The sequence below is a fragment of the Cobetia sp. 1CM21F genome, assembly GCF_023161745.1.
Taxonomy (GTDB): Bacteria; Pseudomonadota; Gammaproteobacteria; order Pseudomonadales; family Halomonadaceae; genus Cobetia; species Cobetia amphilecti.
The window spans coordinates 416,086-473,756 of sequence record NZ_JALNTQ010000003.1 but is presented as its reverse complement, the minus strand read 5'-3'; the positions used below and the strand labels follow the sequence as shown (position 1 = coordinate 473,756).

40 protein-coding genes (2 of these 40 only partly in view) are annotated in these 57,671 nt (G+C 64.2%); 11 read left to right on the top strand and 29 right to left on the bottom strand.

Translation table 11 applies throughout. From position 1 onward, the window contains the following. From acnD to MSG32_RS13205, 5 genes are all read right to left on the bottom strand, one after another. Positions 1-2,504, bottom strand: the 5' portion of a protein-coding gene (acnD, locus tag MSG32_RS13225; protein ID WP_248380176.1) for a Fe/S-dependent 2-methylisocitrate dehydratase AcnD. Its footprint begins 199 nt before the window's first position; the window shows 2,504 of its 2,703 coding nt (coding positions 1-2,504); it begins with the start codon at positions 2,502-2,504; the stop codon falls past the left edge of the window. Between the two features lie 67 nt (positions 2,505-2,571). Further along, the gene (gene prpC / locus MSG32_RS13220) at positions 2,572-3,714 is read right to left on the bottom strand and encodes a 2-methylcitrate synthase (RefSeq protein WP_153635123.1); all 1,143 of its coding nucleotides are present in this window, start codon (positions 3,712-3,714) and stop codon (positions 2,572-2,574) included. A gap of 182 nt (positions 3,715-3,896) precedes the next feature. Beyond that, on the bottom strand, positions 3,897-4,808 hold the full coding sequence (gene prpB / locus MSG32_RS13215) for a methylisocitrate lyase (protein ID WP_043333964.1): 912 nt from the start codon (positions 4,806-4,808) through the stop codon (positions 3,897-3,899). Positions 4,809-4,881: 73 nt separating this feature from the next. Further along, the gene (locus tag MSG32_RS13210) at positions 4,882-5,661 is read right to left on the bottom strand and encodes a GntR family transcriptional regulator (protein WP_107335487.1); all 780 of its coding nucleotides are present in this window, start codon (positions 5,659-5,661) and stop codon (positions 4,882-4,884) included. 370 nt (positions 5,662-6,031) lie between these two features. Further along, entirely contained in the window at positions 6,032-6,904 is an 873-nt protein-coding gene (locus tag MSG32_RS13205; protein ID WP_248380136.1) for an alpha/beta hydrolase, read from the bottom strand. Between the two features lie 243 nt (positions 6,905-7,147). Between MSG32_RS13205 and pabB the strand changes: the two genes are divergently transcribed. Then, positions 7,148-8,599: an aminodeoxychorismate synthase component I gene (pabB, locus tag MSG32_RS13200; protein WP_248380134.1), complete on the top strand. Its 1,452-nt coding sequence runs from the start codon at positions 7,148-7,150 to the stop codon at positions 8,597-8,599. 215 nt (positions 8,600-8,814) lie between these two features. Then, a complete protein-coding gene (locus MSG32_RS13195; protein ID WP_054555396.1) occupies positions 8,815-9,441 on the top strand; it encodes a phosphoadenosine phosphosulfate reductase family protein in 627 nt (208 codons plus the stop codon). Between the two features lie 179 nt (positions 9,442-9,620). On the opposite strand, the gene cysB is transcribed toward MSG32_RS13195, so the two are convergent. Then, the gene (gene cysB / locus MSG32_RS13190; protein WP_043333969.1) at positions 9,621-10,592 is read right to left on the bottom strand and encodes an HTH-type transcriptional regulator CysB; all 972 of its coding nucleotides are present in this window, start codon (positions 10,590-10,592) and stop codon (positions 9,621-9,623) included. A gap of 176 nt (positions 10,593-10,768) precedes the next feature. Here cysB and MSG32_RS13185 point away from each other — a divergent pair, with 176 nt between their 5' ends. Both MSG32_RS13185 and trxA read left to right on the top strand, forming a co-directional pair. Continuing rightward, positions 10,769-11,545, top strand: a complete 777-nt coding sequence (locus MSG32_RS13185; RefSeq protein WP_043333970.1) for a sulfite exporter TauE/SafE family protein — start codon at positions 10,769-10,771, stop codon at positions 11,543-11,545. A gap of 250 nt (positions 11,546-11,795) precedes the next feature. After that, the gene (gene trxA / locus MSG32_RS13180; RefSeq protein ID WP_043333971.1) at positions 11,796-12,119 is read left to right on the top strand and encodes a thioredoxin; all 324 of its coding nucleotides are present in this window, start codon (positions 11,796-11,798) and stop codon (positions 12,117-12,119) included. 134 nt (positions 12,120-12,253) lie between these two features. Here the strand turns inward: trxA and MSG32_RS13175 are convergent, their stop codons facing one another. The 5 genes from MSG32_RS13175 to MSG32_RS13155 form a co-directional block, all read right to left on the bottom strand. Further along, positions 12,254-13,474: an AI-2E family transporter gene (locus MSG32_RS13175; RefSeq protein WP_225347551.1), complete on the bottom strand. Its 1,221-nt coding sequence runs from the start codon at positions 13,472-13,474 to the stop codon at positions 12,254-12,256. A gap of 431 nt (positions 13,475-13,905) precedes the next feature. Further along, complete coding sequence (locus MSG32_RS13170) at positions 13,906-15,717, bottom strand: acyl-CoA dehydrogenase C-terminal domain-containing protein (protein ID WP_192838534.1); 1,812 nt, start codon at positions 15,715-15,717, stop codon at positions 13,906-13,908. Between the two features lie 454 nt (positions 15,718-16,171). Then, complete coding sequence (locus MSG32_RS13165; RefSeq protein ID WP_248380132.1) at positions 16,172-16,936, bottom strand: SDR family NAD(P)-dependent oxidoreductase; 765 nt, start codon at positions 16,934-16,936, stop codon at positions 16,172-16,174. A gap of 155 nt (positions 16,937-17,091) precedes the next feature. After that, entirely contained in the window at positions 17,092-18,756 is a 1,665-nt protein-coding gene (locus tag MSG32_RS13160; RefSeq protein ID WP_248380130.1) for an AMP-binding protein, read from the bottom strand. A 259-nt stretch (positions 18,757-19,015) separates the two neighbouring features. Continuing rightward, positions 19,016-19,633 (bottom strand): TetR/AcrR family transcriptional regulator, encoded by a 618-nt coding sequence (locus tag MSG32_RS13155; protein WP_248380128.1) that lies wholly within the window; start codon positions 19,631-19,633, stop codon positions 19,016-19,018. Positions 19,634-19,750: 117 nt separating this feature from the next. Between MSG32_RS13155 and MSG32_RS13150 the strand changes: the two genes are divergently transcribed. Then, positions 19,751-20,971 carry an acetyl-CoA C-acyltransferase gene (locus tag MSG32_RS13150; protein ID WP_248380126.1) on the top strand — a complete coding sequence of 407 codons (1,221 nt, stop codon included), beginning with the start codon at positions 19,751-19,753 and terminating at the stop codon, positions 20,969-20,971. A gap of 147 nt (positions 20,972-21,118) precedes the next feature. On the opposite strand, the gene pstB is transcribed toward MSG32_RS13150, so the two are convergent. From pstB to MSG32_RS13125, 5 genes are all read right to left on the bottom strand, one after another. Beyond that, positions 21,119-21,961: a phosphate ABC transporter ATP-binding protein PstB gene (pstB, locus tag MSG32_RS13145; protein ID WP_153635115.1), complete on the bottom strand. Its 843-nt coding sequence runs from the start codon at positions 21,959-21,961 to the stop codon at positions 21,119-21,121. An 81-nt stretch (positions 21,962-22,042) separates the two neighbouring features. After that, positions 22,043-23,209: a phosphate ABC transporter permease PstA gene (gene pstA / locus MSG32_RS13140; protein WP_248380124.1), complete on the bottom strand. Its 1,167-nt coding sequence runs from the start codon at positions 23,207-23,209 to the stop codon at positions 22,043-22,045. Positions 23,210-23,223: 14 nt separating this feature from the next. Next, on the bottom strand, positions 23,224-24,480 hold the full coding sequence (gene pstC, locus MSG32_RS13135) for a phosphate ABC transporter permease subunit PstC (RefSeq protein ID WP_043333977.1): 1,257 nt from the start codon (positions 24,478-24,480) through the stop codon (positions 23,224-23,226). Positions 24,481-24,608: 128 nt separating this feature from the next. Beyond that, entirely contained in the window at positions 24,609-25,625 is a 1,017-nt protein-coding gene (locus MSG32_RS13130) for a substrate-binding domain-containing protein (protein ID WP_043333978.1), read from the bottom strand. A 112-nt stretch (positions 25,626-25,737) separates the two neighbouring features. After that, the gene (locus MSG32_RS13125) at positions 25,738-26,955 is read right to left on the bottom strand and encodes a Bcr/CflA family multidrug efflux MFS transporter (RefSeq protein WP_043333979.1); all 1,218 of its coding nucleotides are present in this window, start codon (positions 26,953-26,955) and stop codon (positions 25,738-25,740) included. Positions 26,956-27,279: 324 nt separating this feature from the next. Here MSG32_RS13125 and tal point away from each other — a divergent pair, with 324 nt between their 5' ends. Further along, positions 27,280-28,218: a transaldolase gene (gene tal / locus MSG32_RS13120; RefSeq protein ID WP_043333980.1), complete on the top strand. Its 939-nt coding sequence runs from the start codon at positions 27,280-27,282 to the stop codon at positions 28,216-28,218. Between the two features lie 191 nt (positions 28,219-28,409). Here tal and MSG32_RS13115 read toward each other — a convergent pair whose 3' ends face one another. The 6 genes from MSG32_RS13115 to MSG32_RS13090 all read right to left on the bottom strand — a co-directional run bounded on the left by MSG32_RS13115 (position 28,410) and on the right by MSG32_RS13090 (position 38,831). Continuing rightward, on the bottom strand, positions 28,410-28,964 hold the full coding sequence (locus tag MSG32_RS13115; protein WP_043333981.1) for an STAS domain-containing protein: 555 nt from the start codon (positions 28,962-28,964) through the stop codon (positions 28,410-28,412). Next, positions 28,957-30,108, bottom strand: a complete 1,152-nt coding sequence (locus MSG32_RS13110) for a PP2C family protein-serine/threonine phosphatase (RefSeq protein ID WP_043333982.1) — start codon at positions 30,106-30,108, stop codon at positions 28,957-28,959. Before MSG32_RS13110 ends, MSG32_RS13115 begins: the two co-directional genes overlap by 8 nt. Before the next feature lie 115 nt (positions 30,109-30,223). Continuing rightward, positions 30,224-30,985 carry a VacJ family lipoprotein gene (locus tag MSG32_RS13105; RefSeq protein ID WP_043333983.1) on the bottom strand — a complete coding sequence of 254 codons (762 nt, stop codon included), beginning with the start codon at positions 30,983-30,985 and terminating at the stop codon, positions 30,224-30,226. A gap of 135 nt (positions 30,986-31,120) precedes the next feature. Further along, entirely contained in the window at positions 31,121-32,305 is a 1,185-nt protein-coding gene (locus tag MSG32_RS13100) for a beta-ketoacyl-ACP synthase III (protein ID WP_054555452.1), read from the bottom strand. 366 nt (positions 32,306-32,671) lie between these two features. After that, positions 32,672-36,838, bottom strand: a complete 4,167-nt coding sequence (gene hrpA / locus MSG32_RS13095; protein WP_248380122.1) for an ATP-dependent RNA helicase HrpA — start codon at positions 36,836-36,838, stop codon at positions 32,672-32,674. 232 nt (positions 36,839-37,070) lie between these two features. After that, positions 37,071-38,831 carry an AMP-binding protein gene (locus tag MSG32_RS13090; RefSeq protein WP_248380120.1) on the bottom strand — a complete coding sequence of 587 codons (1,761 nt, stop codon included), beginning with the start codon at positions 38,829-38,831 and terminating at the stop codon, positions 37,071-37,073. Positions 38,832-39,351: 520 nt separating this feature from the next. Between MSG32_RS13090 and cysK the strand changes: the two genes are divergently transcribed. Continuing rightward, a complete protein-coding gene (gene cysK, locus MSG32_RS13085) occupies positions 39,352-40,317 on the top strand; it encodes a cysteine synthase A (RefSeq protein ID WP_043333985.1) in 966 nt (321 codons plus the stop codon). 155 nt (positions 40,318-40,472) lie between these two features. Here cysK and MSG32_RS13080 read toward each other — a convergent pair whose 3' ends face one another. The 3 genes from MSG32_RS13080 to MSG32_RS13070 are packed head-to-tail and all read right to left on the bottom strand — an operon-like array spanning position 40,473 to position 44,091. Continuing rightward, positions 40,473-41,366 (bottom strand): class II glutamine amidotransferase, encoded by an 894-nt coding sequence (locus tag MSG32_RS13080; protein WP_107335499.1) that lies wholly within the window; start codon positions 41,364-41,366, stop codon positions 40,473-40,475. After that, entirely contained in the window at positions 41,359-43,506 is a 2,148-nt protein-coding gene (locus tag MSG32_RS13075) for a vWA domain-containing protein (protein WP_248380118.1), read from the bottom strand. Before MSG32_RS13075 ends, MSG32_RS13080 begins: the two co-directional genes overlap by 8 nt. A gap of 60 nt (positions 43,507-43,566) precedes the next feature. Further along, positions 43,567-44,091 carry a hypothetical protein gene (locus MSG32_RS13070; RefSeq protein WP_153635108.1) on the bottom strand — a complete coding sequence of 175 codons (525 nt, stop codon included), beginning with the start codon at positions 44,089-44,091 and terminating at the stop codon, positions 43,567-43,569. Between the two features lie 267 nt (positions 44,092-44,358). On the opposite strand from MSG32_RS13070, the gene MSG32_RS13065 reads away from it, so the two are divergent. After that, complete coding sequence (locus MSG32_RS13065; RefSeq protein WP_248380116.1) at positions 44,359-46,479, top strand: prolyl oligopeptidase family serine peptidase; 2,121 nt, start codon at positions 44,359-44,361, stop codon at positions 46,477-46,479. A 163-nt stretch (positions 46,480-46,642) separates the two neighbouring features. Here the strand turns inward: MSG32_RS13065 and MSG32_RS13060 are convergent, their stop codons facing one another. The 4 genes from MSG32_RS13060 to MSG32_RS13045 all read right to left on the bottom strand — a co-directional run bounded on the left by MSG32_RS13060 (position 46,643) and on the right by MSG32_RS13045 (position 52,188). Next, on the bottom strand, positions 46,643-48,169 hold the full coding sequence (locus MSG32_RS13060) for a catalase (protein WP_153635106.1): 1,527 nt from the start codon (positions 48,167-48,169) through the stop codon (positions 46,643-46,645). A gap of 450 nt (positions 48,170-48,619) precedes the next feature. Continuing rightward, positions 48,620-50,866 carry a catalase HPII gene (gene katE / locus MSG32_RS13055; protein ID WP_225347539.1) on the bottom strand — a complete coding sequence of 749 codons (2,247 nt, stop codon included), beginning with the start codon at positions 50,864-50,866 and terminating at the stop codon, positions 48,620-48,622. 348 nt (positions 50,867-51,214) lie between these two features. Continuing rightward, positions 51,215-51,460, bottom strand: a complete 246-nt coding sequence (locus tag MSG32_RS13050; protein WP_043333988.1) for a GlsB/YeaQ/YmgE family stress response membrane protein — start codon at positions 51,458-51,460, stop codon at positions 51,215-51,217. Between the two features lie 98 nt (positions 51,461-51,558). Then, positions 51,559-52,188, bottom strand: coding sequence for a DUF924 family protein (locus tag MSG32_RS13045; RefSeq protein WP_248380114.1), 630 nt, complete (start codon positions 52,186-52,188; stop codon positions 51,559-51,561). Positions 52,189-52,616: 428 nt separating this feature from the next. Between MSG32_RS13045 and MSG32_RS13040 the strand changes: the two genes are divergently transcribed. From MSG32_RS13040 to MSG32_RS13030, 3 genes are all read left to right on the top strand, one after another. Next, the gene (locus MSG32_RS13040) at positions 52,617-54,194 is read left to right on the top strand and encodes an alkaline phosphatase D family protein (RefSeq protein WP_248380112.1); all 1,578 of its coding nucleotides are present in this window, start codon (positions 52,617-52,619) and stop codon (positions 54,192-54,194) included. Between the two features lie 416 nt (positions 54,195-54,610). Continuing rightward, the gene (locus tag MSG32_RS13035; RefSeq protein ID WP_248380110.1) at positions 54,611-56,206 is read left to right on the top strand and encodes a solute:sodium symporter family transporter; all 1,596 of its coding nucleotides are present in this window, start codon (positions 54,611-54,613) and stop codon (positions 56,204-56,206) included. Between the two features lie 483 nt (positions 56,207-56,689). Then, on the top strand, positions 56,690-57,671 hold the 5' portion of the coding sequence (locus tag MSG32_RS13030; protein ID WP_248380107.1) for a solute:sodium symporter family transporter. Its footprint extends 611 nt past the window's final position; the window shows 982 of its 1,593 coding nt (coding positions 1-982); the start codon lies at positions 56,690-56,692; its stop codon lies beyond the right edge, outside the window.

Genomic DNA, 57,671 nt, shown 5'->3' with positions numbered 1-57,671 from the left:
GGCGCCGGCTCGCCCTCGACGGCGTAGATCTCGCTGCCATCCAGCGCCAGCGTCTTGCGCGTGGTACCGGCGGCGAACTGCAGCGGCATCACGCCCATGCCGACCAGATTGGTGCGGTGGATACGCTCGAAACCTTCCGCGACGATGGCCTCGACGCCCGCCAGCCGCACACCCTTGGCCGCCCAGTCACGCGACGAGCCCTGGCCGTAATCCGCGCCCGCGATGATGATCAACGGCTGCTTGCGCTGCATGTAGGCCTCGATGGCCTCCCACATGCGTACCACCTTGCCTTCCGGCTCCAGGCGCGTGAGCGAGCCCTGCTTTATCTCGCGCTTGCCGTCCGCCCCTTCCACCACGGCCATCTCGTTGATCAGCTTGGGATTGGCGAAGGTGGCCCGCTGCGCGGTGAGGTGATCACCACGGTGAGTGGCGTAGGAATTGAAGTCCTCCTCCGGCAGGCCCATCGCGGCCAGATACTCGCCCGCCGCACTGCTGGCCATGATGGCATTGGAGGGCGACAGGTGATCGGTGGTGATGTTGTCCCCCAGCACCGCCAGTGCCCGCATGCCCTTGAGCGTCGGTGCGCTGGCCAGGCCGCCTTCCCAGTACGGCGGACGACGGATGTAGGTGCTCATCTCGCGCCAGTCGTAGAGCGGACTGGTCGTGTCGTCGCGATCCTGACGGGCCTCGAACATCGGGATGTAGACCTGACGGAAGTGGTCCGGCTTGACGCTGGAGCCGACGATGGCGTCGATCTCCTCGTCGCTCGGCCACAGGTCCTTGAGCATGATCGGCGAGCCGTCCGGCGCATGCCCGAGAACATCCTTCTCGATGTCGAAGCGGATGGTGCCGGCGATGGCGTAGGCGACCACCAGCGGCGGCGAGGCCAGGAAGGCCTGCTTGGCGTAGGGGTGGATACGGCCATCGAAGTTGCGGTTGCCGGACAGCACCGCGGTGGAATAGAGATCACGCTCGACGATTTCCTGCTGGATCGACGGGTCCAGCGCACCGCTCATGCCATTGCAGGTGGTACAGGCGAAGCCGACGATGCCGAAGCCGAGCTGCTCGAGTTCCGGCAGCAGTTCCGCCTCTTCCAGATACAGCTGCACGGCCTTGGAGCCCGGCGCCAGCGAGGTCTTGACCCACGGCTTGCGCGTCAGCCCCAGCGCATTGGCGCGTCTGGCCAGCAGGCCGGCGGCGATGACATTGCGCGGATTCGAGGTGTTGGTACAGCTGGTGATGGCGGCGATGATCACCGCGCCATCCGGCATCAGGTCGCGCCCGTCCTCGTCCTGCTCATGCTCGATCACCCCGGAGATGCCGCGTGCGGCCAGCTCGCTGGTCGGCACGCGACTGTGCGGGTTGGAGGGGCCCGCCAGGGTGCGCACCACCGAGGACAGGTCGAAGGTCAGCTCGCGCTCATATTCCACCGCGCCTTCGATATGGCCGCTCTCATCGGCCCACAGCCCGGTCTCACGCGCGTAGCGCTCGACCAGCGCGATGTTCTCCGGCTCACGCCCGGTCAGCGTCAGGTAGTCCAGCGTCTGCTGGTCGATGTAGAACATCGCCGCCGTGGCGCCGTACTCCGGCGTCATGTTGGAGATGGTGGCGCGATCGCCCAGGGTCAGGCTGGCCGCGCCTTCGCCGAAGAATTCCAGATAGGAGGAGACGACCTTCTCGGCGCGCAGGAATTCGGTCAGCGCCAGCACGATGTCGGTGGCGGTGATGCCCGGCTGCGGACGCCCGGTGAGGCGCACGCCGATGATGTCCGGCAGGCGCATGTAGGAGGCGCGCCCCAGCATCACGCTCTCGGCCTCGAGCCCGCCGACGCCGACGGCGATCACGCCCAGCGCATCGACATGCGGCGTGTGACTGTCGGTGCCCACCAGGGTATCCGGGAAGGCGACCTGATGACCCTTCTCATCGGCGCGCGACTCGATCACCGGCGACATCCGCTCCAGATTGATCTGGTGCATGATGCCGTTGCCCGGCGGAATCACGTCGATGTTCTCGAAGGCCTGACGCGTCCAGTCGATGAAGTGGAAGCGGTCTTCGTTGCGCCGCTCCTCGATGGCGCGATTCTTGGCGAAGGCGTCCTTGTCGAAGCCGGCGTGCTCCACCGCCAGCGAGTGGTCGACGATCAACTGGGTCGGCACCACCGGGTTGACCTTGGCCGGGTCTCCGCCGCGCTCGGCGATGGCATCGCGCAGACCGGCCAGGTCGACCAGCGCGGTCTGACCGAGGATGTCATGGCACACGACGCGCGCGGGATACCACGGAAAATCGAGATCACGCCGACGCTCGATCAATTGCACGAGGCTGTCGCGCAGTTGATCCGGCGGGCAGCGACGCACCAGGTTCTCGGCCAGTACGCGTGAGGTATAGGGCAGACCGGCGTAGGCACCGGGGGTGATGTCTTCCACGGCGGCACGCGCATCGAAGTAGTCGACCGGGGTCCCCGGTGACGCCGTGCCAGGCAGGGGTTTGCGATACTCGGTATTCATGGGCATCCGGACTCATCAGGCGGTCAAGAAAACGATCGGCCAGCACGCTGACTGGCCGAGGAAAGGGTCAGTCGCGCTGCTCGATGGGCAGCCAGTCGCAATGCTCCGGGCCGGTGTAATCGGCGCTCGGGCGGATGATGCGATTGTTGGCGCGTTGCTCGAAGACATGCGCCGCCCAGCCGGTCAGGCGTGAACAGACGAAGATCGGCGTGAACAACTTGGTGGGAATGCCCATGAAGTGATAGGCGCTGGCGTGGAAGAAGTCGGCATTGCAGAACAGCTTCTTCTCGCGCCACATCACGGCTTCGACGCGCTCGGAGACGGCGTAGAGCTGAGTATCGCCCACATCCTCGGACAGCTTGCGTGACCACTCCTTGATGATGGCGTTGCGCGGGTCACGTTCACGGTAGATGGCGTGGCCGAAGCCCATGATCTTCTCGCGACGTTCCAGCATGCCGAGAATCTCGCGCTCGGCTTCCTCCGGCGAGCGCCAGTGCTCGATCATCGCCATCGCCGCCTCATTGGCACCGCCATGCAGCGGCCCGCGCAGCGAGCCGATGGCCCCGGTCACGCAGGAATGCAGGTCGGAGAGCGTCGAGGCGCAGACACGCGCGGTGAAGGTCGAGGCATTGAATTCGTGCTCGGCATAGAGGATCAGCGAGGTATTCATCACCGCGGCATGCAGCTCGCTGGGGGCCTCGCCGTGCAACAGGTGCAGGAAGTGCGCGCCGATGGAGTCGTCATCGGTCTCGGTGTCGATGCGCACGCCATCATGGCTGAAGCGATACCAGTAATTGATGATCGACGGGAACACGGCCAGCATGCGGTCGGCCTGGTCGGACTGCTCATCGAAGCTCTCTTCGGTCTCCAGATTGCCGAGCATCGAGCAGCCGGTGCGCATCACGTCCATCGGATGGGCGCTGGCCGGAATCTGCTCCAGCACCGCCTTCAGGGCATCCGGCAGACCACGCAGGCCCTTGAGGCGCGCGATGTAGGTATCCAGCTCCGAACGATTGGGCAGCTTGCCCTTGAGCAGCAGATAGGCGACTTCTTCAAAGCTTGCGTGGGCGGCGAGATCCTCCAGATCGTAGCCGCGATAGCGAAGGCCGGAGCCGGTCTGGCCGACGGTGCACAGGGCGGTCTCGCCGGCACTCTGGCCGCGCAGGCCGCTGGAGGCACTAGGGCTCGGGGTAGCGGTGGTATCTGACATGGCGCGATCTCCTTGGCAGTGACGTCATTGAGTTGTTCTTTTTCTTGTAGGGCATAAAGCGTCAAGCCCCTCGCCGGCCAGGCGTCTGCCAGCGAGGGAGAAACGGTCGGGCCGGAAGTGCCGGCCCGTGAAGCCAGTGGCCTCCTGATACGAGACATGGCGTCCGTCTCGAGCGTCTGGCATCAATCCTTGCGGCTTTCGGCCTCGAACAGGGTGTCCAGCTTCTGCTCGAAGGTGTGGTAATCGAGGAAGTCGTAGAGCTCCATGCGGGTCTGCATGTCGTCGACCACGTCCTTCTGGTCACCCTTGTCGTGGATGTTCTGGTAGACCTTGAGGGCGGCGGCGTTCATGGCGCGGAAGGCGGACAGCGGATAGAGCACCATCCGACAGCCGACATCGCCCAGCTCGCGCTGATTGAACAGCGGCGTGGCGCCGAATTCGGTGATGTTGGCCAGAATCGGCGCGTCGACGCCCTCGCAGAAGGCGCGGTAGTCCTCGAGGGTATGCACCGCCTCGGCGAAGATGGCGTCCGCCCCGGCCTCGACACAGGCATTGGCACGCGCCACGGCGGCCTCGAGCCCTTCCTTCTGGAAGGCATCGGTACGCGCGATCAGATAGAAGTCGTCATCACGACGGGCATCGGCGGCCGCCTTGATGCGATCGACCATTTCCTGACTGGAGACGATGGCCTTGTTGGGGCGATGTCCGCAGCGCTTCTGGGCAACCTGGTCTTCCAGGTGCACGGCAGCCACGCCGGCGCGCTCCATCTCCTGAATGGTGCGTGCGATGTTGAAGGCGCCGCCCCAGCCGGTATCGATGTCCACCAGCAACGGCAGCTCGCTGGCGGCGGTGATGCGGCGCGCATCTTCCAGCACGTCATTCATGCTGGTCATGCCCAGGTCCGGCAGCCCGTAGGAGGCGTTGGCCACGCCGCCACCGGACAGGTAGATCGCCTGATGCCCGACACGCTCGGCCATGATGGCGGTATAGGCATTGATGGTGCCGACGATGGGCAGCGGACGATTGGCTTCCAGCGCCGCGCGGAAGCGGGCGCCGGGGCTTGGCAAGGCGGTGGAACTCAGATGGCGTGACATGACATCTCCCGGGCTGGGCCCATGACGGGGTTGGAATTGTTGGGGGTGATCCGGTCGCAAGCGGTGTGGCAGTTCACTCCTCGCCCTGCTCTTCCTTGAGCGTGGCGGCATAGCGGCGGGCGACGTTCTCCCGCGAGGCGCTGACGTGGCGCCGCATCAGCAGCTCCGCCAGCTCCTCGTCGCCGGCCTCGATGGCATCGACGATACGGTGGTGCTCGACGAAAGCCTTCTGCGGACGCGAGCCACTGGCGCTGAACTGGGTGCGATACATGCGCACCAGGTAGTAGAGGTCGTCGCAGAGAATCGTCATCAGCATATGGTTATGGCTGCCGAGGACGATCTGATAGTGGAAGTCGAGATCGCCTTCCTTCTGGAAGTAGGCGGTGCCAGTCTTGAGGTCCGACTGCTGCTCGTGGGTCTTGAGCACGCTGCGCAGCCGCGTGACCTCCTCCTGCGTCATGTGCCGCGCCGCCAGACGCGCGGCCATGCTCTCCAGCGCCTCACGTACGTCGAACAGCTCCAGCAGCTCGGTCATCGAGAGCTTGACCACCCGCGCGCCGACGTGGGGCACGCGCTCGATCAGGCGATGGACCTCGAGACGACGCATCGCCTCGCGCAGCGGGCCGCGCGAGATGCCATAGGCCTGCGCCAGCCCCGGCTCGGTGATCTTGCTGCCCGGTGCCAGCTCGCCGCGCACGATGGCGTCCTGCAGCTGGTGGAAGACGCGCTCGGCCAGGGTGCGCACCTCAGGCGCCGGAGCACTCGCGGAGGCGGTGTGGCCTGCCTGCTCGGCAGTGGCGCCGCGCGCGAGGCTTCGAGCGGTGGTGGCATTGTGAAAGGCATCGGTGGTCATGGCGGTCAGGCAATCCGGCTGGACAAGGGGCTGAGACAGGACAATGGCGATGAGGGACTTCTAGCACCATTGTCGACAATCATTCAATGACTGCCAGACTAGCCAGCGAGCCTGAGTGGGTCAAGATGCAATCCGCCAAATCCTCTACACCTTTGGCGTAAGAGAGCTGGCATGCGCTGGACAAAAGGCTGCCAGAACAAGGCCGAACCGCCTGATACGCCGCCATGCCAGTCTTCACACACCGCCAGGCCAGAGGCACTCCAGCCGCTAGCGGCCGAGGCGAAAGACGCCCCGCCAGCACAGGCTGACGGGGCGTCTTGAGTCTCAATGCCAGACCATTCATCGGTCGGCTTGTCGACAATCATGCGTTTTATGTGAAGCTGAGCTCCGCGCCGATGCGGCGGGGTTTCTGGAAAGGCAGCGAGTGATCGGTGCCGGGGATTTCCAGCGATTGCCAACCCGCATGACGTTCGGCCAGCAGGCTGTGATAGTCGCGCAGGGTCTGCGGGCTCTTGCCGCCGACCAGGCTGCGTACCTCGCTGCCTGAGGCCAGCACGTCGGCCAGCAGCGCCTCGCGGTCGATCTCGCGCACGGCATGCGTGACACAGTCCAGCGCATTGGCGAAGCCCAGATGGCGATGTGCCAGTCGCGCCACCATCATGCGCTCGGCGCGCGGGTTGCGCGTACGATGCGGCGAGATGAGATCGAGGAAGGCGGTGATGCCCGCCTCGGGGCTTGAGGCTTCGCGCATGGCGCGCGCCGCCTCGGCATAGCCGTCACGCACCTTGATCATGGTCGCGTGGCATTCGCGCTCCAGCAGTGCCGGTTCCAGCAGGCTGATGTCGCCGACCTTCACCTCCGGGCGCTCGGCGCGCAGACGCTGGACGAGGCGCATGGCGACCAGCCCGCCGAAGCTGTAGCCGATCAGGTCGAAATGCGTGATGCGCTGCGTCTCGATCAACGCCATCACGTCCTCGACCACCTGCTCGAGGGTGAAAGGAGGCTCGCCACCCTGCGGCGCCAGCGTCTGCCCCATGCCACGCAGGTCCGGGATGATCAGCTCATCATGGGCCGTGAGATGCCCGACCAGCGGTGCCCAGGTCAGCGTGCCGGCCACACCCGCGCCGTGCAGCATCAGCAGTCGACGCCCGCCCTGGGCGTCATGCCGCTTGAGACGCTGCCAGAAGATGTTCTGATCGGGACGTGACAGCAGATGTTGGCCATGTTCGAACTCGGGATGCATGCTGGGGCTCCGGTGGGGTGCCAGGGGCTGGGCAAGAGACTGGGCAAGAGGGCTGGGCGAACGTCAGCACGTGCGTCAGGGCAGTCATCGATGACGGCGCAGGGCGTTCAGAGGCAGGCACCTTAATCAGCGCACGGGAGAACGGCAAGCCGACAAGGCCAGCCCCTCACCGGAATCCGCACGCATGGGCGGACAAAACGCCTTCGGATGCCTAAAATGCCCTGTCCGCCAACGGAAGCTGTCATGACCATCTCGCTCGAAATCAACGCCCTGCCCTACGCCCTCGCCGCCGAGGATGAAGCCTCCACGCTGTCGCGCTTCGCACGCCTGCGCTCACGTCCCGACGCCGTGCTGCTCGACAGCGGCCAGCCGTCGCTGGCCGGTGGCCGCTTCGACATCATCAGCAGCGACCCGCTGGCCGTGCTGGAGCAAGGCCCACACGGCGGCACGCTCACTGGCCCGCTGCCGGAGACGATGCGTGACCTGAGCCAGTTCAGTGAAGCGCTGGAGCGCCTCGCCCGCCTGCCGGTGATCGAGGCCCAGCGCCAGCTGCTGACCCTGCTGCCACAGACGCTGGCAGGCGAAGAGCTCGCCCGGCATGACCTGACAGCCGAGGACCTGCCGTTCATCGCCGGCCTGCTGGGCTACTGGAGCTACGACTTCGGGCGCGCGCTGGAAGACCTGCCCGCCACGACCGAGGACGATATCGCGCTGCCCTGGGCGCGTCTGGGTCTCTATGACTGGGCATTGATCAGTGACCATCAGCGCCAGCAGAGCTGGCTGATCGCCTCGCCCCAACGGCGCCGGCAGGTGCTTGAGTGGCTGGAGCAACCGGCGCCGCGCAGCGCCGACTTCGCCCTCGACACCCCCTTCGCGCCACTGCTGGATCGCGCGGGCTACGGCGAACGCTTCCGCCAGGTGATGGAGTATCTGCACGCCGGTGACTGCTATCAGATCAACCTGACCCAGCGCTTCTCCGCCGACTGCAGTGGCGACAGCTGGGATGCCTACCTGCGCCTGCGTCAGGCCACGCCGACACCTTACGCCGGCTATCTGAGCTGGCAGGACGCCCAGGGCGAGGAGATGGCGATCGTCTCCGTCTCGCCGGAGCGCTTCGTCGAGGTCAATCATCGCGCGGTCGAGACCAAGCCGATCAAGGGCACCCGCGCACGTGGCGCGACGCCGGAAGAGGACGCCCGGCTTGCCGCCGAGCTGCTGGAAAGCCCCAAGGACCGCGCCGAGAACGTGATGATCGTCGACCTGCTGCGCAATGACCTGGGCCGCGTCTCCGCGCCCGGCAGCGTCAAGGTGCCCTCACTGTGCGCGCTGGAGAGCTACGCCAACGTGCACCATTCCGTCAGTACCATCACCAGCACCCTGGATGAAGGGCGCGATGCGCTGGATCTGCTCGGCGCCGCCTTCCCCGGCGGCTCCATCACCGGCGCGCCCAAGATCCGTGCCATGCAGATCATCGAGGAGCTGGAGCCGGTGCGCCGCAGCGCCTACTGCGGCAGCCTCGGCTATCTGGATATCCGCGGCCACATGGATACCTCCATCGCGATCCGCACGGCGGTGATCGCCGAGGGCCAGGTGCATCTATGGGGCGGCGGCGGTCTGGTCGCCGATTCCGAGGAAGAGGCCGAATACCGCGAGAGCCTGGCCAAGATCCAGCGCCTGATGGAAGCGCTTGGCTGACAGGCGTCGTTATAAGGCGTCATGAGCGCCATAACTCGATGGCATATAACGTTCGAACGAATTCGTATTGGGGAAGCAGTGCCTGCCTTTGATAGGGTAGGCGCATTCCTGCACGTCTCCTTGAGCGCTACCCGCCTCTGCTGATGACCTTTCCTGGCCATTGATCAGCCCTGCGCCCCGCTCCATCGGACGTGCCCTCGTTCTGGAGACTCCTCATGTCCGATACCTTCGATCTCGCCCGCATCAATGCCGAATTCGGCAACGACCCGGAAGCGCTGACCCGCTGGGCTCTGTCGCTGGACAAGCACGCCATCTGCACCACCAACTTCCGTCCCTTCGAGGCGGTGATCCTGCACATGGTGACGCGCTTCCGTCCTGACATCCCGATCGTGTGGATGGACAACGGCTACAACACCGATGCCACCTATCGCTTCGCCGATGAGGTGACGCGCAAGCTGAACCTGAACCGCATCATCTATCTGCCGCAGCGCACGCGTGCCCACCGTGAAGCCGTCGATGGCCTCACGCCGCATATCGATGACCCGCGCCACGAAGCCTTCACCCGTGAAGTGAAGCTCGAACCGTTCGAGCGTGCACTGCGCGAACTGAACCCCGAGATGTGGTTCACCGCCGTGCGCGCCAGTGACACCGCCTTCCGTGCCGGCATGCAGCCGGTCTCGCTGAACGGCGATGGCCTGATCAAGGTCGCCCCGGTACTCAACTGGTCATCCAAGCAGATGCACGAGTATCTGGTCGCCCACGACCTGCCCAACGAGTTCGACTACGTCGACCCGACCAAGGCGGAAGACAACCGCGAGTGTGGCCTGCACCTGGCACACTGAGCCCTGTGGTTGACGCTGTGCGCTCGAGCCGCCCAGCCAGCAAAAAGCCCGCCTCTCAGGAGGCGGGCTTTTTCATCTGCGCTGTGGCAGATCAGGCGAGCGGCACTCAGTCCACCGACACTGTCCACCGACACTCAGCCCACCGACACTCAGCCAACCGGCACTCAGCGCACCGGCACTCAGCGCACCGGCAGCTCGATATCGTGGAAGATCTCGTGCTCGTGGCGCGGGCCGGCGGCCAATGCCGCTTCGACACGCTCGCGCGTCAGGTGCGGCGCGAAGCGCTCGACGAATTCGAACATGTAGCTGCGCATGAAGGTGCCGCGACGGATGCCGATCTTGGTCGTGGAGCTCTCGAACAGATGCGTGGCGTCCAGCGCGACCAGGTCCTCATCGGCCACCTCGTCCACCGCCATGTGCGCGACGATGCCGATGCCCATGCCGAGACGCACATAGGTCTTGATGACATCGGCGTCCGAGGCGGTCAGCACCACGTTGGGCGCCAGGCCATGGGACTTGAAGGCATCATCCAGCTGGCTGCGCCCGGTGAAGCCATAGGTGTAGGTGACCAGCGCATAACTGGCCAGCGACTCGAGGGTCAGTTCCTCGCCATTGGCCAGCGGGTGATCCTTGGGCACCAGCACGCAGCGGTTCCAGCGATAGCACGGCAGCAGGATGAGGTCGTTGAACAGCTCCAGCGACTCGGTGCAGATGGCGAAATCGGCCTGCCCCTCACTGACCATGTTGGCGATCTGCTTCGGCGTGCCCTGCTGCATGTGCAGCGCGACATCCGGGTACTTGCGCGTGAAATCGGCGATCACCGGCGGCAAGGCATAACGTGCCTGGGTGTGCGTGGTGGCGATCGACAGGCTGCCGCGACGGTCGTCACTGTGCTCCTGGGCGACGTGCTTGATGTTCTCCACCGTGCGCAGCACCTGGCTTGCCAGCTCGACGATGGACTCGCCGGCCGGGGTCACCCGCGTCAGATGCTTGCCACTGCGCGCGAAGATTTCGACGCCAAGCTCATCTTCCAGCAGACGAATCTGCTTGGAAATGCCCGGCTGGGAGGTATACAGACTTTGCGCGGTGGCGGACACGTTCAGGTTGTGGCGGGTGACTTCCCAGATATAACGCAACTGCTGGAGTTTCATGCGGCTTCACTCTCCTGAGAAGCACCATCGACGCGACGCGGCGTGACAGTGGCCCGGACATGGCCGGTCACCTTGCTAAGATGATCGGGCGATAAAATCATGAATAATGATTCCTTTCGGGAATATACGCTCAAGAGTAGATTGGCGACAGTAACCTGACAAGGGGGTAGGTAGGGATGGAAGTCACACAACTGCTGCTATACGTGCTGGCAGGCGCCGGAGTGGGTTTCGCGGTCGGTGTCACTGGCGTGGGCGGCGGCTCGCTGATGACGCCCCTATTGTTGATGTTCGGCTTCCCGCCGCACATCGCCGTGGGCACCGACCTGCTCTATGCCTCCATTACCAAGGCGGGCGGCGCCTTCGCGCACCATCGCCAGGGCCATGTGGACTGGACCATCGCCCGGCGCCTGGCCATCGGCTCGCTGCCGGCGGCGCTGTTGACGATTGCGGTCCTGCATACCTTCTTCACTGACCCCACCGCCTACGCGGGCCTGATCAAGGGCATGCTGGGCGTGATGTTGATCCTCACCGCCGGCGTGCTGCTGTTCAAGAAGCGTCTGCTGGGGCTGATCAGCCCGGAAAGCTTCATCGTACGCCACGCGGCACCGCTGACCGTGCTGTCAGGCATCGTGCTCGGCGTGTGCGTCACCCTGTCCTCCGTGGGTGCCGGCGCCTTCGGTGCTGCCGTGCTGATCATGCTGTTCCCGCTGTTGAGCACCGCGCGCATCGTCGGCACCGATATCGCTCACGCCGTACCGCTGACGCTGGTCGCGGGACTGGGCCACCTGTGGCTGGGCAATGTCGACTTCCTGTTGCTCGGCGCGTTGCTGGTCGGCTCACTGCCCGCCATCAGCCTGGGCGCACGCCTGACACGCCACATGCCCAGCGGCCTGCTGCAGGGCCTGCTGACGACACTGCTGCTGGGGCTGGGCATCCGTTACGCCTTCTTCTGAGCTCTCCTTGCTGCGGGATCCTTCACACAGGCAATACCAAAGTCGGGGCAGGCAATCCACATTGCCTGCCCCGTTGCTATTCCCTCAAACCAATAAAACAGCTATAAAAACACTAGCGATCATAACCCCGTGCTATTGAGCCGATGGACAATGCCCATTTGTCAGTGATGCAAAGTGGCGCTACCATCGGACGCAGCCTGCATGTCCGGCAATGCCGCAGACAGCGAAACGAATCCCCTGGAGAAACAAGATGTCCAATCACGTCGATGTCACCGGCGCCAACTTCGAACAGGAAGTTCTCAACGCTGAAGCCCCGGTCCTGCTGAAGTTCTGGGCCCCGTGGTGTGGTCCGTGCAAGATGATGGCGCCGGTCGTCGAAGAAGTCGCCAACGAGAAAGGCGAAGGCCTGAAGATCGTCAACGTCAATGTCGATGACGCGCCGGAAATCGCCGCCGAGCAAGGCGTGCGTGGCGTGCCGACCGTGATCCTGTTCAAGTCCGGCGCCAAGGTCGCCTCTCTGGTCGGTGCCCAGTCCAAGGGTCAGCTGAGCCAGTTCATCGAGCAGAACCTCTGAGTCGACTTTCTGACAGGTGACTGCCCCGCCAGTCACCGCGCACTGATTCGATAACCAAAGGCCCCGTCGCGCACAGCGTGACGGGGCCTTTGGCATTCTGACAGCGGGTCATCCACGCAGAGCTGGCTCGCGGGTCATTCCTCCGCCATGCGTCGACGACGGCGAATCCGGCGCACGGAGGGGCCCAGCAGGCGCGCCGCCCAGCGCGTGCCCGGGTGCGAGTCGAAGGCGATCTTGAGCGTCATGGTGATCGGCACCGACAACAGCATGCCCACCGGCCCGAACACCCAGCCCCACACCACCAGCGACAGGAAGGCGGCCAGCGTCGACAGCCCCAGGGTGCGCCCCATCACGCGCGGTTCGATCAAGTTGCCGAGAATGAAGTTGATCGCCAGATAACAACCGCCCAGCATCAGCGCCTTGACCGCGCCGCCTTCCGGCATCACCAGCGTCAGCAACACCGCAGGCACCGCGGCCAGCGCCGAGCCGATGTTGGGAATGTAGTTGAGGCAGAAGGCCAGCGTGGCCCACAGGAAGGCGAACTCCACATCGAGCACCAGACAGCTGATCGCGACCAGCCCCCCGGTCACGAGGCTGATCAAGGTCTTGACCGCCAGATAGCGGCGCAGCGTCAGCGAGAACAGCGTGAAGCGGCGCAGACTGACATGCGGGCTGCGCAGCGTGCTGACCAGCTTGTCGCGCAGTGACAATGCCTCATAGAGCAGGAAGGTGGCCGTCAGCACGATGATCACGCTCGAGGACAGAAGCCCCCCCAGCCCGGTCAGCAGGTTCGGCACCCACTGGGTCAACGAGGCCGGATCGACCAGCTCGCTGAAGCGGGCCGGCGCGATGGAAACGCCGCTGTCCGCCAGCCATTCCAGCATGCTCTGATACTGTTCGCGCAGGCTCTCCTCAAGCTTGGGCATCTCATCGCTGAACAGGGTGAAGCGCGAGACCAGCAGCGCCGTCAGCGACGAGAACAGCACGCAGACCGTCAGGATGACGATCGGCACCCCGAAGCGTTGCCCGATGCCATGACGGGCCAGCCAGCGCACCGGCGCATCGCAGACCGCAGCGACGAACACCGCCAGCAGCAGCGGCACCACCAGGTCCGCCGCCAGCTTGAGGCCGCCGATGATGATGACCACTGCGGCCATGCCGACCAGCAAGGGGTGAATCTCCAGCGCGCGGCGCACGTTGGGCGCGTGGCGAGAACGTCCGGAGCGTTCGAGCGCCTCCTGCTGACGCTCGTCGCGTGGCACCTGCATGCGTGTCACGGCCTCCTCGATGGAAGTGCCCTCACTGACGCTGCGTGGCTCGCCAACGCTATCGTCGGGCGCTTGCGCATCGGCCATCTGCGCCTCGGGCGGCACTTCCTCGTGTCGCGATCTTTCGTCAGGCGTATCGTTCGCGTGCATCCTGCGCCACCTATCCTGTCAGTGCTTGCCATCAGTACTTGCCATCAGTACTTGCCATAAGTACTTGCGCGTCGTTGCCCCGCGGGTTCCTCGGGACAGCCTTCGATGCGCCTATCTTGGGCGCATGCCTGTCACAAGCCAAGACTGAAACGAGATTGATTGCTCGTGTCGGGGAAAACCCGCGCCTCCCTCAAGACGCACAAAAAATGGGGAGACCGAAGTCTCCCCAAGGGTACCGAGTCAGAGCGCACTGACTGGAGGCATAAGACACGACTGTTGCCGATACATCGAACTGCTGAGTCTTGAAGCTGCTGTAAGGCTTGAAACTGCTGTCAGGCTTGAAACTGCTGTCAGGCTTGAAACCGTCATCAGATCTCGAAGCCGCTGCCGAAGCCTTCCACCGTCGGCGCCATCAGCGTCTCGCCACCGGCACGAATCATCGCGGCATGGCCTTGCGTGCGCGGCAGGATGCGCTGGAAGTAGAAGCGCGCGGTATCCAGCTTGGCCTGATAGAAGGCAGCGTCCCCTTCGCCGGCCGCCAGCGCGGCCCTGGCCGTCTCACCGGCCCGCGCCCACAGGTAGCCCAGCGTGACGTAGCCGGCATACATCAGGTAATCGACACTGGCCGCGCCGACCGCTTCGCGGTCCTGCATCGCGCCCATGCCCACCGCCATGGTCAGCTCGCCCCATTCACGGTTGAGCTCGGCGAGCGGATTGGCGAACTCGCTGCCTTCGCTGGCCTGACAGAACTTGTGAATCTCCTTGGTGAAGACCTTGAGCGATTCGCCCTGGCTCATCAGGATCTTGCGGCCCAGCAGGTCCAGCGCCTGGATACCGGTGGTGCCTTCATAGAGCAGGGTGATGCGCGCATCGCGCACGAACTGCTCCATGCCCCACTCCTGAATGAAGCCGTGGCCGCCATAGACCTGCACGCCGTGATTGGTCGCCTCGAAGCCGGTCTCGGTCAGGAAGGCCTTGACGATGGGCGTCAGCAGGCCGAGCAAGGTATCGGCACGTGCCTTGTCTTCGCTGTCCGGAGCATTCTCGACGATGTCATTGAACTGGGCGGCATACATCACCAGCATGCGCCCGCCCTCGGCGATGGCCTTCTGGGTCAGCAGCATGCGGCGCACGTCCGGATGCACGATGATCGGGTCGGCCGCCTTCTCCGGCGCCTTGGCGCCGGACAGGGCACGCATCTGCAGGCGGTCACGCGCATAGCTCAGCGCATTCTGGAAGCTGGCCTCGGCCAGCGCCACGCCCTGGATCCCCACGCCGAGACGCGCGGCATTCATCATGGTGAACATGCAGGCCAGCCCCTTGTGCGGCGGACCGACCAGATAGCCTGTGGCGGAATCAAAGTTCATCACGCAGGTCGCGTTGCCGTGAATGCCCATCTTGTGCTCGATGGAGCCACAGCTGACGCCGTTGCGCTCACCGGCCTCGCCATTGGCGTCGGGCAGGAACTTGGGCACCACGAACAGCGAGATGCCACGCGAGCCTTCCGGAGCATCCGGCAGCTTGGCCAGCACCAGGTGCACGATGTTCTCGGAAAGATCGTGCTCACCGGCCGAGATGAAGATCTTGGTGCCGCTGATGCGGTAGCCCTTGCTGCCATCGCTGTCATCCAGCGGCACGGCGCGGGTCTTGATCAGCCCCAGGTCCGTGCCGCAATGCGGCTCGGTCAGGCACATGGTGCCGGTCCAGCTGCCTTCGACCAGCTTGGTCAGATAGGTCTGCTTGAGCACCTCGCTGCCGTGATGCTCGAGTGCATTCATCGCGCCATGCGACAGGCCCGGATACATGCCCCATGACAGGTTGGCGGAGGCGACCATTTCCGAGAGCACCATCGCCAGTGACGGCGGCAGACCCTGACCGCCATGTTCCGGTGAGGCAGCCAGACTCGGCCAGCCGCCCTCGACATACTGCTGATAGGCAGCCTTGAAGCCGCTCGGCGCCTTGACCTCGCCGCCCTCGAAGGTACAGCCCTCGCGGTCGCCCGACTGGTTCAGCGGCGTCAGCACCTCATGAGCGAAGCGTGCGCCCTCCTCGAGGATGGCGGTCACGATATCGTCGCTGGCCTCATCGCCACCCGGCAGGCTGGCATAGTGCGCGGGATAGTCGAGCAGCTCATTCATCACGAAGCGGATGTCGCGCAACGGCGCCTGATAGTCCGGCATGCTTTACTCCTTGAGCCGTCGCGACGCGGCGGCGCTGACCTGAACAACGACAGGTGGCGGCAAGACGCTTGTCAGGCGGCGCAACACTCACTCGAGCAATGAAGAAGCGAGTCGCTGGCGGCGAACAGGTCTGACGCAACACTATCAAACATGTGTTTGAAATTAACGCCTCCTTCGCCATACCGTCAAGCGGTCGTTTGATTTCTGGCCTGCGACATTGGTGGCAAGCCCTGTCTCATCAGTGGCAAGCCCTGCCTCCAGGCCGCGCCGCGCGCACGGCAGGCACAAAAAGACACAAACAAAAAACAGACACAAAAAAGCCCGACCGCAGCTGCGATCGAGCAATATCTCCCCCAGAGATAACCTGTCCTGCAAGATTCCTTGTGTACCGTGCTCTCTCCCCAGAGCCGATCCAGAGAGCCGATCCAGACGATAAAGGCCTTGCCCGCCAGCCTCAGGCCATGCGGATGCTGCCATCGAGGCGGATCACCTCCCCGTTGAGCATGCTGTTGGTGATGATGTGCTCGGCCAGACGCGCGAACTCATCGGGCTTGCCCAGACGCTTGGGAAACGGCACCGCCTCGCACAGCGCTTCGCGAGCCGGCTCCGGAATGCCGGCCATCATCGGTGTCTCGAACACGCCGGGCGCGATCGCCATCACGCGAATGCCATGGCGTGCCAGCTCACGCGCCATCGGCAGCGTCATGCCGGCGACCCCGGCCTTGGAGGCGCTATAGGCACACTGCCCCACCTGGCCGTCAAAGGCCGCGACCGAGGCGGTATTGAGGATGATGCCCCGCTCGCCGTCCTCGCCCTCGGCGGCATTGCGCGCCATGCGTGCCGCCGTCAGGCGCGCCACGTTGAAGGTACCGCTCAGATTGATCGCCAGTGTCTTCTCGAAGCCCTCCAGCGGAGCAGGCTCGCCTTCACGATCCACCAGCTTGGCGACGCTCACCACGCCGGCGCAATGGATCACCCCATGAATGGCACCGAAGGTCTGCTCCGCGACATCCAGTGCGGCCTCGACACTGGCACTGTCGGTGATGTCGCAATGACAGAAGCGTGCCGCCTCCCCCAGCGCATCGGCCTGTTCACGTGCGGCCTCGGCAAGATCCGCCAGCACCACCTGGCCGCCGGCCGCGACGATACGTGAGGCCGTGGCGGCCCCGAGGCCGGATGCTGCGCCGGTGATCAGAAAGCAGTGGTCGGCGATCTTCATGAAACGAGTCTCCCGAAAGGTGATGGCAGGAAAGGTGATGAGAGCCAGGTGATGACAGACCTGTGGTAACAGGCACGTGGTAACAGGCGCGTGGTAACAGACAAGCCCCGTCGGATAGCCGGTCGTGCCTGAAAGCCACGTACATGGCTCGGTGTTCAGCTCTCGCGCGCCTGTGCCCGCAGCAGGAAACGCTGGATCTTGCCCGACGGCGTCTTGGGCAGGCTGTCGACGAAGTCGATCTCGCGGGGATAGCTGTGCGCCGAGAGTCGCTGACGCACGCTGGCGCGAATTTCCTCCGCCAGCTCGTCACTGCCGACATGGCCATCGCGCAGCACCACATAGGCCTTGATTATCTCGCCACGCAGCGCATCCGGCTTGCCGACCGCCGCCGATTCCGCCACCGCCGGATGCACCAGCACAGCGTTCTCGACATCCGCCGGGCCGACGCGATAGCCCGCGGTGGTGATGATGTCGTCATCACGCCCGGCAAAGGTGAAGCGGCCATCGGGCTCTGCCACCACCACGTCTCCAGTCAGGTAATAGCCCTCGACGCAGGGCTGTTTCTCCTGCCAGGTGTAGCCGGCGAAGAAGTGCGCGGGCGAGCGGGCGATATCCACCGCCAGCACACCTGGCTCGCCCGGCGGCAGCTCACGATACTCGGCGTCGAGCACGGCCAGCCGATAGCCGGGCAGCGGGAAGCCGACACTGCCGACCACGACCTCATGGGCCAGCGCGTGATGATTGCAGCAGGTCATGCCGGTCTCGGTCTGGCCGTAATGGTCCATCACCGCACAGCCCAGCTCCCGCGCGACCCAGCCCACCACCTCGGTGTTGAGGGGCTCGCCGGCGGAGCTTGCGACCCTCAGGTTCAGGCGCTCGAAGGCGCTTTCACCGAGCCCGGAGGCCTTGAGCATGCGATAGGCCGTGGGCGCGGCCGCGAAATTGTCGATGCGGTGACGCTCCATGAAGGCCAGCCCGCCTTCTGCACTGAACGGCGCCTGCATGAAGTAGGTGGTGGCACCCAGCAACAGCGGGCCGGTGATGGCGTAGTAGAGCCCGTAGGCCCAGCCGGGGTCGGCCATGTTCCAGAAGCGCTCGCCGGGGCGCAGGTCCACCGCCAGGCGTTGATAGAGCCAGAAGGCGGGCAGCGCATTCAGTGCCACCGCCACGCCCTTGGGCTTGCCGACCGTGCCGGAGGTGAACATCTGCAGGAAGGGCGCCTCCGCCGGAAGCCACACCGACGGCTCGGTCAGTGGTTCGCTCTGCATCAATGTCTGCCAGTCGAGATCGCCCGCCTCCAGCGCATCTCCCTCACCGCGCACGCAGATGATCACGGGATGGCGGGCAAGCTCAGTGAACTTGCTGCGCTGGCTCGTCTCGGTGATCACGATCTGCGTCTCGGCGCGCGACAGGCGATAGTCGAGCGCATCGGTACCGAAGGCGGTGAACAGCGGCTGATAGACGGCGCCCAGCCGCCAGGTCGCGGCCAGCGCGATCATCAGCTCCGGTGTACGCGACAGCATGCAGGCGACTCGCTGCCCCGCCATCACACCCTGAGCCTTCAAGGCAGCCGCCATCCGCGCGCTCTGCTCATCGAGCTGTGCGTAACTCAGCTCACGCACCCGGCCCTGTTCGTCTTCGTGGACCAGCGCGATACGATCGCCCTGCCCGGCGCGCAGATGACGCCCGACACACGCCTCATAGGCATTGCCGAGCTCGCCCTCGCCGTCGAGCGGCGTGGTGAACAATTCATCGCGCAGCGCCTGGATATCGAAGGCGGCCAGATAATCGCTCAGCGTCTGGCTGGCGGCGGGTTGCATGGCGTGTGAATTCGCAGGTGCGACAGATGCAGCAGAGGCGGCGCGTGACGTGCGGTTTGTTGTTGTATCGCTTGGCGTCATGGCGTGACTGGCTCCTGAGTGGTGCTCCGGGGCGATGTGAGATGACTGGGCGCCAGCCATCTACAGTTAACGTAAACGTCAAGTTAGCGACAAGCCTGTCGGGCGGCAAGCATTGTGACGCTCGACTGACCAAAAGTTGCAGAGGCGGTGTAACGGACGCCGTGCAGCAGACACTCGCTCAGGGCAGGCGACACAGGCTGTCGACCAGCGCCTCGGCCAGCTCATCGGGGGAGCGCTCTCCATCGGGGCGATACCAGCGTACCGTCCAGTTGAGCGCGCCGAGCATGAACTGGCGCAGCAGTGCGGCGTCGCCCTTGAGCAGCCCTGCGGCCACGGCGGAGGCGATGGCGTCACGCCACAGATCCTCGTAGTCATCGCGCAGCTGGACGAGATGCTCGCGCGCCGGGCCCTCCAGCCGCCGCCACTCATAGAGCGCGACCACATGGGCATTGCGATCAGTGAGCAGCGTGTCCAGATGTGCACGCGCCAGGGCCAGCAGTCGCTCACGCGCCTGCTGCTGCGACGCCGCCGAGGCGGTCACTTCGCTTGCCTGGCACGGCTCGCAGCGCGCCAGATGCTCACGGGCGATGGCCAGTGCACTGAACATGCCCTCTTCGATCACGGCGCACAGAATTTCCTGCTTGTCGGCGAAGTGATGGAAGAGACTACCGGACTTGATGCCCATTTCCTGGGCCAGCATGCGGACGGTGGTGCGATCGAAACCCTCCTCGACGAACAGGCGGGCAGCGATACGGACCAGCTCCTTGCGACGGGGTGAGGCGGTGGCTACATTCATCGTATAACTAGCGCTTGCTTGGTTTATGGGATTGAATGGATCAAAGCATAGCCACGCAGTGATCACAACGCCGACTGCACGACTCGATCTTCCAATAACAAGACACAGGAGACCGTCATGACGACCGCTTCCCGCACTACGCCAAGCCCCGCCGCCAGCGCCGATGACATCGTGATTCTCGCCGGTGCCCGCACGCCGATGGGGGGCCTCAAGGGCTCACTCTCGACGCTGAGCGCGCCACAGCTCGCCGCCGTGGCCATCAAGGCGGCCATCGAACGCGCAGGCCTCACGCCTGCCGATGTCGACGAGGGCATCTTCGGCTGCGTGCTGCCCGCCGGCGTCAAGCAGGGCCCGGCGCGGCAGGCCATGCGTCAGGCCGGCGTGCCGGACAGCATCGGCGCTACCACCATCAACAAGCTGTGCGGTTCCGGCATGAAGGCCACCATGCTGGCGCATGACCTGATTCGCGCAGGCACCAACCGCATCATGCTGGCTGGCGGAATGGAATCGATGTCCAACGCCCCGCATCTGCTCACCCAGGCGCGTGGCGGCTATCGCCTCGGCCATGGCGAGCTGAAGGACCACATGTTCTTCGATGGGCTGGAAGACGCCGAGACCGGCAAGCTGATGGGCGTGTTCGCCCAGGAAGTGGCCGATGCCCGCGGCTATGATCGCCAGCGCATGGACGACTTCGCCATCGAATCGCTCAGGCGCGCCATGACGGCGACCGAGTCGGGTGACATAGCGCCGGAAATCGCCGCCGTCACGGTCAAGAGCCGCAAGGGCGAGAGCGTGGTCGAGCAGGACGAGCAGCCCTTCCAGGCCAATCTCGACAAGATCCCCACCCTGCGCCCGGCCTTCGCCAAGGACGGCACCATCACCGCCGCCAATGCCAGCTCCATCTCCGATGGCGCCTCGGCACTGGTGCTGACGCGCCGTGATGAAGCCGAACGGCGCGGGCTGTCCGTCAAGGCGCGTATCCTCGGACACAGCACCCACTCCCAGCACCCCAGCGAATTCACGCTGGCGCCCATCGGCGCCATCGACACGCTGATGAAGCGCCTGGAGTGGACCACAGAAGACGTCGACCTGTTCGAGATCAACGAGGCCTTCGCGGTGGTCACCCTGCTGGCGATGGACGCCCACGACATCCCGCATGACAAGGTCAATGTCTTCGGCGGCGCCTGCGCCCAGGGGCATCCGGTGGGCTCCACCGGCTCGCGCATCATCGTCACCCTGATCAACGCGCTGGAGCGCCGCGGCAAGAAGCGCGGCATCGCGGCGCTGTGCATCGGCGGCGGTGAGGCCACCGCGATCGCCGTCGAACTGGAAGGCTGATCCGCCAGCAGACACTGAACCAACCTGATGCTTGAAACGACACGAGGCCCGGATCATTTGATCCGGGCCTCGTGTCGTCGTGCGGCCTGCGATGCTCTCAGGCAGCGATCAGGGGCTCAGCCTTCCGAGCCCTGACGCTGGCGCCGCTTAGCCATAGCGACCGGTGATGTAGTCCTCGGCCTTCTTGGTATTCGGGTTGGAGAACATGGTCTTGGTGTCGTTGTACTCCACCAGCTCACCCATGTGGAAGAAGGCGGTGTAATCGGCGACACGTGCCGCCTGCTGCATGTTGTGCGTCACGGTGACGATGGAGAACTGGGTCTTCAGCTTGTCCATCAGGTCTTCGATGGTCGCGGTGGAGATCGGGTCGAGTGCCGAGGTCGGCTCATCCATCAGGATGACGTCCGGCTTGACCGCGATGGCACGCGCGATGCACAGACGCTGCTGCTGACCACCGGACAGCGAGGTGCCCGGCTGGTCGAGAATGTCCTTCACTTCTTCCCACAGACCCGCATCACGCAGCGCGCTCTCGACCAGATCATCCTTGTCGGCGCGGCGGCTGACCAGGTCGTGCATGGTCGGCGCGTAGGCGATGTTGTCGTAGATGGACTTGGGGAACGGGTTCGGCTTCTGGAACACCATGCCGACGCGACGACGCAATGCCACTTCATCCATGTTGCGCGCGTTGACGTCACGGCCATCCATCTCGACCAGACCTTCGATGCGCACGCTGCGGATCAGGTCATTCATGCGGTTCAGGCAGCGCAGGAAGGTCGACTTGCCACAACCGGACGGGCCGATCAGGGCGGTGACGTTCTTCTGGAAGACATCGATGTTGATGTTCTTCAACGCCTGCTTCTCGCCGTACCACAGGTTGAGGTCTTCCACGCGAATGGCCAGCTCGTGGTTGGCATCTTCGTTGATGACGACCGGGCTACCGGGACGAGTGGCGGCGGCAGGCTTGGCGGGAGTGGCGACGGTGCTGTTCATGTCTCGTATTCCTTGATGAGTCGTGGGCCAGGGCTAAGGGTGGAAGGCGACCGGCCAATCGGCGGGCCGCCTCGCAGCTGCCTACCAGCGACGCTCGAATTTCTTGCGCAGCATCACGGCTGCGGCATTGAGTAGGATCAGCACTGACAGCAGCACCAGGATGCCCGCCGCAGTACGTTCAACATAGGCCTGCTCCGGCTCGCCCGCCCAGGTGAATATCTGGGCCGGCAGCACGGTGGCAGCCTGGGTGATGGCGGTCGGCGCATCCGGAATGAAGGCCACCATGCCGACGATGATCAACGGCGCGGTCTCGCCCATCGCCTGTGCCAGGCCGATGATGGAACCGGTCAGGATCCCCGGCAGCGACAGCGGCAATACATGGTCACGCACCACCTGCCAGCGGGAGCAGCCGACGCCGAAGGCGGCCTGACGAATGGTGTCCGGTACGCTGCGCAGCGCCGAGCGCGTGGTGATGATGATCACCGGCAAGGTCATCAGACCCAGCGTCAGACCACCGACCAGCGGGGAGGAACGCGGCATGCCGAAGAAGTTGATGAAGATCGCCAGACCCAGCAGACCGAACAGGATCGACGGCACCGCCGCCAGGTTGTTGATGTTGATCTCGATGGCCTGGGTGAAGCGGTTGTCCGGAGCGAACTCCTCCAGATAGACCGCCGTCAGCACGCCGACCGGGAAGGCGAAGGCCAGCGTGACCAGCAGCGTCAGGATCGTACCCATCGCGGCCGACCAGATACCGGCGTATTCCGGCAGCTTCGAATCACCGGTGGTGAAGAAGTTGACGTTGAACTTGAGCTCGGCCGTGCCGTTCTCGACCATGCGGTCCAGCACGGCGATCTGCTTGGGCTTCAGGTGTGACTTGTGGCCCTTGAGGTACTGGTCGACCTGATCATCGGCGATCACCCAGCGGTCGATCGTCTGACCCATCAGGCTGGCGTCAGCGGCCATGTCGCGCGGCAGCTGGCGCAGCCAGCCGCGGCTGACCAGATCACGCACGTCTTCTTCCACCGCTGCCAGCGGGATTTCCTGCGACTGCTCGCTGTAGGTGACCGGCACGTGCAGTTCTGCCTGCTGGAAGGCCGGATAGCCGCGCATGACCATGTCGCCGATGAAGACCACCAGGAAGGTGGCGGCCAGGGCGAGTGCGCCCATGGACATGAATTTCAGGCGCTTGGTGCGGCGATGACGGCCCTTCAGCTGGGCCGAGATATCGTCGAATGAATGGCTCATGTCTAGTCTCGGCCTCAGAGGTTGTTGGCGCTGTACTTCTCACGGAAGCGGCGGATCAGGACCACCGAGACCATGTTCAGCAGCAGAGTGACAACGAACAGCACCAGACCCAGCGCGAAGGCCGACAGAGTCTCGGCACTCGCGAATTCCTGGTCGCCGGTCAACGCGGCAACGATGCGCACCGTGACGGTGGTCATGTCTTCCAGCGGGTTGGCGGTCAGGTTCGGACGCATGCCCGCCGCCATCACCACGATCATCGTCTCGCCGAGGGCGCGTGACATGGCCAGCAGAGACGCGGAGATGATGCCCGGCAGCGCGGCCGGCAGGATGACGTTGCGGATGGTCTCGCCGTGGGTCATGCCCAGCGCCAGAGAGCCCTGACGCATGGTGTCCGGCACGGAGGTGATGACGTCATCGGACAGTGAGGAAATGAACGGAATGATCATGATGCCCATGACCAGACCCGGCGCCAGCGCGTTGTTGTAGGACGCCTCGATGCCCAGCGGCGAGAAGATGTCGACGATCAGCGGCGCGACGGTGATGGCGGCGAAGAAGCCGTAGACCACGGTCGGGATACCGGCGAGCACTTCCAGCACCGGCTTGGCGACGGTACGCACGCTCTCGGGGGCGAACTCCGCCATGTAGACCGCGGCGAGCAGACCGATGGGAATGGCCACCAGCATCGCGATCAGGGTGATCATGAAGGTACCGGCGAACAGCGGTACGGCACCGAAGTTGGCGGTGCTCTCGACGCCTTCACCACGGCCGGCGGCCATCTGGAAGCTGTTGCCCGGATCCCAGGTGGTGCCGGTGATGAAGGTCCAGAAGCTTTCCATCTGGAAGAAGCGGATGGCCTCGAAGATGATCGAGACCAGAATGCCGAACGTCGTGACGATGGAGATCATCGCCGCGCCGATCAACACATAACGAATGAGGGTCTCGATGGCATTGCGCGCATGGAAATCAGGCTTCACCAGGGCGAGGCCGATGACCAGGCCGACGGCTGCGACGACCAAACTGGCGATCAGCAGCTGCATGCCTTCGATATCGATATCTGCGGTGGCAATCGCAACGACGGCTGCCAGACCGACCAGCAGAGCAGGCCCTGCGCTGGAGATTGCCGTGAACCAGCCGTACTGATCCGGCTGGGCGTACATTTCAGCACCGCTGGCACGCACACGCTGTGCCTTGCTGCGGCCGCTGAAGAAGGCCACCAGGCCAGCCAGCGCCACGATGCCTATGAAGAAGAGAAAGATCTGCTGAGTCTGCATCTTTCGGGTCCCGGAGTCGCGTTGTTCACAGGGGGAAGGCTTCATGCCTTGCGAAACCCTGCGACCAGTCAAGCAAACGGGCCGGCTGCCAAGGGCAACCGGCCGCGTCAGAGGGTCAGCTGCGTTGCTTACTTCTGGAGATCGGCCAGAGTCAGCTTGGTGCGCTCAGCGACCTGCTCGCGAAGCGTGGCGCGCTCTTCCTTCGGCAGCGGGATCAGACCGATGCCCTTCAGGTAGCCCAGCTCACCGATCATCTTCTCGCTCATGAACAGGTCGTTGTAGGCCTGCTGAGCCGGCACGTCATCCTTGTGCTGGTTCTTCACGTAGTAGAACAGGGAGCGGGAGACCGGGTACTCGCCAGAGGAGATGGCATCGGCTTCCGGCTGCACGCCATCGATGGAAGCACCGACGACCTTGTCAGCATTCTCTTCGAGGAAGGAGTAGCCGAAGATACCGAAGGCTTCGGTGTTCTCGACCAGCTTCTGGATGATCAGGTTGTCATTCTCGCCGGCAGCGATGTAGTGACCGTCCTGACGGATGTTGGTGTAACCCTCACCGCCGTAGCCTTCCATCTCTTCGGTGGAGACTTCCATCACCAGCTCTTCGAAGGCGTCACGGGTACCGGAAGTGGAAGGCGGCCCGTAGACGGTGATCTTGCGGTCCGGCAGGGAGGAGTCGATCTCGGACCACTTGGTGTAGGGGTTGTCGACCAGCTTGCCGTCGACCGGCACCTGAGCGGCGACCGCCAGGGTGATCTGCTCACGGGTCAGGTCGATGCTGCCATCGCGCACAGACTGGGCGAAGGCGATACCGTCGAAGCCGATCATGGCTTCGGTGATATCGGTCACGCCGTTCTCTTCACAGCGCTCGAATTCAGACGTCTTCATGCGACGAGAGGCGTTGGTGATGTCCGGAGTGCTGTCACCGACACCTTCACAGAACAGCTTCATGCCGCCGCCGGAACCGGTGGATTCGATGACCGGAGTCGGGAAATCGCTGGTGGCACCCAGCTCTTCAGCGACGTAGCTGGAGAACGGATAGACCGTGGAAGAACCCACGATGCGCAGCTGTTCACGGGCTTCTGCAGCACCAACTGATGCAGCGATGACAGCCACTGCGAGACCGGACTTGAGGAACGCCTTCATGCCTGAAACTCCTTGCGATAGGAATGAGCCAGTGAGGTGGCTTCTTGTCTACAGGGAGTACCTTGCCAAGCATTCATGACAACTGTGTGACAGTCGCCGGCTCAAGCCTTTCTCAGTCGGGCGGCGTCTCATGGCGCGCCAGGGCGCGGCGCCCTGCCAGCACCCGCAGCAGAATATTGCTGACCAGCGCCGTGCCCAGCATGCCGAGAATCATCGGCCACAGGCTGTCCATCGCCAGACCTGCGATCAGCATGCCGATCACGGCGCCACTGGCAAACTGCATGCTGCCGATCAGCGCATTGGCCGTGGCGCTGATGCGCGGGAAATACTCCAGCGCCGAGGAGATCGCGTTGGGCGCCACCATGCCGTTGGCCCCGACGAACACCATCAGCAGCGGCGCGATGACATAGAGCAGGTCCAGCCCCAGTGCCAGCGCCGATACCAGCAGGATGGCGGCAGACAGCTGGATACCGATGCCGATGCGCAGCAGACGCGGCGGCGACAGGCGTGACAGCAGGCGCACGTTGAGACGGTTGGCGGTGAACATGAACAGGATGTTGGCGCCGAACAGCACCGGGTACCAGGCCGCCGTCACTCCGAAATGCTGCATATAGACGTAGGGCGACGCGGTGATGAAGGCGAACATGCCACCGAAGCCCATCGCCTGCGTCAGCGCATAGCCCATCGCCGGCCCGTGGCGCAGCACGCTGGCATAGTCACGCGCGACCTGCAGGAGGCTGGCCGGCGGCTCGTCCGCCTCGCGCTTGCGTCGGGTCTCGGGCAAGCGCAGCGGCAACACCACCAGCAGGAAGGCGGCATAGGCGGCCAGGAAGGCGAAGATCAGCCACCAGCCCGCCATGCCCAGCAGCAGACTGCCGATGGCAGGCGCGATCAAGGGCGCCAGCATCATGATCACCGCGACGGTGGACAGCACCTTGGCCGCCTCTCGGCCACTGAAGCAGTCGCGCACGATCGCCGAGGAATTGACCACCGAGGCGCCGCCGCCCAGCGCCTGCAGGAAGCGCAGCGCATAGAGCCCCTCGAGGCTCTCGACCTGGGTGATGGCCAGACTCGCCAGCAGGAAGACGAAGATGCCTGACAACAGGACCGGCTTGCGCCCGATACGGTCTGACAGCGGGCCGAAGATCAACTGCCCCAGCGAGAAGCCGAGCAGGAAGACCGACAGCGACAGCTCCGTATGGTGCACCGTGGTCGCCAGGTCTTCTGCCATGGCCGGCAATGCCGGCAGATAGGCATCGATGGCCAATGGAGCCAGGGCCGTATTGGCCGCGACCAGCAAGGCCAGCTGACGGGTTTGACGCTTGTCCACATCCCCTCCTGCAATCGTTTGTCGATGGTATGTCCACGTGCCGAAAACGCCACGCCCTTGCCGTCAGATGACGACAGTGGGCGCGCCGCCGCACAATTGATACAGTTGACCTACACAGGTGACGAATGTCACATCACGCTAATGAAATCCCCGCGGATCATCCACTTGGGGCGATCGGCCCGAGATGCCTTCACAGCCGGCAGGCGTGGGTGCACACTCGGTGGCAGCGCTCGCTCCGGCGGCTCCTGCCCTTCACCTCTTGCCTTATTCATGAGGGCCACTCACCCCTTCGGGTGGCTCACGCTCAGTACAGGAAACTCTTGCATGGCACAGGACAAGCTCTCCCAACTCAAGGAAATGACCACCGTCGTCGCCGACACCGGTGACCTCGAGGCCATTCGTCGCTTCGCGCCCACTGATGCTACCACCAACCCGTCACTGATCCTGCAGGCCGCTCAGGACCCGTCACGTCGCGAGCGCCTGACCGAAGTCGCGCGCAAGGCCACCGACATCGATGATGCCGTCGACGCCGTGGCCGTGGATATCGGTACCGAGATCGCCGGCCTGGTGCCGGGCTATGTCTCCACCGAGGTCAGCGCCCGCCTGTCCTTCGATGCCGACGAGACCATCCGTCGCGCGCATCGCATCATCGAGCGCTACGCCGCCAATGGCGTCGGTCAGGAACGCATCCTGATCAAGACCGCCTCCACCTGGGAAGGCATTCGCGCCGCCGAGAAGCTCGAGCGCGAAGGCATCCGCACCAACCTGACGCTGCTGTTCAGCTTCGCCCAGGCCCAGGCCTGTGCCGATGCCGGCGTGACGCTGATCTCGCCCTTCGTCGGTCGTATTCTCGACTGGCACAAGGCCAATCAGCCGGACGCCGACTTCAGCGGCGACAACGACCCGGGCGTGAAGTCCGTCAAGGCCATCTACGAGCACTACAAGGGTCACGGCTACAAGACCATCGTGATGGGCGCCAGCTTCCGCAACACCGGCGAGATCGAAGCACTGGCCGGCTGTGACCGCCTGACCATCTCGCCGGCACTGCTGGGTGAGCTGGCCGAGAGCACCGGCCCGCTGGAACGTCGCCTGCTGGCCGCCGATGCCGAGCAGAACGTGCCGGAAGTGCTGACCGAGTCCAACTTCCGCTGGGACATGAACGAAGACGCCATGGCCACCGAGAAGATGGGCGAAGGTATCCGCAAGTTCATGGCCGATCAGCGCAAGCTCGAGACTCTGCTGGCCGAACTGCGCAGCCACTGAGTCAACGGAGCATAGCGCCGATGATGAGCTCTTGTTAAGCAAGAGCTCATTGAATGGCCAAGGCAACAAAAAGCGCCTGCCGTGTTTCACGGCAGGCGCTTTTTATGCTTTCAGAAACGTGCTGTCTGGATCGCGCTGTCAGGTTCGTGCTTTCAGCAGCGTGCTGTCAGGCTCAACGTCCCAGCGCGCCTTCAGTGCGGCTGGCGATGCTCCTCGCTTTCCAGCAGCTCGATCAGCGGCTGGAATTCCAGGCGGTTGTGGCCGTTCAGGCACATCAACAGCCGGTGAGCCTCGAGAATGCGCCCGCGCAGCTCCTGCTCCTGCTGGGGCGAGGCATCGGCGTCATCCTGAGACTCGTTCAGCGCTGGCGCGTTGCAGCAGGAAGCCCCGTCCAGATCGGCCTGGTCCGCCTCTGGCAGGCTGCCGGCGTCCACGACACTGGCCACCTCGTCGAACCCCATCACCTTGAGCATGGTCAGCACGTCGGGATGGGCAGCCACCACCTGCGCCGGCATCACCAACCGGTCGCGGACCGCCAGCGCCAGCTTGGCCAGAAAGCCCAGTGCGGTGGAATCGACATTGGTCGCTTCGCGCAGATCGATGATCACGCTTTCCAGTCCCTCAACCGCAGCCACGCGCTGTACCTGCTGATCCAGCGTGGCACACAGCGTCAGGCGTACATCACCGGATAGCTTGAGCACGAACAGGCCGTCTTCGAACACGGCCTGGATACGTCCTTCATCCATCATGGAATCCTGTCAGCGTCATCAAGGTAAGGTCATCCGGCAGCTCGCCATCCAGCGCCAGTCCACGACGCAATCCTTGCACATCCTCACTGCTCAGAATCCGTTGATGCAGTGCTCGAGTCCTGTCCTCCAGCGCCTCGCCCGGCAGGCATTCCAGTACACCATCACTGGCCAGCCACAGACGGAAGCGCTCAGGAAGCGCCACACGATACGCTGGATAGCGGGTGTCTGGGAAGAGCCCCACCGGCCGACCGCTGCCTTCCAGCTCACGCAGCTCGCCGTCAGGCGTGACCAGTACCGGCATCGGCAGCTGGGCGCCCAGGGTGTAATGCAGCGTGCGCGTGTCACGGTCCATCACACCACACATCACCGTGGCATGCTTGCCGATACCACTGTCGATCAGTTCACGGTTGAGCAGTGCCAGCCACTCGGGGCCGAAGGTTTCCGGCGTATGTTCCTCCCAGTGGCGGATCGCCCGTGCGAACAGCAGCTTGAGCAGCACGGTCACGAAGGCCGACGAGGCGCCATGCCCGGAGACATCCGCAAAGTAGAACAGGCTGAAGCGTTCGTCGATCGCCTGATACTCGAGGAAGTCACCCGACAGATACAGCGACGGCGACAGGCAGTACTCATAACTGACGCCATTGATGTGCTGCCCGCTCTGGGGCAGCAGACGCTGCTGGATCTGGCCACCGGCCTGCTGGTCCTGACGCAGCAGCGCCAGATGCGTCTCCAGGTGCTCGTTGAGCTCCTCGAGGCGCGCGCGTGCCTTGGCGTGCTCATGGGCCAGCTGGTGATGCTCCGCCGCCCGCTTGAGCAGACTGCGCAATACCGAGCCATGCTCGCGCGGCGAGATGAGGTAATCGACCAGCCCGGCCTCCACCGCCGGCAACAGGCATTCATCGCCACGGCTCTCGGCCACCACCACCGTCGGCAGGCGCTCGGCCAGACGCGCCCACTCATGACTGGAAACGGCCTCGACATGCGCGACCACCACCGCCACCCCGCTGGGCAGTGTCGCGATGCCATCACAGGCCGCCACCGCACAGCGTTCATCCGTCAACAGGTTCGCCAGCGCATCACGCCGCGAGCCGGGAAGATCAATCAGACCGATCAACAGACGCTTGCCTTGCTCATCCGCCATGCCAACCCCTCATTCCCGTCCTTACTGCCATCCACTCGCAGTCTTGATGCTGCTTGCCCTCGCGACCGGCACCACTGACCATTCACGGTACCGGTCGCCTGCTGCGGGTGACGCGTTACTGGCTGTCGTCTTCCGGTGCGAAGGCACCGTCGAGATCGGCATCATCGAAGCTGTCGCTGGCGAAGGGATCATCGCCCAGCTTGCCATCGTTGATCTCGAAGTTGCGGCGCTGCAGGTAGGCATCACGAATGAAGCTGTAACGATCGCCCTGGATCAGCTTCTCCTGCTCGAGCAGCCCGGCACGGGTATCGACCAGATCCAGCGCCTTCAGGCCGTAACGCACCTTGTCGTCTTCGACGTAGTTGACGGGGTCAGCGAAGTAATCCACCGGCATGCCCGCGGTATCACGCACGGTACTCGGACCGAACAGCGGCAGCACGAGATACGGCCCCTGCCCTGCACCCCAGACGGCGAGGGTCTGACCGAAGTCTTCCTCGTCCACTGTCCAGCCAAGTTCGCTGGCCGGGTCGAACAGGCCGCCGATGCCGACGGTGGAGTTGAGCAGCAGACGGCCGGTGGAGACACCGGCATTGGCCCACTTCCACTGCAGCACCGAGTTGAACATGGTGCTGACCTCTCCCAGATTGGAGAAGAAGTTGCCCACGCCATCCTGTACCAGCTCCGGCGTCACATAGTCATAGCCCTGCGCGACCGGCTTGAGAGCATAGCGGTCCAAGGTGTCATTGAAGGTATAGACGTTACGGTTGAAGCCCTCCCAGGGGTCCTGAGGGTTCGGCTCGCTGTCTCCGGTACTGGCGCAACCCGCCAGCAGGGACATGGCCAGCAGTGCCGGCAGGGAAGTCTTGATCGTGTGCATCTCGTCACCTGTAAGTCTATTGGATTCCTGCAGCGGTCCTTGCCACATCCCTGGCTGTCAGGTCCGGTCTTCTTTATACGTTCCGCGCCCGCCAAGAGCCAGCACAGGCCACGTGGATTCGCGCAATGTCCTGCTTCAACCGCAGCGTTTCAGCAGCACGCTGCCGGCACTGTAGCCTGCCCCGAAAGAACACAATACCCCCAGGCTCCCCGGCGCCAGATCAGCGTGATGGAGATGGAAGGCGATCACCGAGCCCGCGGAGCTAGTATTGGCGTAGCGATCGAGAATGATCGGCGCTTCCTCGCTCGACGGGTCACGCCCGAGCACGCGACGCGCGATCATGTCGTTCATGTGGCGGTTGGCCTGGTGCAGCCACATGCGATCAAGATCACCGCCGTCTGCCTCGATCTCGCCCAGATGGGTGGTGATCAGCTCGGCCACCATCGGGCAGACCTCGCGGAAGACACGACGCCCTTCCTGGATGAACAGCTTGTCATCGGCCTTTACACGATGGCTTGCGCTGTCGAGTGTCATCGCGGATGCGACGTCGTCCTCAAGCACCGCCGTGCGATTGAGGAAGCCGAAATTGTTGCGTATCGCATTGGAGAAGCGCGTCACCAGGCGCGTGCCGAGCACCTCGAAGCCATCGGTGCGCGTGGCGACATCCGCCGCTTCCAGCACCACGGCCGTGCAAGCATCCCCGAAGATGAAGTGGCTGTCACGGTCGCGGAAGTTGAGATGCGCACTGCAGATCTCCGGATTGACCATCAGCACACGCCTGGCACTGCCGCTGCGAATCGCGTTGGCGGCGGTCTCGATGCCGAAGGTGGCGGAGCTGCACGCCACGTTCATGTCGAAGGCATAGCCACCGGCCTCGAGCGCGGCCTGCAGTTCCACCGCCACCGCCGGATAGGGGCGCTCGAGGTTGGAACAGGCCACGATGACCAGATCCAGGTCCGCGGCGTTGACGCCCGCCGCCGCCAGCGCTTCACGCGCGGCCGCCACACCCATCTCGCACTGCACCGAGGGCTGGTCATTGGCGCGCGCCGGCAGGCGTGGGCGCATGCGCTCCGGGTCGAGAATGCCCTCGGCATCCAGCACGTAGCGGCTGTGGATACCCGAGGCCTTGACGATGAATTCGGCGCTGGACTCAGTGCGTGCCTCACGCTCACCACGTGCGATAGCGTCGGCATTGGCGGCATTGTCCGCCGCCACCCAGGCATTGAAGGAGGCCACCAATGCCTCGTTGCTGATGGCATTGGGCGGCGTGTAGAGCCCGCTGCCGGTGATCAGTACGCGATGATTGCCACTGGCGCTCATGGACTGAGCGGCGTTGGCGTGTTGCGTCTCGGCAGCGTGATCATTGTCATTGTTTGGCATGCATCCACTCCTGACAGTGCTATCCCGCGGGATATCACCAGAATTGAGCGGGGCACGACCCGGCGCCGCGTCGTCATGCCCCATGTTCAGTGTACGCTGTCTCGGCGATTCCAGACGCCCGAGTCAGCATTTGTCGGGCGAGCACAGTGAATGCTTAAACAGCAATTCCTGTCTGCAGCTTGGGCCATCCCGCCGCGGCACGCCTCCACGTACCGGTCACGCAAGCCCCTGATGCCACGCACAGCGCCCTGGAATGGCCCCAGCCAAGGCAGAGCTTCAGCCAGGACAGAGCCCAGCCTCAGGACATCAGCGGCGTGCCATCAGCTCCTGCCAGCGCTTCTCGAGGCGCTTGGCGGAGACGGTCTCCAGGGTGCCGAGCTGCTGGGCAAACAGCGAGACGCGCAGTTCCTGCAGCCACCAGCCGAACTCTTCCAGCTCCGCATCCGGCAGCCCCTGCTCGCGCGCCTTGCTCAGGCGGGCATCAAGGCGGGATTCGAAGCCCTTGACCTCCTCCATGTCACGCTGGTCGCGCATGCGCTCACGCGGCGCCTTGTCGAGACGGATCAGCATCGCCTCCACATAGCGCGGCAGCTGATGCAGCCATTCACCGGAGGCCTGAATGAAGCCCGGCGTGATCAGGCGCGCCTGCTGGGCCTTGAGGTCAGCCACCACCAGCGCCATCGAGAAGTCGATCTTGCCCTTGAGGCGCTTGGATAGCTCCAGATGCTGCTTGAGCGCGGCTTCCAGCGGCTTGAGCAGCGCCTCGGCGTGCGGCACCAGATCGGCCCGCTTGTCATCGAGACGCGCCTGCAATTCGCTGCGCGAACGCGGCAGCGGCTCGACGGCCATCACCTGCTCGAAGACGCTGTAGATGAAGTCATCCGCCAGCTGGCGACGCGTGCCGACCTTGGCGAACAGCAACGCACAGCGCTCCAGCGCCTTGAGGTCACGGTCCAGATAGCGCACCTGGTCCGGCAGGCGTGCCATCGCCAGACGCGTGATGCCATCACGGTGCGCGGCGGCGGCCTTGGCCGGATGATCGAACAGCTCCACGCTCAGATTCTGCTCGACCTGAGCCGTCGCGCTGGCAGGCGCATGGCTGGACGGCGCGCTGTTCTTGCCGGTCTTGCGCGCCAGCTTGCGCTGCTTGGCGCTCATGCCGCTGTCGGCAGGCGCTGCCGCCTTCACCACCAGCGCCGGATAGGCCTCGACGCGGATGCCCGCCTGGGTGGTGCTGTGCGAGGTGGCGATCGGCGTCTCCGGCAGATCCTCCAGCACTTCGCTGTCGGCTTCACGGCTGCGACTGGCCATCGCCCGCGCGGCGGCCGCGGCCGAGTCCTTGAAGCGTGCTTCCAGCGCCTCGAGATCACGCCCTTCGCCCAGCACCTTGCCGTCCTGATCGACGATGCGCAGGTTCATCTTCAGGTGCGGTTCCAGCGTTTCGGGCGCCCAGGCATCCTGCGGCAGGCGCAGGCCAGTCTTGACGCGCATGAACTCGGCCAGCGCATCGGTCAGCGGCACGTCGTCCGGGGTCAGCGCCTCAAGTGCGGCATCGACCCAGTTGGGAATCGGCACCACCTGCTTGCGGTACTGCTTGGGCAGCGACTTCATCAACGCGATGGCCTTGTCGCGCAACAGCCCCGGTACCAGCCATTCGATGCGATAGCGCGGCAGCTGCGAGAGCATCGCCGCCGGCACGATCATCGTCACGCCGTCATCCACCGCACCGGGCGCGAAGTGATAGCTCAGCGGGTAGGCGACGCTGTTGTGGTGCAGCTGTTCGGGGTAGCGCGCGACGGTGACTTCCTCGGCGTCGCGCGCCATCAGGTCGTCGAGATTCAGATGCAGGACATCGGGGTTGTCGCGCTCGGCCTCCTTGCGCCACTTGTCGAAGCTGCGCCCGTTGTAGATGCCTTCCGGAATCCGCTCGGCATAGAAGGCGAACAGCGTCTCTTCGTCGACGAGGATGTCACGCTTGCGCGCACGGTCCTCAAGCTCACCGACCTCATCCATCAGGCCGCGATTGTGGGCGAAGAACGGCGCACGGGTCTGGAATTCGCCCTCGACCAGCGCACGGCGAATGAACAGCTCGCGAGACTCTTCCGGCGCCAGCGGGCCGTAATGCACCTTGCGCGCGGTGACGATGGGCAGCCCGAACAGGGTCACCTGCTCACTGGCGACCACCTGGGCACGCTTCATCTCCCAGTGCGGCTCGCTGTAGCTGCGCTTGACCAGATGCTCGGCCAGCGGCTCGACCCACTCGGGCTTGATCGCCGCGACCTGACGCGCGTAGAGCTTGGTGGTCTCGACCATCTCGGCCGCCATTACCCATTTGGGCGACTTCTTGGCCACACCGGAACCCGGGTGGACGAAGAAGCGTCGGTTGCGCGCGCCGAGATACTCGCGATTTGCCTGCTTGAGGCCAAGATTGGAGAGCAGCCCGGTCAACAGCGCGCGATGCAGTGACTCGTGATCGATGGCCACCGACGGGCGGCGGCCCTGCCCCGGTGAGGCCAGCACCCGCGCGGTGACCTCGGCCTGCGCCTCGGCGTCGCGCTCATGCTGGGCGCTGGTCATCTCCAGCCCCAGGTCGCGCGTCAGCTGCTTGAGCTGACGGAAGGTGTCATGCCACTCGCGCAGGCGCAGATAGTTGAGGAAGCGCGCCTTGCACCAGCGGCGCAGCGGGTTGGCACCCAAGGCATCACGCGCCAGTTCGAAGCCTTCCCACAGATTCAGCCAGCTGACGAAGTCGGAATTGTCATCATCCCACTCATGGTGGATCTGATCGGCCTGCTGGCGCTTGTCGGCAGGGCGCTCGCGCGGGTCCTGGATCGACAGCGCGCTGACGATGATCAGCACTTCACGCAGGCAGCCGCGCGAGGCGCCCTCAAGCACCATGCGCGCCAGACGCGGGTCGATGGGCAGACGCGCCAGGGTGCGGCCATCACGGCTCAGGCGGTTGTGTTCATCCACCGCGCCCAGTTCGCGCAGCAGGCGGAAGCCATCGGTGACGAAGCGCGAATCCGGCGCATCGACGAAGGGAAACTTCTCGATATCGCCGAGCTTGAGCGACAGCATCGACAGGATCACCGAGGCCAGGTTGGTGCGCTGGATTTCCGGCTCGGTATATTCCGGGCGCGCGAGGAAGTCCTCCTCGCTGTATAGGCGGATACACAGGCCTTCGGCGATACGCCCGCAGCGGCCCTTGCGCTGGTTGGCGCTGGCCTGGCTGATCGGTTCCACCGGCAGACGCTGGATCTTGGAGCGATAGCTGTAGCGGCTGATGCGCACCAGACCCGGGTCGATCACGTAGCGGATACCCGGCACGGTCAGCGAGGTCTCGGCGACATTGGTGGCCAGCACGATGCGGCGACCACGATGCGGCTGGAAGACGCGGTTCTGCTCTTCGTTGGAGAGGCGCGCGTACAGCGGCAGCACCTCGGTATCACGCAGCTGGGCGCGACGCAGGGTGTCCGCGGTGGCGCGGATCTCGCGCTCGCCGGGCAGGAAGATCAGCACGTCACGCGGGCCCCGCATCCAGCCCTTCTCGCGCTCGATCACCGACAGCTCTTCCACCGCGCGCAGGATACCCTCCTGCAGGCTGAGGTCTTCCTCATCCTCGGCATCGCGCACCAGCGGCAGGTACTGGGTCTCGACCGGGAAGTTGCGCCCGCTGACCGAGACGATGGGCGCCGGCGTGCCATCCTGGGCCGCGAAGTGCTGACTGAAGCGCTCCACATCGATGGTCGCCGAGGTGATGATGATCTTGAGGTCCGGGCGGCGCGCGGTGAGACGCTTGAGGTAACCGAGCAGGAAGTCGATATTCAGACTGCGCTCGTGGGCCTCATCGATGATGATCGCCTCATAGCGGCTCAGGTCCGGGTCATGCTGGGTTTCCGCCAGGAGGATACCGTCGGTCATCAGCTTGATCAGCGTCGACGGGCCGGTGGTGTCGTTGAAGCGCACCTGATACCCGACCGTCTCGCCGAGTGTCGTCTCGAGCTCCTCGGCCAGACGCGCCGCCACCGAGCGCGCCGCCAGACGGCGTGGCTGGGTGTGACCGATCAGGCCATTGCGCCCCAGCCCCATCTCCAGACACAGCTTGGGCAACTGGGTAGTCTTGCCCGAGCCGGTCTCACCGGCGACCACCACGATCTGATGCTCGGCAAGCGCGGCGAGGATGTCTTCGCGACGCTCCACCACCGGCAGTTCCGGCGGATAGTTGAGCGCGGCGGGTGTCTGCCAGCGTGCCAGTGCCGTCTCGCGCGCGGCGCGCTGGGCGATGCTCGCCTCCAGGCGGCTCTCGATGTCGTTGATGGCACGATCGACCGGTTTGCCTTCCTTGAGACGCCGCCGCAGGCCAGCCAGGCGCTTGCCAAGCTCGCGCTGATCACGGCTCAGGGCGCGTTCAAGGCGAGCCGCGAGGGCTTCAAGACGCGCATGTTCGGACGGTGCGGTAGCGGTGTCGCTCAAGGACTGCCTCTTCTCAACCAGCGACCACACGCCACGCGCGCAGCCGGATACTCTCGGGAATTCAGCCTCACGCTCGCCTGCACGGGGCAGCAAGCCATGACGCCTGAATGACAAAACGGCCCGTCAACAAGTGACGGGCCGTCCATTGTAGCCCTGCGCGTAGCCGCGCCCAACCTTGGCGGCGCTTGTTCCCTGCCATGCCACCGGCTCAGCGCTGCCCTCAGTACTGTCCTCAGTGCTCGCGTAGCGGCGTATTGCCACCGCTTTCTTCGCTGTCGCGCAGCTCACGGCGCAGCACCTTGCCGACGTTGGTCTTGGGCAGTTCATCGCGGAATTCGACGAAGCGCGGCACCTTGTAGCCGGTCAGCTGCTCCTTGCACCAGCTGCGCAGGCTGTCGCGATCCAGATCCGGGTTGCTGGAGACCACGAACAGCTTGATCGCCTCGCCGCTCTGCTCGTCCGGCACGCCCACGGCCGCCGCCTCGACGATATCCGGATGGCCGCTGACCACGTCCTCGATCTCGTTGGGGAACACATTGAAGCCGGAGACGATGATCATGTCCTTCTTGCGATCGACGATGCGCACGAAGTCATCTTGCTGGATGACCGCGATATCGCCGGTGCGGATGAAGCCCTCGTCATCCATCGCCTCACGCGTGGCATCGTCACGCTGCCAGTAGCCCTTCATCACCTGGGGGCCGCGCACGCACAGCTCGCCCGGCGCATCGCGCCCCAGCGTCACACCATCGGCGTCCACCACCTTGAGCTCGGTGCCCGGCACCGGCTTGCCGATGGTGCCCAGCTGCAGCTCGCGCGGCGGATTGAAGCTGACGATGGGCGAGGTCTCGGTCATGCCGTAGCCCTCGGCGATCGGGCAGCCGGTGACGGCTTCCCAGCGTTCGGCCGCGCTGCGCGTCAGCGCCATGCCGCCGGAGATGGTCAGCTTGAGACTCGAGAAGTCCAGCGCCCTGAAGTCATCACGCTGACACAGCGCCGAGAACAGCGTGTTGAGGCCGACGAAGGCGGTGAACGGTGTCCTGGCCAGTGTCTTGATGAAGCCATCGATATCGCGCGGATTGGTGATCAGCACGCTGTGGTTACCGCTCTCCATGCTGTAGAGGCAATTCACCGTGAAGGTATAGATGTGATAGACCGGCAGCGGCGCGATCAGCACCTCCTGGCCTTCATTGAGCACATCACTGATCACGCCGCGCGCCTGCAGCATGTTGGCGACCAGATTGCGGTGGGTCAGCATGGTGCCCTTGGCAACCCCGGTGGTGCCGCCGGTGTACTGCAGCGCGGCGATGTCCTCGGGCTGGCGCATGACACGTGTGTGCGAGAGCCCCGCCCCGCGCTTGAGCACGTCACGCAGGCCGTGTGCCTCGGGCAGGTGGTACTTCGGCACCATCTTCTTGACGTAGCGCACCGCCAGATTGATCAGCGGACGCTTGGGGAAATCATGCAGGTCACCGATCTCGGTGATGATGACCTCCTCGATGTCGGTACGCTTGAGCACCTTCTCGAGCTTGTCCGCCATGTTGGCCAGAATCACGATGGCGCGGGCGCCGGAGTCATGGAACTGGTGCTGCATCTCGCGCTCGGTGTAGAGCGGGTTGGTGTTGACCACCACCAGACCGGCGCGCAGCGCGCCGAATACCGCCACCGGGAACTGCAGCAGGTTCGGCAGCTGGATGGCGATGCGGTCACCGGGCTCAAGGCCGGTCTCGTGTTCCAGCCAGGCGGCGAAATTGCGCGACAGGCGGTCCACATCGGCGTAGCTGAGCGTCTTGTCCATGCAGCTGAAGGCCGGACGCTCGGCATAGTTGGCGCAGCTGGCCTCGAAGACCTCGAGAATCGAGGGGTAATCCTCGAGACCGGACAACGGCTCACCACTGACGATCAGGTTGGCGTCCCCGGTCACGGGGCCAGCGTGATCAGACGCCTTGTCGGCTTCCGGGTCTGCCGAGGCGTTGGCAGGATTGGCATCATGCATGGCTTGGGCTCCATGACTGCATTCGTCTGCTGGATCGTGGCCGGGCGCGGAGTCTTTCACTGGCAGCCACAGGCGAGAATTCAGCACTTGTTGTTATCAGGGCGTCACGCCCACATGTGAACAATGACATGAATGACGGCGTGATGGGGAAAAGGACGGCGCGACAACGCGCGCGCAGGTGCCGGCAATACACCGACGACACCCCGGCAAGAACCTCCAGGGCCGCCGCGCTTCACCTTAACCAGTCACGCCAATGATGTAAAACGACCGATTGAAACCATCGTTCACATCCGAAAAAGTCTCGTTGAATCAGATCACTACTCTTGTACGACCTTGGTCAGAGACTAGCCACGACTGCCAACCTTGCCATGTCGTTATGCGCTTCAGGCCTTTGAGTCGCGCTCGGCTAGCCCTTAACCTTATGCTCATACAGTCGCGACAGCCGCTGCTGAGCGCCATCACTTCACTCAAGCAGCGGGCATGCTCGCTGTCTAGCCGCCAGATATCCAGAGGACCTCGCATGGCCAAGATCTATCAGGACAACTCGCAAGCCATCGGCAATACGCCGCTGGTCAAGATCAACCGCCTCAGCAGCCACCCACGCCTGTACGCCAAGGTGGAAGCCCGCAACCCGGCGTTCTCGGTCAAGTGCCGTATCGGTGCCAGCATGGTGTGGGACGCCGAAGAACGCGGCGTGCTCAAGCCGGGCATGGAGATCATCGAGCCGACCTCCGGCAACACCGGCATCGCCCTGGCCTTCGTCGGTGCGGCGCGTGGCTACCCCGTCACTCTGACCATGCCCTCCTCCATGAGCATGGAGCGCCGCAAGGTGCTGAAATCCCTCGGCGCCAACCTGGTGCTGACCGACCCGGCCAAGGGCATGCAGGGCGCCATCGACAAGGCCTGCGAGCTGCAGAAGGCCGAGCCGGAACGCTACTTCCTGCCGCAGCAGTTCTCCAACCCGGCCAACCCGCGCATCCACGAAGAAACCACCGGCCCGGAGCTGTGGGACGCGCTGGATGGCGAGATGGACGTGCTGGTGGCGGGCGTCGGTACCGGCGGCACCATCAGCGGCATCGCTCGCTACTTCAAGACGGTGCGCGGCCAGTCACTCGAAGCCGTGGCGGTGGAGCCGGCGGAATCCGCCATCATCACCCAGCGCATGCAGGGCGAGTCGATCACGCCGGCCCCGCACAAGATCCAGGGTATCGGTGCCAACTTCATTCCCGACAACCTGGACCTGGCGCTGATCGACCGCGTCGAGCCCGTCGCCAGTGAAGACGCCATGGCCATGGCGCGTCGCATCATGCAGGAAGAAGGCATCATGTGCGGCATCTCCTGCGGGGCGGCGATGACCGCGGCGCTGCGTCTGGCGGAAGACCCGGCCTACGCCGACAAGTCCATCGTCGTCATCCTGCCGGACAGCGGCGAGCGCTACCTGTCCTCGCCGATGTTCGCCGGCATGTTCGACGACGTCGAAGGCTGAGCCTCACGCATTGACCAGGCAAAAGCCAGACACACGAAGGGCCGCGATTGCGGCCCTTCGTGTGTCTGGCATTCACGCTCTTTCTGCGTCGCTCAGCGTCAGCGACTCAGCCAAACGTCAGCGACTCAGCCAAACGTCAGCGACTCAGCCAAACGTCAGCAGCTCAAGTCAGAAGCCAGCCAATCCGGCTTGCGGCGCGCGGTCGCGGTGCGATCGACCGCCCCGCTCTCGGCCTGCTCCTGCCCTGACTCTTCCTGGCTCAGCGGCAACTCGCCACCAAGACTGGCGACTAGTTCGCCTTCGCGGAACACCACCAGCTGCCCCGGCAGCAGGCGCTGCCATTGCTCGTTGTCGGTCAGCGGATCGGTGGCGATCACCGAGACCACATCGGCATCGGTGGTGTGCTGCTGGAAGTCGACGCTCATCTCGAAGTCGGTGAGGCTCGCCTGCCCGAAGGGCGCGCGGCGCGTGATGTGCGCCAGCTTGGTGGAGCAGTAGGCGTAGAGATGCACGCCGTCGGAGAGCAGCAGATTGAAGACGCCAAGCCCGCGCAGACGCTCGCACTGGGCGTGCAGATGCCGCCACAGGTCTTCGCACCGCGCCGGCGGATTCGGGAAGGCACGCCGGATCTCGCCGAGCAGGAAGCAGGCGGCGTGCTCGCTGTCCGTACTGCCCACCGGGCGATAGTACGGCAGGGGCAGTGCCTGCCAGTCCGCCAGCTGACCGTTGTGGGCATAGCACCACTGACGGCCCCACAGCTCGCGCGTGAACGGGTGGGTATTGGCCAGTGTCACCTGGCCGACATTGGCCTGACGGATATGGCTGATGACCATCTGCGACTTGATCGGATAGTCGAGAATCATGCGCGCGATGGGTGAATCCACCGACGGATGCGGGTCACGGAATTCGCGATAACCGCCCTCTTCATAGAAGGCGATTCCCCAACCATCGCGGTGCGGACCAGTACCCCCGCCTCGCTGCAGAAAACCGGCGAAGCTGAAGCAGATATCGGTCGGCACATTGGCACTCATGCCGAGCAGTTCACACATGGGGTTCCTCCCGCTGAGTCGGCTTGCGCGTCATGCGACGCACCAGCATGATCACTACCAGCAGGCCGATCACACCGGCCACGGCGTAAGCGATCATGCGGCTTTGCGGTGATTCTGCCTCACGCTGGGCAAAGTCCGAAGCTCCTTCGAACCACTGACTGATCAACGCAGGCACCTTGTCGATGGGCAGGCGGCCCTTCATCAGCAGATCATTGAGGTCTTCCTTCTCCTCTACCGCCTGATCCAGGCCCTGAATCTCACCGAAGGACTCGCCCTCGATGGGCGAGCGGTCCAGATTGGCGGCACGCCGCGCCGCATTCTCGTTGAGGGTATAGGGCGCCAGGTCGATCACCCGCGAGCTCCCGCCCAGCGCGATGCGCGCGCTGATCTGCACATCGGCACTGACATCACGCTCCAGCGGCGGCAGTTCGATACGCCAGCGACTCTCGCCCGCTTCCGCCACGCTCAACGGCTCGCCCTGCAGCGTCGCGTCCAGCTGGGTATTGGCGGTGTTGAGCAGCGGATGGCGCGCGCTGACCTCCAGCGCGCTCGGCGGCGTCGCATTCTGCGCATTGCCACCGATCGGCTCGACCAGCAGCGGGTCGACCACACTGGTGCGCTGGCTCAACTGACGTGCAAAGGGCGCGCCATCGCGCTGGCCCTCGATGGTCAGCGTCAGGCGAGCGCCACCCGGTTGCTGCGGCGGCGGCATGTTGACGCTGAACTGCGCACCGTCACGCTCAAGGCCGCGCTGCTGGGCGCTGGTCACGGCTGCCGTTTCTGCTGACATGCCACCCTCGTCTTCCGGCACCAGACGCGCATTGCCGTCCAGCGTCGCCAGGAAATCCTGCTCGTCGACATCACGTGCGCCGTCGACCAGCGAGGCTGAGAGGGAATAGCCAAAGCCGCGATACAGCGTGGCGGGCAGCGGGCGCGACACCAGCGCCAGGTCTGATACCACGGTGATGCGACTGTCGACGCCTACCTGCCCTTCGATACGCCACTGCCCGGCCTCGGGGTCGGTCACGGTGATCAGGTCATAGCGCGGCTGATGTTCCCAGCGCACGCCCTCGGGCAACGACGCCTTGTCGGCCAGCGAATAGCGCTGACCATCGGGTGCGATCAATACCGGCGCGCTGTCATCGGGACCATGGAAGACCAGAGCCGTGAATTCCTCGACGCTGCCATCGATGGTGAAGCGCTTGTCCTCGAGCGGCACCAGCTCGCCGGGCACGATACGGTCGAGCGCCCCAAGGAAGGCACGCAGCAGGTCTTCCGGGGTCTCGGCGACCGTCGCCAGCCCGCCGGTGCCATCGGCGACCTGCTGCAGCAGATCGATATCGGCGTTGCGCGACAGCGCGACGGTATGCACCGTGATGTTGTGCGCCGCCAGCTGTGGCGTCAGCTCATCGGTGATGCGCTGACGCGAGGCGCTGTCCGAGGCGGCCTTCTCGCTGCTTGGCTCACGCAGGTCGACCATGCCATCGGAGAGCAGGATGACCTGACGCGGTCCCTGGCCATCGATGCTCGCATCGGCGCCTTCGGCGGCGGCTCGCAGGCCCGCCTCGAGGTCGGTGTACTGCTCGTAATCGTCCAGCCGCCCTTCCAGCCCGCGGGCCGCCTGTTTCCAGCCCGCATCGACCGCGCCCAGCGCCAGCAAGGGCTGCACCTGCTCACCGAAGCCCCACAGCCCCGCTCGCGAGCGCTCCGGCAGCAAGGTGACCAGCAGGTCCAGCGCACTGGCGCGCAGGTTGGTCGGGTCGTTGTGCTTCATGCTGCCGGAGACATCGATCGCCATGCGCAGGTCAGGCGCAATGTCGCGCGCCGAGCCACTGCTTGCATTCACGTCACTCGCGACATCCCGAGCCACGAACGGCATCTGCTCAGCCTGTTCGCTGGCCGACTCATCTACCGGCTCACTCACCGACTCACTGACCGACTCGCTGGTCGAGGCGTTGGCCGCTGGCGATGCCTGCTCGGCGAAGACCGAGGGCGACGCGAGGCTGATGCCCGCCAGCATCAGGGCCGCCAGCCAGCGCGCCCCCGCGCCCTTCGCTAGAGGGCCGGATGAAGAGCCGGACGCAAGCCCTGGTGAACGGACTGGCTCAAGAGACGAAGTGACAGCTACATCACGGGGCATGACAGATCCTTAGTCCACGCTCGGACAATGCACGGCTGGCGCTGATCGAACGACGCTCGATCAGAGCGACGGTTCCTGACGGTCACGGCCTGCGCGGGTACGCGCCGACGCACGAGCCGGGGTGCCACGTTTCTCGCTACGCAAGCTGGCGCCAGCGGCGTGGCCCTCGCGCACTTCCTCATCCTCCTGCTCGTGGGCATGAGGCTCGCGGCGCTGCTGGGCGGCGCGGCGACGCTGTTCACGCCCGCGACCCAGCCACCAGATCACCAGGCCCAGCACCACGCCGGCCCCGATGCCCAGTACCAGCATGCCGAAGGCCGAGGCCATGCCACCACCATCCTTCTGTACCACGCTGACGGCAAAGGCCACGATGGCCGGTGCAAGGCCGGTGTAGGCATCTTCCGCGACGCTGGCCGTGACGTGAAAACTGGTCGGCACGGCGATCATGCCGGCGATACCGCCGACCAGGATCCAGCGCAGGAAACGCGGCAGTATTCGCACCGCCATATAGCCGGTAAACAGCACTACCGCCGCCAGGCCAAAATAGATCAGCCACATCTGCGGCAGCGAATCGGAAATCATCATGCCCTTCACTCCTGTCATAACATCCTGTCGAGACTGACATTCTGAGGGGTGCCTCTCCTGTGCAGAAGCAGCCGGCCCCTCAGTTCAGCCATCGAGTCATCCCATCATCGGGGCCACACGTTGCGTGGCACCAGAGGCTGCGCATTCATCTCTCACGGCGGCGATGCCTCCCATGAGGCAAGGGCTTGCGCACGCTGTGGGACAGGCTCAATGTTACACTCCATGCCCGCCCGACACACTCGAGCACCCCACTTTCAAGAGGTAGCCATGCCCGATAGCCCCGTCCAGCGCCATTATCGTGCCGATGACCCCGAATGGCACTGGCTTGAAGAACGCGACACGCCAGAGGTCACCACCTTTCTGACGGCGGCCAACGCCGAGAGTGATCGCTGGTTCGCCCCGCTCGCACCACTGAGCGACGCCCTCTATCACGGCCATCTTGCGCGCCGTGAACTGGCCGTCTCAAGCCTGGCCGAGGCACTGGATCACTACGTCTATTGGAGCGAGACCGCCGCCGACGCCGACTATCCGGTCTGGTGGCGCCATGCGATCGGCGCCGACCCCGCCGATACCCGCCAGCACGAATGCCTGCTGGACCTGCAGAGCCTGTCGCGCCATCACGATTTCGTCGAGCTGGGCGATATGGCCATCTCCCCGGATGAACAGCAACTGGCATGGACTCTGGACACCAGCGGCGACGAGGTGTTCAGCCTGCGTCTTGCAACACTGAACGCGACGAATGGCGACTCACGCAACGCCGGCCACGATGACGAGTGTCTGCTGGAGGATATCGGGCCGGACCTGGTGTGGGCCGAGGACGGCCAGCACCTGCTGTTCACGCGCTATGACAGCACCCAGCGCCCCTTCGAGATCTGGTGTCTGAATGTCGCGAGCCGCGCCGAGACGCTGCTCTATCGCGAGGAAGACAGCGAATTCTGGGTCGGCATGGGCAAGACCCGCTCACGCGCCTGGCTGATTCTGGAGACCGCCTCCAAGGACACCAGCGAGACCTGGTTGCTCAAGGCCGATACTCCGCTGGGTGAGATGCGCCTGGTGCGCGCCCGCGAGACCGGCGTCGAGTACGGTGTCGATCACCGCCCCGGCCACTTCTATGTGCTGCACAACAGGCAAGCGCCGCACTTCCAGCTCGATATCGCCTCCGAGCATGCGCCCGGCGACTGGCAGCCGCTGATCGCCACCCGCGATGAGGTGACGCTGGAAGGCGTCGAGGCCTTCAGCTGGGGGCTGATGGTCGATGAACGCGATCACCGTCAGGCCCAGGCCTGGCTGCGCGTGATCGAATTCGAGGGTACGGCGCCGACACAAACGATCTGCCGCGACGAGCGCCTGGCGATGCCGGAGCAACCGCTGAGCCAGGGGCTGGGCGACTGCCCGCATTTCGATGCTCGCCGCCTGCGCATCCGCGAGGAGAGCTTCACCACGCCGCCGAGCTGGATCGAGCTGGACCTCGACACGGGTGAGCGCCGCCTGCTCAAGCGTCAGACCGTGCATGGCGATCTCGCGCCTGAGCAGCTGATCAGCCGCCGCCTGTGGGCGACCTCCGACGATGGTGAGCAGGTGCCGGTCTCGGTGGTCATGCGGCGCGATCTGTGTAATGACGCAGGCCGCCCCCACGCCCCGCTGCCGGTATTGCTCTACGGCTATGGCGCCTACGGCGAGACGCTGGACCCCTGGTTCTCGATCGCCCGCCTGGAACTGCTGACGCGCGGCGTCGCCTTCGCGGTCGCCCACGTGCGTGGCGGCGGAGACCGTGGCGAGCCCTGGTATCTGGCCGGCAAGCTGGAGCACAAGGAAAACAGCTTCAACGACTTCCTCGCCGCGCGTGATGCGCTGGTCGAGCAAGGCGTCGGGGCCGCGGACCGCATCGCCGCCTACGGTGCCAGCGCCGGTGGCCTGCTGGTCGGCGCCAGCCTCAACAAGCGTCCCGAGGCCTTCTGCGCCGCGGTGCTCGATGTGCCCTTCGTCGATGTGCTGCGCACCATGGAAAACCCGGAGCTGCCGCTGACCACCGCGGAATACACCGAGTGGGGCAACCCGCACGAAAACGAGGCGCGGCGTCGCATCCGCGCCTATTCGCCGCTGGACAACCTGAGTGCCGCGCCCTATCCGCCGCTGTTCCTGCAGGGCAGCTGGCATGACACCCGCGTGCCCTACTGGGAGCCGGCCAAGCTGTATGCGCGTCTGCGCCAGATGGACTGCACGCCGCATCCGGTCCTGTTGCGCACCGACATGAGCTCCGGACACGGCGGTGCCTCGGGTCGCTTCAAGGCGTGGCGTGACAATGCGCGCCAGGACGCCTTCCTGCTGTGGGCGCTGGGCGTGTGCGAGAAAGCCGACTTTGATGAGGCCATGCGCGACAACGACTGAGGTGCCCGTGCTTGCGTGTCTTTCGCACAGCGCTGTGACTGTCGGATAGCACCCTGACAGCCGCATACGACAAGGCCCCCGCCGGTTACCCGGCGGGGGCCTTGATGTTTTCGTCAGCTCAAAGGGTCACTACTGACCTGACGAAGGGTGCAACATGACTGACTCAGCGCGGATCGAGCTTGGCCAGTTTGGTGGCGATACGATCACCATAATCGGCATCCGCCTGACGGAAGTGCGCGATCATCTTGTCCTGGACCACGTGGCTGACGCCTACCATGGTGCCGGCGATGACGTCGGTGATGCGCGTCTTCTGGCCTTCATCGAACAGACGATAGAGGTTGCCGGCCTGGCTGTAGTTATCCTCATCGCTGTTGTCGTGATAGCCCATCCAGGCGTTCTGCTCCAGCGGCATCGCCGGCTCGGCGACGGTAGCGTCCGGCACCGGGGCGCCCTGATCGGCACGCTCGTTGGGGTAGAAGTTGGTGCGTGAGTACTGGCCACCTTCCTTCGTTTCTCCCGGCACGCCCTGACCGACCTGGCCGCCCAGCGGGCCGCCACCGTGACCGGTGACCGGGCACATGCCCGCCATCACGCCATCACGCTGGTAGTGGTTGACCGGGCAGACCGGACGGTTGACCGGCAGCTGCTCGGCGTTGGCACCGACACGGTAGCGGTGTGCATCGGCGTAGGCCCACAGACGAGCCTGCAGCACGCGGTCCGGCGAGGCGCCGATACCCGGCACGAAGTTGGACGGCGAGAAGACGGACTGCTCGACTTCCGCGAAGTAGTTCTCCGGGTTGCGGTTGAGCTCCATCTTGCCGACTTCCATCAGCGGGAAGTCACCGTGCGGCCATACCTTGGTCAGATCGAACGGGTTGATGTGGTAGTCACGTGCCTGGGCTTCGGTCATCACCTGCAGATTGACGGTCCAGCTCGGACGCTCGCCACGCTCGAGGCGGGTGAACATGTCGTGCTGGTGGAAGTCCGGTGCGACCTGCGCCGCCTGGTCGTCGGTCAGTGTCTCGTGGCCCTGGTCAGTCTTGAAGTGCCACTTGACCCAGACACGCTCGCCCTTGTCATTCCACAGGCTCAGCGTGTGCGAGCTGTAGCCGTTCATGGTGGTCAGCGACTTCGGAATACCGCGGTCGGACATCAGGATGGTGACCTGATGCAGCGCCTGCGGATGGTTGGCCCAGAATTCCCAACGGTTCTGCCAGTCGACCATGTTGGTGCGCGGGTCTTTCTTCTGGGTATGGATGAAGTCAGGGAACTTGGACGGCTCGCGGATGAAGAACACCGGCGTGTTGTTGCCGACCATGTCCCAGTTGCCATCCTCGGTGTAGAACTTCAAGGAGAAGCCGCGCACGTCGCGAGTGTTGTCGCCGCTGTCCTGGCCACCGGCCACGGTGGAGAAACGCGCCAGCAACGGGGTCTGTTTGCCGACACCCTGCAGGAAGCGGGCGATGGTCAGGTCAGACAGGTCACGGGTCAGGGTGAAGGTGCCGTAGGCGGCGACGCCACGGGCGTGGACGACACGCTCCGGAATGCGCTCACGGTTGAAGTGCGCCAGCTTCTCGAACAGACGCCAGTTGTCGAAGGTCAGTGAACCATTCGGGCCCGCTGTCTGGCTGATGTCATCGTGAGGCACCGGGGCGCCGTTACCTGTGGTATAGCGTGGAGTCTGGGACATGTAGACGTTCTCCTGTCAGGTAGAAAAAAGCGCTATCAAACTCGACTGGCAAGGCCAGATGCTGCTGATGTCACATTTTCATGCGCTGCTTGATGTGAAGGCCTGCAGCCCATTGTCGAATCGGGTCGGGGCCAATGCCTGCCCGGCATGTGCTGGCTTGTGGCCCCTTGATGCCTGCTTACCTTACGCACCTGGTGCTTCTAGCGATAATCAATTACCAGCATGCCTTCGATAATCAGCCTCTATCACTGAGCCTATCAGCCACCCTCAGCGGCGAGAACCGCAGGACGGCTCTCAACCAGGAGGTGTCACCAACCCTGTTTTCACCTTTCTCCGCCATCACATCTTCACGTCCGGAAATGACCGCATCATGACCATGAAAAAGCCCCCTGACCTTTGCAGGTCAGGGGGCTTGGTGAGTTACATCATACCTTGTGGGGCGTCAGCACCTCATGCCGGCATCTGATTGGCACGCGCATCACGCGACCACACACGGTGAGCCATCAGGGCATCACGCAGCGGCAGGCTGGCGGCGAGCACATCATCCACCAGGATGACGCCCTCCTCGACCGGCACGCGAGCGGCGGCCAGCAGCTCCTTGCCTTCACAGATCGCCACGATAGGCTTCAGGTGCTTGTAGGCTTCCTGGACATAATAGAGTCCCAGGCCCGAGCCGCTCAGCGCCTCGACGCTGCCCGCGCCGCCAGCGACGACGACGGCATCCACCGTCACGGACGGCAAGCCATTGAGCATCGCATCCGGCGACAGCATGGTGCCGTCTCCGGCCTTGATCGGCGCCATGCTCGGGGCGATCAACAGCCCTTCGGCACCCTCGGCGGCCAGCTGCTCCTTGATCGAGCGAACATCTTCCATGGCGACGCCATCGGCGGCCAGGATCGCGACCTTGCGGGTGGCGATGGAGTCCGGCAGGCGCGCCATCAGGCTCAGTGCCGGGTCGCTGTCGACCTGGCTGGTGCCCAGTTCACCGTCCGGCGCGGGCTTGCTGGTCGGTGTCTCGATGCCGTGATTCTCACCGACGCGACGTGCCAGCTCCAGATCGATGTTGGGCAGGATCTCGGTGATCACCCGCTCACGGATCCACGGACGCTCGACCTTGGAAAGCTCGAAGGTGTAGGCCGCGATGATGTGCTCCTTCTCCACGTCAGTCTGGCTGTTCCAGAACAGGGTGGCCTGGGAATAGTGATCCCCGAAGGAGGCGCTGCGCGCACGTACCTTGTGCGCCTCGATGCGCTCATGATACGGCTCGAAACCGCCATGGGCGTCCTGGGACGGCGGTGTCTCGGCCGGCCAGCCACCATCGATGGAGTTCGGCTCGTAGGACGCCTGCCCCGTGTTGATGGTCTGACGATGCTGGGCATCGCGCTGGTTGTTGTGGAACGGGCACACCGGCTGGTTGATGGGAATCTCGTGGAAGTTCGGCCCACCAAGACGCAGCATCTGGGTATCCAGGTAGGAGAACAGACGCCCCTGCAGCAGCGGGTCATTGGAGAAGTCGATCCCCGGCACGATGTTGGCCGGATTGAAGGCGACCTGCTCGGTCTCGGCGAAGTAGTTGTCCGGGTTACGGTCCAGCACCATCTTGCCGATCGGCACCACCGGCACCAGCGATTCCGGGATCAGCTTGGTCGGATCGAGGATATCGAAGTCGAAGCTGTGCTCGTCCTTCTCCTCGACCACCTGGATGCCCAGCTCCCACTCCAGCGGCGCGCCGCTCTTGATGTCATCCCACATCATGCGGCGGTTGAAGTCCGGGTCACGTCCCCACAGCTTCTGGGCTTCATCCCAGATCAGCGAGCAGGTACCGGCCACCGGCTTCCAGTGGAACTTGACGAAGCGCGACACGCCTTCACGGTCGATCAGACGGAAGGTATGCACACCGAAGCCTTCCATGTTGCGGTAATGGCGCGGGAAGGCGCGGTCCGACATGGTCCACAGCACGGTGTGAGTGGTTTCCGGCATCAGTGACACGAAGTCCCAGAAGGTATCGTGGGCTGACTGGCCCTGGGGAATCTCGTTGTGCGGCTCCGGCTTCACGGCGTGCACGAAGTCAGGAAACTTCATCGCGTCCTGGATGAAGAACACCGGGATGTCATTGCCGACCAGATCCCAGTTGCCGTCATCGGTGTAGAACTTGGTCGCGAAGCCACGCACGTCACGTACCGTGTCGTTGGAGCCACGCGAGCCCTGCACGGTCGAGAAGCGCACGAACACCGGCGTCTTCTTGGACGGGTCGCTGAACACGCCGGCCTTGGAATACCTGGCGGCATTGTCGTAGGCCTGAAAATACCCGTGCGCGGCCGCGCCACGCGCGTGAACGATACGCTCAGGAATTCGTTCATTGTCGAAGTGGTTCATCTTCTCGCGGAAGATGAAATCTTCCATCAGGGTCGGACCGCGTTCCCCCGCCTTCAGCGAGTTGTGGTTGTCCGCGATGCGCAACCCCTGGTTGGTGCGCAGGTCATGCCCTTCGGCGTCGGCGCGATAGGTCTCCAGCGCCTCGTCCTTGGCATGGCCATCACCGGCATTGGGCTTGGTGTCGTGCGGCCCATTGCGGTTGGGATGGGTATAGGGGTTCTCTCCCTCTGCCGAGCGATTCTGGCCCTCGTGATAGGGGCACTTCGCGCTGTCGGCATTCGACTGGGAAGAAGGTGCTGAATCGTGCTCATTGCTCGCCATGCTCAAACGCTCCTGTTTTCGCTAGATCCGCAACGCGCCACTAGTGTGGCGCTGAAGGATGATTCGGCCTTGCCGCCTCTTGCCGGCGTACTTCTTGTCCAAACACTTCTTGTCCAAGTACTTGTCGTGAAAGTGCTTGTTGTCAAAGCACTTCTCGAGCAAGGCACCTCTCGGCGCCGTGACAGATCACCGGGCAGTCAGGTGCACCGGGTGACAAGAGGCGTTGCTGCGGCGGGTGTCTACATCGAATCCATCCAGACACCCGCGAGGGACTTCACTTGCTGTTGACGACTGCACTTGCTGCTTACACCTGCTGATTCGCGCCTGACGGGGCTCGACACCGCGCCGTCAGGCCTTGGACTTGACCTTCGAGACGATCCACAGCAACACCACCGCCCCCACGACCGAGACGACCAGCGAGCCGATGATGCCGGTGGAGGCCAGTCCCAGCAGCTTGAAGATGACGCTGCCCAGCAGGCCGCCGACGACACCGACGACGATGTTGCCAAGAATGCCGAAGCTGCCGCCGCGCATGATGTTGCCTGCGATCCAGCCGGCCAGACCACCGATGATCAACCCAAGAATGATACCCATCTGCTGTCTCCTTCCTTGCTGATGTACAGGCGCTTGGCGCCGCTGTACAAGTCTTGGAGACGACGTCACACAATTAAAAGGGGGCAATCATTCATTCGTCAGAATGAGGAGCCGGGCTGGCCCAGGAAGGCGATCTCTTCCGGCGTGGACTCGCGACCGAGAATCGCATTGCGATGCGGGTAGCGGCCGAATCTACGCACGATGTCCGCATGCAGATGCTCGTAACGCAAGGTGTGCTCGAGACCGGGGCGTGCGAACAATTGTTCGGCGTGTTCATGGATGCGCAACGATTCGCTGTGCATCCACGGCATGATCGCGAAGGGCTGCCAGGCCAGCGGAAGGCGGTCCAGGTCGCCCAGCGCGACGGCCTGCTGGGAGAGCGCGAGTGCCAGGTTGTCGCCACTGAAGGCGCGCGGAGTATCGCGATGGATATTGCGCGCGAACTGGTCCAGCAGCAGGATTTCCGCCAGCCGTCCACCGATGCTCGCTCGCCACTCCCACAGCTCACAGGCGAGCGCCTGCTCGAGGCGCGCGGCGAATCGCCCACGCAGCTGGCCATCGAGGGCATCGCTCTTGCGAAACCAGTCCTTGGGCGTCAGCTGAGTGAACCAGTAATCGAGCACCTGCCGTGCCTGGGGATGGCTGTCCGCGATCAGCGTGGCGGCGTCAGGTTGCGGGGATTCCGAGGGGCTTGAGGGGGGCATGGAGGGGGGCATGGAGGGGGGCATCGGAGGTGTCCTTGGGTGGAGTCGGGAAGGCAGCCGCGCGACAGGCCTGGCTGGGCGCGGCACCTTGCACTGCGAGTGTCGGGCCTGAGCGGCGCGGGGCGATCATGGTTCTGACACCGGATCTTCATCTTGAGCGTGGAAAGTAGCCTCTCCCATCAGCGCTGTCAGCCTTTGCGGCATGTCCCGCGCTGGCTGGTGCCCTGATGTCACTTGTGTTGCCACTTATGTTGCCACTCTCTATCTCAACCTGACGCCAGACCGTTACAAGGAAGCCCGTCATGTCCCGCCGTCTGTCTGATCTGCTGCCTTTGCGTTCCTCTCGCAAGTCCCACGCCGCTCAAACCACCCCCACAACCCCCACTTCGCCAAGCGCTGCGCCAGCCGGCAATGGTGCTGCACCAGTCACCCCCGCCGGCGCCCCGTCACGGATGGACCGCCGCCAACTGCTGGGGCGTGGCCTGCAAGGTGCCGGGGTCGGGCTGCTGGCGACCACGGGCCTGCTCGGCGCTCCCGCGATCGTGATGGCCGAAGGACGGCGCCCGCGCATGCCCTCCGGCGTGATGAGCGGCGACGTGACCGCCAGCCGCGCCATGCTGTGGAGCCAGAGCGACAAGCCGGCACGCATGCTGATCGAACTGGCCGACAATCCCGAGATGCGCGGCGCCTTCCAGATGCGTGGCCCGGTGGCCCTGCCGGCGGACGGCCTGACCAGCAAGCTCGACCTGACCCGCATCGGCACTCGCGCCAACGCCAGCGGCGAGGTCTTCTACCGGGTGCGCTACGCGGCGCTGGATGACCACCGCGCCATCAGCGAGGCCACCGCCGGTCGCCTGGTGTTGCCGCCGAGCGCCCAGACACCGCGTGCGCTGCGTTTCGTGTGGTCCGGTGACACCGTCGGCCAGGGCTGGGGCATCAACCCGGACTTCGGTGGCCTGCGCCTCTACGAGACCATGCGCCAGGTCAAGCCGGACTTCTTCCTGCACTCCGGCGATACCATCTACGCCGATGGCCCGCTCGAGGAGAGCGTCACCCAGCACGACGGCAGCCTGTGGCGCAATATCGTCACGCCCGCCAAGTCCAAGGTGGCAGAAACGCTGGACGAGTATCGTGGCCAGTACGCCTACAACCTGATGGACGAGAACCTGCGCCGCTTCAATGCTGAAGTGCCGATGTTCGCCCAGTGGGACGACCACGAGACCACCAACAACTGGTACCCGGGCGAGATTCTCGAGGATGATCGCTACACCGAGAAGAATCTCGACGTGCTGTCCGCCAATGCGCGTCGCGCCTTCCTCGAGAACATGCCGCTGCGCACCGGCCCAGCCGCGCCGGAGCGCATCCACCGCAACTTCAGCTTCGGGCCGGGGCTCGAGATGTTCATGCTCGACATGCGCAGCTTCCGCGGTGCCAATTCCGCCAACCGCCAGACGGGACGTGGGCCACAGACCGACTTCCTGGGTCGCGATCAGCTGGCATGGCTCAAGCAGTCACTCAAGGCCAGCACCGCTACCTGGAAGGTCATCGCCTCCGACATGCCGATCGGGCTGCTGGTGCGTGACGGCGACAACTTCGAGAACGGCGCCAACGGCGATGGCGAGGTACTGGGGCGCGAGCAGGAGATTGCCGAACTGCTCAAGTTCGTGCGCGATCACGACATCCAGAATCTGGTCTGGCTGACCGCCGATGTGCACTACACCGCCGCGCACCACTACTCGCCCGAGCGCGCCGTCTTCAAGGACTTCACGCCGTTCTGGGAATTCGTCAGCGGCCCAATCCACGCCGGCACCTTCGGCCCCGGCGAGCTGGACAACACCTTCGGGCCGAGACTCGAATTCGTGAAGGCACCGCCTGAGGGGCGGGCCAACATGTCGCCCAACGAGGGCTTCCAGTTCTTCGGCCAGGTGGATCTCGATCCCGAGAGCGAAGCGCTGACCGTGACGCTGAAGGACATCCACGGCGACTCGCTCTACCAGCAGGTGCTGACCCCCGCCGGCGCCAGCGTCTGACAGCGGTGTCTGTTTCTGGCACTCGCTTATGATGTCGGCATGTGGCACTCGCTGCTGACTATCGGCTTCTGAAACTCGCTGCTGACTATCGGCTTCCGTTACCAGCTTCTGACAACGACAACGCCCCGCCTCCTGCTGTCGATCGACACGCAAGAGGCGGGGCGTTCTGGTCATGGCGACAGCTCGACAGCCGCTAGCGGGCTATGTCTGCATGAATCAGACAATTGCAGAAAAATGTCAGACAAATTGTCAATGGTGAGGGTCAGGCATTTCTTTGACACTGATCGGCACGCTAGATGTCGGTCGCTGACAGCGTGTCTCGAGGTACCGCGCGCCAACGGTGAGGCATGGCCTGCAGACGATGGGCAGCTGAGCAAGCAGGCCTCCGAGCCCTGTTGTTCAACAAGGATAATGCCATGAACGCCCTCACCCTGAGCTCCTTCGTGTTCTTCACGGGGCTGGTCGCCGTGATCACCTGGTGGCTGACCCGTCGTGACGACCATCAACATTCCACCGGCTATTTCCTCGCCGGACGCAGTCTGACCTTCCCGATCATCGCAGGCTCCCTGCTGATGACCAATCTCTCCACCGAGCAGATGGTGGGCCTCAACGGCGCCGCCTTCACCGACGGCCTTTCCGTGATGGCTTGGGAAGTGGTGGCCGTGGTCTCGCTGGTCGCGATGGCCATGTTCTTCCTGCCACGCTTCCTCAAGAGCGGTATCACCACCCTGCCGGAACTGCTGGCACTGCGCTTCGATCGCACCACCCAGCTACTGGCCAACCTGATCTTCATGCTGGCCTACGCCATCATTCTACTGCCCAGCATTCTCTACTCCGGCGCCCTCGGCCTGATGGGTGTGCTCGACCTGCGCGCCCTGACCGGCATCGACTCGCAGATGGTACTGCTGACCGGCACCGTGATCGCCGTCGGCATCGCCGGTGCCATCTATGCCCTCTTCGGTGGGCTGCGCTCCATCGCCATCTCCGACACCCTGAACGGCATCGGCCTGCTGATCGGCGGCATGATCATCGTCTACTACGGGCTGGACCGTGTCGGCGACGGCAATGGCATTCTCGCCGGCTGGGAGACGCTCAAGGAGACCCACCCGGAGAAGCTCAATTCGCTGGGCGGCGATGACCAGTCAGTGCCGGTCTCGACCCTGTTCACCGGGGTGCTGCTGCTCAACATGTTCTACTGGTGTACCAACCAGCAGATCATCCAGCGCACCTTCGCCGCCAAGACCCTCGCCGAGGGCCAGAAGGGCGTGCTGCTGACCGGTGCCCTCAAGCTGCTGGGCCCGCTGTATCTGGTGCTGCCGGGCATCATCGCCTTCCAGCTCTACGCCGGTGACGGCATCAAGGCCGACGCCGCCTATGGCCGGCTGGTCTTCGATGTGCTGCCCGCGCCGCTGACCGGCTTCTTCGCCGCGGCGATGGTCGGCGCGATCCTGTCGTCCTTCAACTCGGCGCTCAACTCCACCGCCACCCTGTTCAGCCTCGATGTCTACAAGGCACGCCTCAAGCCGCAGGCCAGCGATGAAGAGGTGGTCAAGGCCTCCAAATGGGCCGGCTGGATCATGGCCGCCGCCGCGATGGCCATCGCGCCGCTGCTGGCGACCCAGGAAAGCCTGTTCGTCTACGTGCAGAAGGTGAACTCCATCTACTACATCCCGCTGCTGGCGGTGATCGTGGTGGGACTGATATCCAAGCGCGTGCCGGCCATCGCCGCCAATCTGGCGCTGGTGCTCGGCTGCGCGGTCATCGGCCTGTTCTACTTCGTGCCGACGCTTTCCGAGCTGGTCGATCGAGTGCACAACTTCCACTTCATCGCCATCGTGCTGGTGCTGTTGATCGCCATGATGCTGGTGATCGGCAAGCTGTCACCGCGCGCCGAACCCTGGATCCAGCAGGACGTCGGTGCCATCGACATGACCCCCTGGGCCGGCACGCGTATCGCCAGCATCATTCTGCTGGTACTGGTGATGGCGATCTATCTGGCCTTCGCCGGCTGATCGCCCCATTCGCCCAGCGCGATCGCATACCACATGTCATCGACATGAGCGTATGACATGAGCACGCCAGCGCCCCGTCATCTTCACCGATGGCGGGGCGCTGGCGTCTCTGATCGAGCATCAAAGTTGCCCCGCAATGCGCAGCGAAAGCCGTGACATGCGTCTTCTTACGACACTGCGATCAAGGCCTGATACCAGAGACTGAGAAGCAATGACCGCCTGTTCATTCTCAACGCTCAATCGACGCCAGCTGCGCCTCAAAACCAACGTATGTTCTACAAATGGCGGATAGCGAGAAATCGGGAGATACCTACACTATCGCCAGTCTTGCCGTGAATGTTACCGGTGAGTCTCTTCACGGACGATGACACAGCTTGCTGTGTGCATTGCATCGCCACGGCTGGATCGGCGTCGAATCGCCACCCGGGTCACCTGCCCACCGCCTCATGATTCGCCGCCGCACGCCTAAAGGAATCCTCCCCCATGCATGCCCTGACACTTGTTTCTTTCGTGTTCTTTACCGGCCTGGTCGCTGCCTTGACCTGGTGGTGGACACACCGCGATGACACCTCGCATTCCACCGGTTATTTCCTCGCCGGACGCAGCCTGACCTTCCCGCTGATCGCGGGTTCCCTGTTGATGACCAACCTGTCCACCGAGCAGATGGTCGGCCTGAATGGCGCCGCCTTCACCGATGGCCTGTCGGTGATGGCCTGGGAAGTCATGGCGGTACTGGCCATGGTGGTAATGGCGATGTTCTTCCTGCCACGCTTCCTCAAGAGTGGCATCACCACCCTGCCCGAGCTGCTGGCCCTGCGCTATGGCCGCAGCACCGAGCTGATCACCAACCTGATCTTCCTGTTCGCCTACGCGGTGATCCTGCTGCCGATCATCCTCTACTCCGGTGCCATCGGCCTGCAGGGCATGCTGGATCTGCCCTCGCTGACCGGCATCAGCTCGCCCAATGCACTGCTGTGGATGACCATCTGGGTGGTCGGCATCATCGGCGCCATCTATGCCCTGTTCGGCGGCATGCGCTCCATCGCCATCTCCGACACCTTGAACGGTGTGGGCCTGTTGATCGGCGGCATGCTGATCGTCTATTTCGGCCTCGATGCCGTCAGTGATGGCCAGGGCGTGATGGCCGGCTGGGACACGCTGACCGCCGCCAATCCGGAGAAATTCAACTCCATGGGCGGTGAAGACCAGTCGGTGCCCTTCTCGACCCTGTTCACCGGCGTGATGATCATCAACTTCTTCTACTGGTGTACCAACCAGCAGATCATCCAGCGTACCTTCGCCGCCAAGACCCTCGCCGAGGGCCAGAAAGGCGTACTGCTGACCGGTGCCCTCAAGCTGCTGGGCCCGCTGTATCTGGTGATTCCCGGCATCATCGCCTATCACCTCTACGCCTCTTCCGGCGTCAAGGCCGACAGCGCCTACGGCCAGCTGGTGTTCGATGTGC

Excerpts from the sequence above, each read along its gene's own strand:
- cysB (WP_043333969.1), bottom strand. The coding sequence starts at position 10,592 with ATGAAACTCCAGCAGTTGCGTTATATCTGGGAAGTCACCCGCCACAAC.
- katE (WP_225347539.1), bottom strand. The coding sequence starts at position 50,866 with ATGGCGAGCAATGAGCACGATTCAGCACCTTCTTCCCAGTCGAATGCC.
- MSG32_RS13070 (WP_153635108.1), bottom strand. The coding sequence starts at position 44,091 with ATGATGATTTCCGATTCGCTGCCGCAGATGTGGCTGATCTATTTTGGC.
- pabB (WP_248380134.1), top strand. The coding sequence starts at position 7,148 with ATGACCATCTCGCTCGAAATCAACGCCCTGCCCTACGCCCTCGCCGCC.
- MSG32_RS13090 (WP_248380120.1), bottom strand. The coding sequence starts at position 38,831 with ATGCATGATGCCAATCCTGCCAACGCCTCGGCAGACCCGGAAGCCGAC.
- prpC (WP_153635123.1), bottom strand. The coding sequence starts at position 3,714 with ATGTCAGATACCACCGCTACCCCGAGCCCTAGTGCCTCCAGCGGCCTG.
- MSG32_RS13040 (WP_248380112.1), top strand. The coding sequence starts at position 52,617 with ATGGACCGCCGCCAACTGCTGGGGCGTGGCCTGCAAGGTGCCGGGGTC.
- MSG32_RS13170 (WP_192838534.1), bottom strand. The coding sequence starts at position 15,717 with ATGCCGGACTATCAGGCGCCGTTGCGCGACATCCGCTTCGTGATGAAT.
- MSG32_RS13105 (WP_043333983.1), bottom strand. The coding sequence starts at position 30,985 with ATGCACACGATCAAGACTTCCCTGCCGGCACTGCTGGCCATGTCCCTG.
- MSG32_RS13165 (WP_248380132.1), bottom strand. The coding sequence starts at position 16,936 with ATGAAGATCGCCGACCACTGCTTTCTGATCACCGGCGCAGCATCCGGC.
- MSG32_RS13210 (WP_107335487.1), bottom strand. The coding sequence starts at position 5,661 with ATGACCACCGATGCCTTTCACAATGCCACCACCGCTCGAAGCCTCGCG.
- MSG32_RS13130 (WP_043333978.1), bottom strand. The coding sequence starts at position 25,625 with ATGAAGGCGTTCCTCAAGTCCGGTCTCGCAGTGGCTGTCATCGCTGCA.
- MSG32_RS13160 (WP_248380130.1), bottom strand. The coding sequence starts at position 18,756 with ATGCAACCCGCCGCCAGCCAGACGCTGAGCGATTATCTGGCCGCCTTC.
- pstA (WP_248380124.1), bottom strand. The coding sequence starts at position 23,209 with ATGAGCCATTCATTCGACGATATCTCGGCCCAGCTGAAGGGCCGTCAT.
- MSG32_RS13045 (WP_248380114.1), bottom strand. The coding sequence starts at position 52,188 with ATGCCCCCCTCCATGCCCCCCTCCATGCCCCCCTCAAGCCCCTCGGAA.
- MSG32_RS13065 (WP_248380116.1), top strand. The coding sequence starts at position 44,359 with ATGCCCGATAGCCCCGTCCAGCGCCATTATCGTGCCGATGACCCCGAA.
- MSG32_RS13205 (WP_248380136.1), bottom strand. The coding sequence starts at position 6,904 with ATGCATCCCGAGTTCGAACATGGCCAACATCTGCTGTCACGTCCCGAT.
- MSG32_RS13115 (WP_043333981.1), bottom strand. The coding sequence starts at position 28,964 with ATGGATGAAGGACGTATCCAGGCCGTGTTCGAAGACGGCCTGTTCGTG.
- MSG32_RS13060 (WP_153635106.1), bottom strand. The coding sequence starts at position 48,169 with ATGTCCCAGACTCCACGCTATACCACAGGTAACGGCGCCCCGGTGCCT.
- cysK (WP_043333985.1), top strand. The coding sequence starts at position 39,352 with ATGGCCAAGATCTATCAGGACAACTCGCAAGCCATCGGCAATACGCCG.
- MSG32_RS13075 (WP_248380118.1), bottom strand. The coding sequence starts at position 43,506 with ATGCCCCGTGATGTAGCTGTCACTTCGTCTCTTGAGCCAGTCCGTTCA.
- MSG32_RS13155 (WP_248380128.1), bottom strand. The coding sequence starts at position 19,633 with ATGAATGTAGCCACCGCCTCACCCCGTCGCAAGGAGCTGGTCCGTATC.
- MSG32_RS13110 (WP_043333982.1), bottom strand. The coding sequence starts at position 30,108 with ATGGCGGATGAGCAAGGCAAGCGTCTGTTGATCGGTCTGATTGATCTT.
- MSG32_RS13050 (WP_043333988.1), bottom strand. The coding sequence starts at position 51,460 with ATGGGTATCATTCTTGGGTTGATCATCGGTGGTCTGGCCGGCTGGATC.
- trxA (WP_043333971.1), top strand. The coding sequence starts at position 11,796 with ATGTCCAATCACGTCGATGTCACCGGCGCCAACTTCGAACAGGAAGTT.
- tal (WP_043333980.1), top strand. The coding sequence starts at position 27,280 with ATGGCACAGGACAAGCTCTCCCAACTCAAGGAAATGACCACCGTCGTC.
- MSG32_RS13100 (WP_054555452.1), bottom strand. The coding sequence starts at position 32,305 with ATGAGCGCCAGTGGCAATCATCGCGTACTGATCACCGGCAGCGGGCTC.
- MSG32_RS13035 (WP_248380110.1), top strand. The coding sequence starts at position 54,611 with ATGAACGCCCTCACCCTGAGCTCCTTCGTGTTCTTCACGGGGCTGGTC.
- MSG32_RS13080 (WP_107335499.1), bottom strand. The coding sequence starts at position 41,366 with ATGTGTGAACTGCTCGGCATGAGTGCCAATGTGCCGACCGATATCTGC.
- MSG32_RS13195 (WP_054555396.1), top strand. The coding sequence starts at position 8,815 with ATGTCCGATACCTTCGATCTCGCCCGCATCAATGCCGAATTCGGCAAC.
- MSG32_RS13175 (WP_225347551.1), bottom strand. The coding sequence starts at position 13,474 with ATGGCCGATGCGCAAGCGCCCGACGATAGCGTTGGCGAGCCACGCAGC.
- MSG32_RS13150 (WP_248380126.1), top strand. The coding sequence starts at position 19,751 with ATGACGACCGCTTCCCGCACTACGCCAAGCCCCGCCGCCAGCGCCGAT.
- prpB (WP_043333964.1), bottom strand. The coding sequence starts at position 4,808 with ATGTCACGCCATCTGAGTTCCACCGCCTTGCCAAGCCCCGGCGCCCGC.
- pstB (WP_153635115.1), bottom strand. The coding sequence starts at position 21,961 with ATGAACAGCACCGTCGCCACTCCCGCCAAGCCTGCCGCCGCCACTCGT.
- MSG32_RS13185 (WP_043333970.1), top strand. The coding sequence starts at position 10,769 with ATGGAAGTCACACAACTGCTGCTATACGTGCTGGCAGGCGCCGGAGTG.
- pstC (WP_043333977.1), bottom strand. The coding sequence starts at position 24,480 with ATGCAGACTCAGCAGATCTTTCTCTTCTTCATAGGCATCGTGGCGCTG.